Source organism: Pseudoalteromonas sp. NZS127, assembly GCF_015864805.1.
GTDB classification, from domain to species: Bacteria; Pseudomonadota; Gammaproteobacteria; order Enterobacterales; family Alteromonadaceae; genus Pseudoalteromonas; species Pseudoalteromonas nigrifaciens.
In genome coordinates, this window is sequence record NZ_JADYWN010000016.1 from 1 (window position 1) to 57,671 (window position 57,671).

The 57,671-nt window shown below is 40.0% G+C and carries 50 protein-coding genes and 1 rRNA gene (1 of these 51 running past the window's edge); 26 read left to right on the forward strand and 25 right to left on the reverse strand.

Going from position 1 to position 57,671, the window contains the following annotated elements; all coding sequences use genetic code 11:
- From I6E78_RS13850 to rhlB, 3 genes are all read right to left on the reverse strand, one after another.
- Positions 1-76: ribosomal RNA gene (locus I6E78_RS13850) — 16S ribosomal RNA — on the reverse strand; the annotation flags it as partial.
- Between the two features lie 604 nt (positions 77-680).
- Positions 681-2,174, reverse strand: coding sequence for a guanosine-5'-triphosphate,3'-diphosphate diphosphatase (gene gppA / locus I6E78_RS13855; protein WP_197182717.1), 1,494 nt, complete (start codon positions 2,172-2,174; stop codon positions 681-683).
- A gap of 45 nt (positions 2,175-2,219) precedes the next feature.
- Positions 2,220-3,497, reverse strand: coding sequence for an ATP-dependent RNA helicase RhlB (rhlB, locus tag I6E78_RS13860; protein ID WP_041454311.1), 1,278 nt, complete (start codon positions 3,495-3,497; stop codon positions 2,220-2,222).
- A gap of 91 nt (positions 3,498-3,588) precedes the next feature.
- Between rhlB and trxA the strand changes: the two genes are divergently transcribed.
- On the forward strand, positions 3,589-3,915 hold the full coding sequence (gene trxA, locus I6E78_RS13865; protein ID WP_011326840.1) for a thioredoxin TrxA: 327 nt from the start codon (positions 3,589-3,591) through the stop codon (positions 3,913-3,915).
- Between the two features lie 185 nt (positions 3,916-4,100).
- Entirely contained in the window at positions 4,101-5,360 is a 1,260-nt protein-coding gene (gene rho / locus I6E78_RS13870; RefSeq protein WP_011326839.1) for a transcription termination factor Rho, read from the forward strand.
- 99 nt (positions 5,361-5,459) lie between these two features.
- Here the strand turns inward: rho and I6E78_RS13875 are convergent, their stop codons facing one another.
- Positions 5,460-8,288, reverse strand: coding sequence for a tetratricopeptide repeat protein (locus tag I6E78_RS13875; protein WP_197182718.1), 2,829 nt, complete (start codon positions 8,286-8,288; stop codon positions 5,460-5,462).
- A 73-nt stretch (positions 8,289-8,361) separates the two neighbouring features.
- On the opposite strand from I6E78_RS13875, the gene I6E78_RS13880 reads away from it, so the two are divergent.
- Positions 8,362-8,949: a DNA-J related domain-containing protein gene (locus I6E78_RS13880; RefSeq protein ID WP_197182719.1), complete on the forward strand. Its 588-nt coding sequence runs from the start codon at positions 8,362-8,364 to the stop codon at positions 8,947-8,949.
- A 26-nt stretch (positions 8,950-8,975) separates the two neighbouring features.
- On the opposite strand, the gene dbpA is transcribed toward I6E78_RS13880, so the two are convergent.
- Positions 8,976-10,364 (reverse strand): ATP-dependent RNA helicase DbpA, encoded by a 1,389-nt coding sequence (gene dbpA, locus I6E78_RS13885; protein ID WP_011326836.1) that lies wholly within the window; start codon positions 10,362-10,364, stop codon positions 8,976-8,978.
- 185 nt (positions 10,365-10,549) lie between these two features.
- On the opposite strand from dbpA, the gene I6E78_RS13890 reads away from it, so the two are divergent.
- Positions 10,550-12,625 (forward strand): TonB-dependent siderophore receptor, encoded by a 2,076-nt coding sequence (locus I6E78_RS13890; RefSeq protein ID WP_197182720.1) that lies wholly within the window; start codon positions 10,550-10,552, stop codon positions 12,623-12,625.
- 88 nt (positions 12,626-12,713) lie between these two features.
- On the opposite strand, the gene I6E78_RS13895 is transcribed toward I6E78_RS13890, so the two are convergent.
- Positions 12,714-13,619 carry a DUF808 domain-containing protein gene (locus I6E78_RS13895; protein ID WP_058374475.1) on the reverse strand — a complete coding sequence of 302 codons (906 nt, stop codon included), beginning with the start codon at positions 13,617-13,619 and terminating at the stop codon, positions 12,714-12,716.
- Between the two features lie 140 nt (positions 13,620-13,759).
- Here I6E78_RS13895 and I6E78_RS13900 point away from each other — a divergent pair, with 140 nt between their 5' ends.
- The 4 genes from I6E78_RS13900 (at position 13,760) to I6E78_RS13915 (ending at position 17,068) form a co-directional block, all read left to right on the forward strand.
- A complete protein-coding gene (locus I6E78_RS13900) occupies positions 13,760-14,041 on the forward strand; it encodes an MliC family protein (RefSeq protein WP_197182721.1) in 282 nt (93 codons plus the stop codon).
- Positions 14,042-14,201: 160 nt separating this feature from the next.
- Positions 14,202-15,668: a 4-hydroxy-3-polyprenylbenzoate decarboxylase gene (gene ubiD, locus I6E78_RS13905; RefSeq protein WP_011326832.1), complete on the forward strand. Its 1,467-nt coding sequence runs from the start codon at positions 14,202-14,204 to the stop codon at positions 15,666-15,668.
- A gap of 100 nt (positions 15,669-15,768) precedes the next feature.
- Complete coding sequence (gene fre / locus I6E78_RS13910) at positions 15,769-16,482, forward strand: NAD(P)H-flavin reductase (protein WP_058372296.1); 714 nt, start codon at positions 15,769-15,771, stop codon at positions 16,480-16,482.
- A 175-nt stretch (positions 16,483-16,657) separates the two neighbouring features.
- Complete coding sequence (locus I6E78_RS13915; protein ID WP_011326830.1) at positions 16,658-17,068, forward strand: CBS domain-containing protein; 411 nt, start codon at positions 16,658-16,660, stop codon at positions 17,066-17,068.
- A 95-nt stretch (positions 17,069-17,163) separates the two neighbouring features.
- Here I6E78_RS13915 and add read toward each other — a convergent pair whose 3' ends face one another.
- From add to cyaY, 8 genes are all read right to left on the reverse strand, one after another.
- Positions 17,164-18,165, reverse strand: a complete 1,002-nt coding sequence (add, locus tag I6E78_RS13920; protein ID WP_058372295.1) for an adenosine deaminase — start codon at positions 18,163-18,165, stop codon at positions 17,164-17,166.
- Between the two features lie 128 nt (positions 18,166-18,293).
- Positions 18,294-20,984 (reverse strand): CHASE domain-containing protein, encoded by a 2,691-nt coding sequence (locus I6E78_RS13925; protein ID WP_197182722.1) that lies wholly within the window; start codon positions 20,982-20,984, stop codon positions 18,294-18,296.
- Positions 20,985-21,033: 49 nt separating this feature from the next.
- The gene (locus I6E78_RS13930) at positions 21,034-22,140 is read right to left on the reverse strand and encodes a heme biosynthesis HemY N-terminal domain-containing protein (RefSeq protein ID WP_058372293.1); all 1,107 of its coding nucleotides are present in this window, start codon (positions 22,138-22,140) and stop codon (positions 21,034-21,036) included.
- A complete protein-coding gene (locus I6E78_RS13935; protein ID WP_197182723.1) occupies positions 22,137-23,987 on the reverse strand; it encodes a uroporphyrinogen-III C-methyltransferase in 1,851 nt (616 codons plus the stop codon). Before I6E78_RS13935 ends, I6E78_RS13930 begins: the two co-directional genes overlap by 4 nt.
- Positions 23,987-24,925 (reverse strand): hydroxymethylbilane synthase, encoded by a 939-nt coding sequence (gene hemC / locus I6E78_RS13940; protein ID WP_197182724.1) that lies wholly within the window; start codon positions 24,923-24,925, stop codon positions 23,987-23,989. The genes I6E78_RS13935 and hemC overlap by 1 nt, the downstream gene beginning before the upstream one ends.
- Before the next feature lie 36 nt (positions 24,926-24,961).
- The gene (locus tag I6E78_RS13945; RefSeq protein WP_197182725.1) at positions 24,962-25,834 is read right to left on the reverse strand and encodes a DUF2914 domain-containing protein; all 873 of its coding nucleotides are present in this window, start codon (positions 25,832-25,834) and stop codon (positions 24,962-24,964) included.
- Between the two features lie 22 nt (positions 25,835-25,856).
- Positions 25,857-26,513 (reverse strand): alpha/beta hydrolase, encoded by a 657-nt coding sequence (locus tag I6E78_RS13950; RefSeq protein ID WP_058372289.1) that lies wholly within the window; start codon positions 26,511-26,513, stop codon positions 25,857-25,859.
- Positions 26,510-26,833, reverse strand: coding sequence for an iron donor protein CyaY (cyaY, locus tag I6E78_RS13955; protein WP_011326822.1), 324 nt, complete (start codon positions 26,831-26,833; stop codon positions 26,510-26,512). Before cyaY ends, I6E78_RS13950 begins: the two co-directional genes overlap by 4 nt.
- A gap of 147 nt (positions 26,834-26,980) precedes the next feature.
- On the opposite strand from cyaY, the gene lptM reads away from it, so the two are divergent.
- The 7 genes from lptM (at position 26,981) to I6E78_RS13990 (ending at position 32,037) form a co-directional block, all read left to right on the forward strand.
- Complete coding sequence (lptM, locus tag I6E78_RS13960) at positions 26,981-27,175, forward strand: LPS translocon maturation chaperone LptM (RefSeq protein WP_197182726.1); 195 nt, start codon at positions 26,981-26,983, stop codon at positions 27,173-27,175.
- Positions 27,176-28,429, forward strand: a complete 1,254-nt coding sequence (gene lysA, locus I6E78_RS13965) for a diaminopimelate decarboxylase (protein ID WP_011326820.1) — start codon at positions 27,176-27,178, stop codon at positions 28,427-28,429. It abuts the gene before it with no gap.
- Between the two features lie 63 nt (positions 28,430-28,492).
- A complete protein-coding gene (dapF, locus tag I6E78_RS13970; RefSeq protein ID WP_058372287.1) occupies positions 28,493-29,323 on the forward strand; it encodes a diaminopimelate epimerase in 831 nt (276 codons plus the stop codon).
- The gene (locus tag I6E78_RS13975; RefSeq protein WP_058372286.1) at positions 29,320-29,931 is read left to right on the forward strand and encodes a DUF484 family protein; all 612 of its coding nucleotides are present in this window, start codon (positions 29,320-29,322) and stop codon (positions 29,929-29,931) included. Before dapF ends, I6E78_RS13975 begins: the two co-directional genes overlap by 4 nt.
- Positions 29,928-30,875, forward strand: coding sequence for a tyrosine recombinase XerC (locus I6E78_RS13980; RefSeq protein WP_058372285.1), 948 nt, complete (start codon positions 29,928-29,930; stop codon positions 30,873-30,875). The genes I6E78_RS13975 and I6E78_RS13980 overlap by 4 nt, the downstream gene beginning before the upstream one ends.
- A gap of 13 nt (positions 30,876-30,888) precedes the next feature.
- Positions 30,889-31,593, forward strand: a complete 705-nt coding sequence (locus tag I6E78_RS13985) for an HAD-IA family hydrolase (protein WP_197182727.1) — start codon at positions 30,889-30,891, stop codon at positions 31,591-31,593.
- Between the two features lie 87 nt (positions 31,594-31,680).
- Entirely contained in the window at positions 31,681-32,037 is a 357-nt protein-coding gene (locus I6E78_RS13990) for a HopJ type III effector protein (protein ID WP_197182728.1), read from the forward strand.
- Between the two features lie 14 nt (positions 32,038-32,051).
- Here I6E78_RS13990 and I6E78_RS13995 read toward each other — a convergent pair whose 3' ends face one another.
- A complete protein-coding gene (locus I6E78_RS13995; protein WP_197182729.1) occupies positions 32,052-32,462 on the reverse strand; it encodes a GNAT family N-acetyltransferase in 411 nt (136 codons plus the stop codon).
- A 178-nt stretch (positions 32,463-32,640) separates the two neighbouring features.
- On the opposite strand from I6E78_RS13995, the gene I6E78_RS14000 reads away from it, so the two are divergent.
- A complete protein-coding gene (locus tag I6E78_RS14000) occupies positions 32,641-33,330 on the forward strand; it encodes a pseudouridine synthase (protein WP_197182730.1) in 690 nt (229 codons plus the stop codon).
- Positions 33,331-33,366: 36 nt separating this feature from the next.
- Here I6E78_RS14000 and I6E78_RS14005 read toward each other — a convergent pair whose 3' ends face one another.
- On the reverse strand, positions 33,367-33,750 hold the full coding sequence (locus I6E78_RS14005; protein WP_197182731.1) for an MAPEG family protein: 384 nt from the start codon (positions 33,748-33,750) through the stop codon (positions 33,367-33,369).
- Positions 33,751-33,972: 222 nt separating this feature from the next.
- Here I6E78_RS14005 and I6E78_RS14010 point away from each other — a divergent pair, with 222 nt between their 5' ends.
- A complete protein-coding gene (locus I6E78_RS14010; protein WP_197182732.1) occupies positions 33,973-34,851 on the forward strand; it encodes a DMT family transporter in 879 nt (292 codons plus the stop codon).
- A gap of 70 nt (positions 34,852-34,921) precedes the next feature.
- Here I6E78_RS14010 and I6E78_RS14015 read toward each other — a convergent pair whose 3' ends face one another.
- The 4 genes from I6E78_RS14015 to I6E78_RS14030 all read right to left on the reverse strand — a co-directional run bounded on the left by I6E78_RS14015 (position 34,922) and on the right by I6E78_RS14030 (position 40,372).
- Positions 34,922-35,239, reverse strand: a complete 318-nt coding sequence (locus tag I6E78_RS14015) for a DMT family transporter (RefSeq protein WP_041454308.1) — start codon at positions 35,237-35,239, stop codon at positions 34,922-34,924.
- Between the two features lie 126 nt (positions 35,240-35,365).
- Entirely contained in the window at positions 35,366-36,937 is a 1,572-nt protein-coding gene (locus I6E78_RS14020) for a bifunctional GNAT family N-acetyltransferase/carbon-nitrogen hydrolase family protein (RefSeq protein WP_058372279.1), read from the reverse strand.
- An 88-nt stretch (positions 36,938-37,025) separates the two neighbouring features.
- Positions 37,026-37,877 carry an MBL fold metallo-hydrolase gene (locus I6E78_RS14025; RefSeq protein ID WP_197182733.1) on the reverse strand — a complete coding sequence of 284 codons (852 nt, stop codon included), beginning with the start codon at positions 37,875-37,877 and terminating at the stop codon, positions 37,026-37,028.
- A gap of 143 nt (positions 37,878-38,020) precedes the next feature.
- Positions 38,021-40,372, reverse strand: a complete 2,352-nt coding sequence (locus tag I6E78_RS14030) for a penicillin acylase family protein (RefSeq protein ID WP_197182734.1) — start codon at positions 40,370-40,372, stop codon at positions 38,021-38,023.
- A gap of 156 nt (positions 40,373-40,528) precedes the next feature.
- Here I6E78_RS14030 and ycaO point away from each other — a divergent pair, with 156 nt between their 5' ends.
- The 7 genes from ycaO to folX all read left to right on the forward strand — a co-directional run bounded on the left by ycaO (position 40,529) and on the right by folX (position 49,134).
- Positions 40,529-42,289: a 30S ribosomal protein S12 methylthiotransferase accessory factor YcaO gene (gene ycaO, locus I6E78_RS14035; protein ID WP_197182735.1), complete on the forward strand. Its 1,761-nt coding sequence runs from the start codon at positions 40,529-40,531 to the stop codon at positions 42,287-42,289.
- Positions 42,290-42,406: 117 nt separating this feature from the next.
- Positions 42,407-45,769 (forward strand): ATP-binding protein, encoded by a 3,363-nt coding sequence (locus tag I6E78_RS14040; protein WP_197182736.1) that lies wholly within the window; start codon positions 42,407-42,409, stop codon positions 45,767-45,769.
- A gap of 41 nt (positions 45,770-45,810) precedes the next feature.
- On the forward strand, positions 45,811-46,440 hold the full coding sequence (locus tag I6E78_RS14045) for a YceH family protein (RefSeq protein ID WP_058372275.1): 630 nt from the start codon (positions 45,811-45,813) through the stop codon (positions 46,438-46,440).
- 73 nt (positions 46,441-46,513) lie between these two features.
- Entirely contained in the window at positions 46,514-47,350 is an 837-nt protein-coding gene (gene nadE / locus I6E78_RS14050) for an ammonia-dependent NAD(+) synthetase (protein WP_058372274.1), read from the forward strand.
- A gap of 123 nt (positions 47,351-47,473) precedes the next feature.
- Entirely contained in the window at positions 47,474-48,193 is a 720-nt protein-coding gene (gene folM / locus I6E78_RS14055) for a dihydromonapterin reductase (protein ID WP_197182737.1), read from the forward strand.
- Between the two features lie 26 nt (positions 48,194-48,219).
- Positions 48,220-48,774, forward strand: a complete 555-nt coding sequence (gene folE, locus I6E78_RS14060) for a GTP cyclohydrolase I FolE (RefSeq protein WP_058372272.1) — start codon at positions 48,220-48,222, stop codon at positions 48,772-48,774.
- Positions 48,775-48,777: 3 nt separating this feature from the next.
- Positions 48,778-49,134, forward strand: a complete 357-nt coding sequence (gene folX, locus I6E78_RS14065) for a dihydroneopterin triphosphate 2'-epimerase (RefSeq protein ID WP_011326799.1) — start codon at positions 48,778-48,780, stop codon at positions 49,132-49,134.
- 38 nt (positions 49,135-49,172) lie between these two features.
- Here the strand turns inward: folX and I6E78_RS14070 are convergent, their stop codons facing one another.
- From I6E78_RS14070 to I6E78_RS14085, 4 genes are all read right to left on the reverse strand, one after another.
- Positions 49,173-49,607 (reverse strand): YqaA family protein, encoded by a 435-nt coding sequence (locus I6E78_RS14070; protein WP_058374473.1) that lies wholly within the window; start codon positions 49,605-49,607, stop codon positions 49,173-49,175.
- An 83-nt stretch (positions 49,608-49,690) separates the two neighbouring features.
- Complete coding sequence (locus I6E78_RS14075; protein WP_011326797.1) at positions 49,691-50,056, reverse strand: DUF4870 domain-containing protein; 366 nt, start codon at positions 50,054-50,056, stop codon at positions 49,691-49,693.
- Between the two features lie 155 nt (positions 50,057-50,211).
- The gene (locus tag I6E78_RS14080) at positions 50,212-52,386 is read right to left on the reverse strand and encodes a S9 family peptidase (protein ID WP_197182738.1); all 2,175 of its coding nucleotides are present in this window, start codon (positions 52,384-52,386) and stop codon (positions 50,212-50,214) included.
- A gap of 78 nt (positions 52,387-52,464) precedes the next feature.
- The gene (locus I6E78_RS14085) at positions 52,465-55,929 is read right to left on the reverse strand and encodes a S8 family serine peptidase (protein WP_197182739.1); all 3,465 of its coding nucleotides are present in this window, start codon (positions 55,927-55,929) and stop codon (positions 52,465-52,467) included.
- Positions 55,930-56,153: 224 nt separating this feature from the next.
- On the opposite strand from I6E78_RS14085, the gene I6E78_RS14090 reads away from it, so the two are divergent.
- Both I6E78_RS14090 and I6E78_RS14095 read left to right on the forward strand, forming a co-directional pair.
- On the forward strand, positions 56,154-56,624 hold the full coding sequence (locus tag I6E78_RS14090; RefSeq protein WP_058372269.1) for a DUF2721 domain-containing protein: 471 nt from the start codon (positions 56,154-56,156) through the stop codon (positions 56,622-56,624).
- Positions 56,625-56,715: 91 nt separating this feature from the next.
- Positions 56,716-57,168 (forward strand): c-type cytochrome, encoded by a 453-nt coding sequence (locus I6E78_RS14095; RefSeq protein ID WP_058372268.1) that lies wholly within the window; start codon positions 56,716-56,718, stop codon positions 57,166-57,168.
- Positions 57,169-57,233: 65 nt separating this feature from the next.
- Here the strand turns inward: I6E78_RS14095 and I6E78_RS14100 are convergent, their stop codons facing one another.
- Positions 57,234-57,671: the 3' portion of a cytochrome b/b6 domain-containing protein gene (locus I6E78_RS14100; RefSeq protein ID WP_197182740.1), read on the reverse strand. It continues 222 nt past the right edge of the window; 438 of the gene's 660 nt are visible here — the last part of the coding sequence; its start codon lies beyond the right edge, outside the window; it ends in the stop codon at positions 57,234-57,236.

Here is a 57,671-nt window from a genome sequence, read left to right on the forward strand (position 1 = left end):
TCTGTTACCGCTCGACTTGCATGTGTTAGGCCTGCCGCCAGCGTTCAATCTGAGCCATGATCAAACTCTTCAATTAAAAAGTTTTATGTCTTTCGACAGCTCAATGAATTCTGAATTTTTTGTTTTTGTTGCCAAAAACGAATTGACTGTGCGTTATTATTTTCACTTTTAAAAAAGTGAAATCAAAACAGCTCAAGGCTGAATCTTTTAATAACATATGGTCACTCAGTTTCAATTGAGACTCTAATTTGTTTGCCTTACTTAGCGAACTAAGTTTGGCTGTTAGAACTCAATCTGTACGAGTGCCCACACAGATGATTGCTTTATATTGTTAAAGAACGTTGCGACAATAAAGTAAAAATTTATCTCGCTAGGGCTGCGCATGTTACGCTTTCCTATTTTTTTGTCAACACTTAAATGTAAACTTTATAAAAATCTAACTTTAAGTTTTACTCGACTCACTGATTGACTCTTGCCTCGCTAAGCGTTGCTGTCTGCCGTCTCAGTGGGGTCGCATTATAGGGCGCAGCCAGTTTTACGCAAGCGTTTTTTAAAGAAAACTTAAAATAAAGTGCTGTTCGCTTGATATTTAAACCAANTTAAAATAAAGTGCTGTTCGCTTGATATTTAAACCAAGTGGTTATTTTAAACACTAAAAAGGCCCTTGTGGGCCTGTTTAGTTAATTTACTATGAGCTTCCAGCCAAGTTTCGCTTGCTGCTTAGATTCTTGTTGCAGCTCGCTTGCCATTAATGGATGGTTTTTCAACCAGTCATTTTCAAACTGCAGATTTAAGACATCGTCTTTAACAGTTACCGCAAACTCAGGGAGTACATCATCTTGCCGACGCATACATAAAATGACGGCTATACGTATTAGTCTTACTAAATACTGCGCAAGTACACTATTTGCACCAAGCGAATCGAAATACCCTTTTTGCAGATCAGAGCGATGCCCTTTAGTTACCGCAACAATGACTTTATGCTCTGACTGCGAAAAACCTGGCATCTCAGTGTTTTTTAAAATATAAGCACTGTGTTTGTGATACTGCTTATACTCTATCAATAAACCAATTTCATGTAGCTGTGCAACTGCCGTTAATAAAGGCAACCCGTTAAGTGCTTTTATTGGCCAGCTTTCATTTACTTCTGAAGCTAAGTTTAATACGAGACTGGCGACGCGACTAGCTTGCTTTTGATCAACATGGTAACGATCGATAAAGCCGTCGACTGTACGCTTACGAATATCGCTATTATGCAGCTCTGGTAGCATGCTATATAAAACACCTTCACGCAGTGCTCCACCTGCTAATCCCATTTTTTCTATCTCGAGCGATTCAAATAATGCAATTAAAATGGCAAGCCCTGATACAAACACTAAACGGCGGTCTTCACTTAGCCCTGGTAGGTCTAATGCGGCAATCGTTTTATAAGCGATTGATTGCTTTTTGATAGTGTAGAGTTTTTCAAGGGTTAATAGCTCATCTAGATTTTGCGCTATCATGATTTCTTGAATTGCTTGCACTGTACCCGAAGCACCTGAGGCTACTTGCCAGCCTTTAACTTTATACTCTGATGCAATTTCATCAATGACTGTGCGTGCGGCTTTTATTGCGGTGTTAAAGTTTACATTGCTTAATTTGCAATCTTTAAAATAGCGCTCTAGGTAGGTAACACACCCGATGTTAAGGCTTTTATAGAGTAATGCATCAAAGTTCTTACCAATAATCACTTCAGTGCTAGCACCACCAATATCGATAACAAGCTGACTACCGGTACAAGATGAGGTATGAGCAACGCCTTTATATATAGTGCGCGCTTCTAATTCGCCGCTAATGACATTAACTTTATGACCGAGGATTTTTTCTGCTTGCGCTTTAAATACATCAGCATTACTAGCTAAACGTAATGTGGCGGTGGCAACTATAGTGATGTTTTGTTTGGGGATGTCTTGTAAGCGCTCAGCAAATAACGCTAGGCACTCCCATCCTCTATGCATTGCTTCTGAGCTTAATACATTGTCTATATCAAGCCCTGCAGCTAACCTTACTTTGCGTTTAACACGACCTATGGTTTGTAGGCCGCCAGCTATTGATTTAGCAATAAGCATATGAAAGCTATTTGAACCTAAATCAATAACTGCATATACATTTTTTTGCGGTTTAAGTTGCCCCACCGTTCAAAAACCTCTAATTACTATTACAGTTAAACTAACGGTCGTTTATGACCGTCCTTTTTGATAACTATTATTTGGGCGACGTCCGCTGTTGTTACTGCGATTACGTGGACCTGTAGAAAAGTTACGCTTTCTATGAATAGTAGGTTTAGTTAAATCATCCAGTAATGCTGTTTTATCGTAATGTGATAATGGAATACTGTGATCTATATACTCTTCAATTTCATGCAAGTTATAAGCATACTGTTCACATGCGAAACTAATAGCGTGACCAGACGCGCCAGCGCGAGCTGTACGGCCAATACGGTGTACGTAATCTTCGCAATCATCTGGTAAATCAAAATTAAATACATGGCTTACTTCAGGAATATGTAGACCACGTGCTGCAACATCTGTCGCCACTAAAAAGTCTAAGTCGCCTTTACTAAACTCAGCTAAAATTGATTGACGTTTTTTCTGATTTACGTCACCAGTAAGCATGCCAACCCGATGTCCATCGGCCTTTAACCAGGCATATACGGTTTCACAACTATGCTTAGTGTTAGCAAAGATAATGGCTTTTTCAGGCCACTCTTCTTCAATTAACGTCAGCAGCAGCTTAATTTTATCTTCTTGTGAAGGATGAAATAGCTCTTCTTGAATGCGTTTACCGGTTTTTACATCTGGCTCAATTTGTACGTGCTCAGGATTGGTCATATGTTCAAACGCAAGTTCTTGTACACGATACGATAGCGTTGCAGAGAATAATAAATTTAAACGCTTTGATGTATCTGGCATACGGTGGAACATATAACGAATATCTTTGATAAAGCCCAAATCAAACATACGATCTGCTTCGTCAAGCACGACTACCTCAATTTCATTAAGGGTGTAACAGCCTTGCTTATACAGATCAATTAAACGACCTGTAGTACCAATTAAAATATCAACGCCTTTTTCTAGTTGTGCACGTTGTTTTTCGTAATCTTCGCCACCATATACTAAACCTAAGTTAAGATTACAGTGCGGCGCTAAAATTTTTGCATCTTTGTGTATCTGAATCGCCAGCTCCCTTGTAGGGGCCATGATCAGGGCTCTTGGATGTTTACTAGGGGCTTTGCTAGATTGTAATAACCGATGGCACGTGGCAGTTAAAAACGCCAACGTTTTGCCTGTACCTGTTTGTGCTTGGCCTGCGATATCGCGACCCTCACAAATAAAAGGTAGGCATTTAGCTTGAATGGGTGTGCAATATTCAAACCCACTTTCGGTTAAACCGGCAACCACTTCCGGTGCAATAGCAAAGTCTGAAAACTTTTTATCGGTCAAATGTGTCTTAGTCATAGCGTTTAAGCATAACGTTTAAACTTGCAATAAGAAACAAGAGTGTTTAAATACGCACTAAATATTTCGCCTAACTAAACCGGAGAGCGCAATGAGCGAGAAAATAATCCAAATTACTGACGATAGCTTTGAAGCTGACGTATTACAATCAGACAAGCCTGTACTAGTAGACTTTTGGGCTGAGTGGTGCGGACCTTGTAAAATGATCGCCCCTATCCTTAGTGAAGTTGCTGAGGAATTTGATGGTCGCGTTACCATAGCTAAACTTAATATCGATCAAAATGCGGGTACACCGCCTAAATTTGGTATTCGTGGTATCCCTACATTACTTCTTTTTAAAGATGGCCAAGTTGCTGCAACTAAAGTTGGCGCACTTTCAAAAACTCAATTAATCGAGTTTTTAGAAAACAATCTTTAAATTTAAATAATAAAAAAGGGCTTAATGCCCTTTTTTTATTATTTTTTTGTATAAACACTGGACGCTGTGTCAATGAGCTGCTAGTTTATAAAGCCAACTAATCCTTAGTTATATTCAACAAACCTCACTCAACGATCAAACAAAGCGATTTTGAGTATGACAACTGTAATAAAGAACCCACCAATATGCATTTACGCGAACTAAAAGACAAATCTATAAAAGAGCTTGTAGACTTAGCTGAGTCCATGGGGCTCGAAAACGTAGCCCGCTTAAGAAAGCAAGACATCATTTTTGCTATTTTAAAATCACATGCCAAAGGCGGAGAGAATATCTTCGGTGGCGGTGTATTAGAAATTTTGCAAGATGGTTTTGGCTTTTTAAGATCATCAGAAGCCTCTTACTTAGCTGGCCCAGATGACATTTATGTTTCACCTAGCCAGATTCGCCGTTTTAGTATGCGTACTGGCGATTCAATCTCAGGTCTTATTCGTCCACCTAAAGATGGTGAGCGTTACTTTGCTTTACTTAAAGTAAATGAAGTTAACTTTGATAAACCTGAAAACTCTCGCACTAAAATTCTTTTTGAAAACCTAACACCACTGCATGCAAACGAACGTTTTCGTATGGAACGCGGTAACGGTAGTAAGGAAGATATTACAGCCCGAGTACTTGATTTAGCCTCTCCTATTGGTCGTGGTCAACGTGGTTTATTAGTAGCACCGCCAAAAGCGGGTAAAACCATGCTACTACAAAATATTGCGCAATCGATTACTCACAACCACCCAGATGCAACATTAATGGTATTACTAATTGATGAGCGTCCGGAAGAAGTAACCGAAATGCAGCGTCTTGTAAAAGGCGAAGTAATTGCATCAACATTTGATGAACCTGCTTCTCGCCACGTACAAGTAGCCGAAATGGTTATCGAAAAAGCAAAACGTTTAGTAGAGCATAAAAAAGATGTTGTTATCTTACTTGACTCAATCACACGTTTAGCCCGTGCTTACAACACCGTTATTCCATCGTCTGGTAAAGTACTTACCGGTGGTGTTGATGCAAACGCACTCCATAAACCGAAACGTTTTTTTGGTGCTGCACGTAATGTTGAAGAAGGCGGCAGCTTAACAATTATTGCTACTGCGCTTATTGATACCGGCTCTAAAATGGATGAAGTTATCTACGAAGAGTTTAAAGGTACTGGTAACATGGAACTACATCTTAACCGTAAAATTGCGGAACGACGTGTATTCCCAGCTATCGACTTTAACCGTTCAGGCACTCGTCGTGAAGAATTACTCACAAAACCAGATGAGCTACAAAAGCTGTGGATTTTGCGTAAAATTGTTCATGACATGTCAGAAATTGACGCGATGGAATTTTTAATTGATAAATTATCGATGAGCAAAACCAACGATGAGTTTTTTGATTCGATGAAACGCCAGTAATTCCATATAAGTTTTAAAGCTTATAAAAAAACGCCTAACAATTGAATATCAATTATTAGGCGTTTTTATTTGCCTGCAAAAAAGTAGCGCTGTACCGCTTTAATCATGCTCTTTGTAGTGCAAAAATAAGGCTTGTAGTTTATCAACTAACACTGCAATATTTTGTACTTCTTCTGGATTTTTACACGCATCATCTAACGCTTTTGCAGCGTCTGCAATGTCGCACAACTTAAACATTTGTGCTGCCCCTAAAATACGATGGCTATCTTTTTGTAACGCTACAAAATCGCCACTATTAAAGTGCTGGCTAATTAGCTCACTTTCTATTGATAAGCTTTGTTTGAAACTAGCCACTAAGTCACTCATATCTATCTTTACGTTTGTGCTGTTTTGCTCATTTTTTATTGATGCGAGATGCTCAGCTATAGTGCTATAAAACTTTTCTTTATCAATTGGTTTAGCTAAGTAATCAGTAAAACCAAGTGCTAAATACTGCTCGATTTCATGGCTCATTGCATTGGCGGTTAAAGCAAATATTGGCAGCTCATAACCGCACTGCCTGAGTAACTCAAAAGCAGTAATGCCATCCATAATAGGCATTTGAATGTCCAATAGCACAAAATCAGGATACTCTTTTAAACATTGCTCTACAGCTTGCTCACCATTTTCAACAGCAATAACGTCAAGCCCCATGGCGCGTAAATAACGGCTTATTAATCTGCGATTATCGTCATGATCCTCAGCAAGTACCACTTTAGCGCTTAGCGCTTTATGGCCACTATTTATATTGTCTTTAGCTGTAACTGTACATTCGCTTTTATCTACTGGTACGCACGGCACAAAAAATGAGAATTGACTGCCTTTTTTAAATTCGCTTTGCACACTAATATATCCCCCCATCATGGCAGCAAGTTGTTGTGACAAACTAAGCCCCAAACCAGTACCACCAAAACGACGGCTAATACTATTATCTGCTTGGCTAAAACATTCAAAAATAAGCTTAAGTTGTGCTGTATTCATACCTATTCCGGTATCTTTTACCGTGAACACCAGTCCTTGCTCGGTATTATTGGCCACAATCGTAACTTGGCCGCTGTGAGTAAATTTAATTGCATTAGCACATAGGTTTATTAAAATTTGCTTTACGCGGGTTAAATCAAGCCTGGTATACAGTTCATTACCAAGTTGGTTGTCAAATACCAAGGATAAGTTTTTAGCTTTTGCTTGTACGCTAAACATCCCATGTATGTCATTCAGCACTTGTACAATGTCAAAACAAGAAATAGACAGCTCCAATCTGTTAGCTTCTATTTTACTTAAGTCGAGCACATCATTTATTAAACTTTTTAAATGCTCGCTTTGACGCTGAATAACTTTAAGCTCATCTTGTAACTGCTCAGGCTCATACAAACCATTAATTAAGTCGTCGGTTTGGCTTAAAATAGCGGTAAGTGGGGTGCGAATTTCATGGCTTATATTTGCTAAAAACTGACTTTTAACATCGTTTGCTTCGCGCAACTCTTGCGCCACACTTTGTAATTCTAACGTACGTTGCTCTACTTGCTCTGTTAATTGTAGTTTTGCATTACTTTCTATTCTGCGACGGTAAATTGCAATAACTGTAATTAAAATAAGAATTGCCACAATGCCAAGCAAAATAGTTAATTGAAAACGTTTAGATATTTGCAGTTGTTGTAAGTGTTGTTGTTGTTTTAGCTGTTTAATTTCTTGGTTTAGTTTATCTGCTTCAAATTGAGTTTGAAAAATACTAACAGCCTTTGAAGCCTCTTCTGTATTTATACTGCGTTGGTAGTCAACATACTGCTGATGCAATTGCAGTGCTTGTTTAAAGTCGCCTAAGCTTGAATAAATCAAAGCCTCAATACCTAAGCCGTCTTTAATACGCATGCCATTTTTATATTCTTTTGCTAATGCAATTGAGCGTTCTGACGTTGTTTTTGCATTTTCAATATCGCCTTGAGCAAATTGCGCGGTAGCGAGCACATGCAATGCCGCCGCTAGCAATGATTTATTCCCTGCATCAAGTGCGAATTGCTGCGCCGCCTTTGCATGATACAAGGCCACATCAAATTTATTTAAGTGCAGATTAATACTCGCTAAATTAGCGTGCTTAGTAGAGAGTTGGAATGCATTATTTATGCTCTGATAGTAACGTAGTGCCAGCTGATTATAATGTAGTGCCAATTGATACTGTTTTGACTCAGTATAAGCTACCCCCATATTGCCATAGACTTGAGCTACGCCATCTTCATCACCAAGTTGTTGAAATACCTTTAATACCTCACGATACATTTCAAGTGCTGATTCGTAACGAGAAAGGCGAATATATATCCCAGCAATATTGTGTAAAATATCGGCTTTGTCTTGCGCACTCCCCTCTTTTTCGTAGATCAGTTTTGCTTGCTGATAATAATCCAGAGCTAGTTCCATGTTATACATATCAAAGTAAGCCAAGCCTATATTACTTAATAAATTGGCTTGTTTTAACGAGCCTTTTAAACGTATGGCTAACCCTAAAGCCCGGCTATAATCAACCACTGCTTGTTGTACAAACCCTTGATAATACAACACCACACCTTGCATTTTTATTGCTCTAAAATACAGATCGGGCAATTCATCAAAACTAATATTGCGCTCTAATAACTTATAATATTCTAAGGCGTGAGGAAGGTCGTTGGCATTAAAGGCAAGCTCAGCTAAGTCGCTATATATAGCAATGCGCTGTTGGTGCGGTAAATTTTTTTTAGTTAACAGTGTAGAGGCAAAGCTTTGTTTATCTGACCAACTTTTAGCCGACTTAAATTGTTCAAATAAGTCTGCTGGTGTAACAGAAAAACTCAATGTAGAAAAAATGCTGCATACAGCCATAAAGCCAACAAAAAAGAAGCGTTGTAACCAACCCTGCATAATTACATCCTTGAAACTTTTGTAGCCACTATGATAATTTACCCAAGATACACTAATAACTAGATTGTAAACAATGCTTAACCCACTGATAGATGAGATTTTTGAGTTGCTTTTGCAAAAAAAAGTATGGATGGTGCATACTTTAGCGGCAGAGTTACAACAACGTAAAGTGATTAGCACGCTTGATGCTGCCCCTGATCGTGATTTATTCAAACGTAACTTTTTAATTATGAACGCGCTTTATCAGCTACAGCAGCAAATTATGCCTAAGCAGCAACTCCTTATTGGTGGTTTACAAATACAACTTATTACCACAGCCAGTAACACCCTCGTAAAAAGTACCGATCCGCTACGAGACTACTACCTTGATTGGCAAAACTTTGAAACCTCTAGCGCCGAAATCGATGCTCTTTTAACCCAGTTTTGGCAGCGTTTTACCAAGCACAGTAAATCTGCACAAATAATAGATCCAGACACTCATAAACAGCTATTAGTAAAGTGGCAACTATCTCAGCAAAGCACGCTAAAAGAAGTACAAAAACGTTGGCGGCAACTGGCATTACAGTGTCATCCTGATAAAGCAGTTGGTAATGCAGAAAAATTTAAACAGTTAAAGTGTGAATATGAGCAGCTTAGGGCAAGCTGCTCAATTGGTAAGTAATTATTGAATTAGTTTTTCAATAATTATTAGCACGTAAGGCGACGAGCGCGTATTTTACGGCCTTTAATATTACCTTCGGTTAATTTACGCAGTGCCGGCTTTGAAGAATTACGCTCTACGGCAACAAACGCAACGTTGTCGAGTACGTTTATTTTACCAACTTGACGCCCTGCAATACCGTCTTTACCGGTAAGTGCACCTAAAATATCACCTGCACGTACTTTTTGCTTTTTACCAGAATCAAGCATTAAGGTTACCATTTCTGGTTTGTACGGTGGTTTTTCTAATAAGCTAAACGATGGCATTGGCTCTGGGATCACATCGCGTTCATAATGATCACCAATTTGTGCAATTTTAAACGCTTCTGCTTCACCATAAATAGAGCATGCAATACCCTTTTTACCCGCTCGACCGGTACGACCAATACGATGCACATGTGTTTGTGTGTCGTGAGCTAAGTGATAGTTAATCACCATATCCATATCGTCAATGTCTAAACCACGCGCGGCCACATCGGTTGCCACTAGTATTGATGCACTTTTATTAGAAAAATGAATTAACGTACGCTCACGATCACGCTGCTCTAAATCACCATGCAAAGATACCGCACTAAAGCCTTCATCAACTAAATCATCACACAATTGCTGTGTTTCTACCTTAGTATTACAAAACACGACACAGCTTTGCGGGGTAAATTTAAGCAGCAATAATTTAAGTGTTGGGTAGCGTTGTTTATTGTTATCCATTTTATAGAAGTATTGCTTAATAGTGCTTTTAGCTTGCTCTTCTTCTACCTTAACCATTACTGGATTGCTAAGCACACGCTTTGCAACAGCTTCTATTGCACGTGGAAACGTAGCGCTAAATAGTAATGTTTGGCGATTAGTAGGAATACGCTCAATAATTGCATCTAAGGTATCTTGAAAACCCATATCTAGCATTTGGTCGGCTTCATCTAGTACGAGCGTTTCTACATCATCTAAACGCAAAGTACCTTTACGAATATGATCGTCAACTCGCCCCGGTGTACCAACAATAATATGTGCGCCATGTTCAAGTGAGCCAATTTGTGGGCCAATTGATACACCACCACATAAAGTAAGTATTTTAATATTATGAATGCCACGCGCTAATTTGCGCATTTCTACAGCTACTTGCTCTGCCAACTCGCGTGTTGGGCACAATACTAAAGATTGAATACGAAAACGTTTTACGTTTAATTTAGCCAATACGCCTAAGCTAAACGCCGCAGTTTTACCTGACCCCGTTTTTGCTTGAGCAATAATGTCTTTTCCAGCCAGTACTGGCGGTAAACTTTGCGCCTGAACAGGTGTCATGTGGGTGTAGCCGAGTGTTGATAAGTTATCAACTAACCCAGAAGGTAAAGCCAAAGATGAAAAAGCAGTTGTGGTCACAGTAAATTCCAATGCAAAAAAAATAACATGGGGGAAAGCCCCACTCAATATGCTGCTAATAATAGCAGAATTCCTAATTGGCAACCATTAAGCATTATAAAAAAACACACCAAAAGGCATTGCAAATGATACTAGTTTTCATTAAGATTAACTCATCATTAATTCTATTAACCCGGAAACAACTAATGAAACTAAGCCCACTTTTTATCGCACTGCTAGCAAGTACTACTGCGAGTGTTTATGCAAACGCAACAGATATAGAACATATAGAAGTAAAAGGAAGTTATTTTAATGACTATAAAGTAGACAATGCTAATGGCGCAATGAGAACGTCTGCTTCATTACTTGATACCGCACAGTCGGTTACCGTTATTACCGACACTATAGTAAATGAACAACTCGCAACTACGTTAGGTGAAGTACTTACTAATGACGCCAGCTTAACGCCAGGTTCAAAGCAACGTAACCGTGAAGTATTTAATTTACGCGGGTTTGAACTGAGTTCATCTACAGGTTACTTACGTGACGGCCATCAGCACTGGTCTCACTACCAACAACCTATCGAAATATTACAACAGGTTGAAGTTATTAAAGGTCCATCAAGTATTTTATATGGCCAGTCGGGTCCTGGTGGCTTGGTTAATATGGTAACTAAAAAACCCACGTCACAAACATTATTTAAAGCCAGTGCCGATGTTGATCAACATGGTTCAACGCGCTTTATGCTGGATGCGGGCGGTGCACTTACTGAATCGGAAGATTTACGTGCTCGCGGTATTTTAGTAAAGCAAGATGTTGATTATTGGCGTGAATACCAAAATGGTGAAAACCGTGAACGCGATCGTTTTTTAGGTGCATTAATTGTTGATTACGATATTAGCGATAACGCCTTAGTACGCGTACATTACGACCGCACAGATGACGAAGCCGGTTTAGATACGGGTGCCTGGATTGATAGTAATGCCAATGTAATTGGCGACGATAAAACAATTCGCGATATGTCTTGGGCGTTTACCGATATAACGGTAGAAAACCTAGGTGTTGAGCTAGAAGTATTTTTAACCGAAAACTGGCAAGTAAAGCTTGGTTACAACGAGCAAACATTTGAGCGTCAACGCTTTGAGTCATCGCCACGTAAACCAAGTAACTTTATCGAGGGTGATAGCTACACCTCAAAACCTTACGATCGTTTTGATGATTGGCAGTTTAAAACCGCCTTTATTGACTTTATTGGTGAATTTGAAACCTTTGGTATTCAGCATCAATTTTTAATTGGCGCAAATTCGCTTGATTATTATTACGGCCAATTAAAAACTAATGCCGACTCATTTGACTTTAGCGCCGGGCAAAACGAACCATCTCGCCCAACTATAAGCTATAAAACCGATGACACTATTAGCTCATCTGCTTATGATTATTACGGTATTTACATACAAGATCTCATTTCGTTCTCACCAGAGTGGCAGCTATCTTTAGGTGGTCGTTACGATAAGCAAAGTAAAGAAAATAGTAATAATGAATCGTTTGTTCCTAAAGTGGGTGTGCTATATCACCCTAATGCCTCAGCCACTATTTACGGCAGTTACTCTGAGGGCTTTGAGCCGCAAAACGAAACGTTAGTAAATACAAACGATGTTAATAATGGTATGAAGCTCGATGCGATTACCTCTGAGCAAAAAGAAATTGGTATTAAATGGCAGCTGTTTGACGATCGCTTAATGCTCAGTGGCGCATTATTTGATATTAGCAAAACTGGCACTTTAGTGAGCGAAGATCTTGTTAACCCTATTGATAATATAACAAGCATCACCACTCAAGCTGGCGAACAGCGCCATAAAGGCTTTGAGTTAGCAGCACAAGGCGCAGCAACTGACCGCTTATTTGTAATGGCATCAACTATGTATTTAGATGCCAACTATGAGCGCGACGCAACATTGCAAGGTAAGCGTCCTACCGATGCCCCTAAATGGTCTGCATCACTATGGACTCGTTACGAATTAAACGACGTAATTGCATTAAACGCAGGTGCATTTTACGAAGGCGAACGCTTTGCCGACAATGCCAATACCGTTACTAAAGATGCCTATACCCGCGTAGATGTGGGTGCAACGTATAAAATAAACTTAAACAATACCGACGTTAACTTACGCCTCAATATTGAAAACTTATTTGATACTAACTACCTAGCAGGCGGTGGCTTAAATAATGTAACCATAGGCGAAGGAGCGAGCGTACGCTTAGCAGCACAATTTAGCTTTTAATTAATACAGCCCATACACATTTAACTGTATGGGCTTATTTAACAATACGGTTGTTAAACAGGCAATAATTGTAAGCTGTGAATTAGCGCTATTTTTTGAATATTTTTAAATAAGCTAAATGCCCAAGCACAACAACTAAGCCAGCTATCACACCCAATAAGCCATCAAATATAAGTGGTGCTAGCACTTCACCGGTAGTACCTACAATTGTTTGCCCATAATTGGTTACCGCTATTTGAATATGATGCAAAGCTTTAATGCCATGCACTAAAATGCCGCCGCCAACTAAAAACATTGCAACTGTACCCGCAAATGCCAAAAACTGCATAAGCCGTGGTGCTGCCGCTAACAACCCTTTGCCTAGTATTTCTTTAAATTTATTAGCCGATTGCTTAGATTGATTAAGTAAATATAGCCCTGCATCATCAAGCTTCACAATTCCTGCAACTAAGCCATAAACGCCAATGGTCATAATTATGGCAATAACACACAATACCAATGCCTGATTTATTAATGTTGCAGCTGCAACTGTGCCAAGCGTAATTACTATTATCTCTGCAGAAAGTATAAAGTCGGTTCTAATCGCGCCTTTAACTTTTTGCTTCTCGTATTCTACTAGGTCTAATTTGTCGCCCTCACTTTCGCTTTTATCATCATGAGGCAAAAACTTGGCAAATACTTTTTCTGCGCCTTCAAAACATAAAAATAATCCACCTAGCATTAATAATGGCGTAATTAACCAAGGTAACCACACACTTATTAATAATGCAGTAGGTACTAATATTGCTTTATTTAAAAACGATCCTTTTGCTACCGCCCACACCACAGGTAGCTCGCGCTCTGCAGCTACACCGGTAACTTGTTGAGCATTAAGCGCTAAGTCATCACCTAATACACCCGCTGTTTTTTTCGTAGCAACTTTACTCATAGTTGCAATGTCATCTAGCAGCACAGTAATGTCGTCTAATAAGGTTAAAAGATTAGTACCTGCCATATATATACCTAGCTTAAAAATAATATTATTAACATAACTTAAAGCTACATTTTCACCAACGGTTAATTTTGCTTTGTTATGCTGATTAAAATTAATACGCAAATATCGGTAATTATTTGCTGTTTGCACTGGAGATATAAATGAAAGCGCTGCTGATAATCGCATTAAGTGTATTAGGCTTATCTGCTTGTAATGAGCCCACAATTAATACTCGCTACCTGTGTAATCAAAAAGAAGCCACGCTTAGTGTTATCAATGAGCAAACAGCAGCACTAACACTTAATAGTAATACTTATCAGCTTAGCCGAGAAAAAAGTGCCTCTGGTAATAAATACATAAATAAAAGTGTGTTGTTTTGGAGTAAAGATAGTGAAGCCATGCTTATTATTGAAGGGACAAAATACCACTGCCTACAACAGTAGCTGATACAGTAAAACTAATAAAATTAAACCGTGATAAACCAAGTTTAGCGATACAAAGTAACTGTATTTTTCCAAGTGCTAATGGCTAAGTAACTGAGCATGCAATTTTACGTTACTTGGGTATAATACTTTTAACTTTATTGCTTAATAGCGGCCCACAATGAAATACAAAGATCTTCGTGATTTTATCGATTTACTTGAAAAAAGAGGTGAGCTTAAACGCATCACTCAAGAAATCGACCCGTATCTTGAAATGACCGAAATAGCCGACCGTACATTACGTGCCAAAGGCCCTGCGTTATTATTTGAAAACCCTAAAGGTTACGATATTCCGGTATTGGCTAACTTATTTGGCACACCCAAGCGTGTTGCCATGGGCATGGGCCAAGAAGATGTAAGCGAATTACGTGAAGTTGGCAAGCTCTTGGCTTTTTTAAAAGAACCAGAGCCACCAAAAGGCATTAAAGAAGCGTTAGGGCAAATACCTGTTTATAAACAAGTGCTTAATATGCCAGCTAAAGAAGTCAAAAAAGCCCCCTGCCAAGAAGTTATTTTACAAGGTGATGAGGTCGATTTAACTAAACTGCCTATTCAACATTGCTGGCCAGGCGATGCCGCACCGTTAATTACTTGGGGCCTTACCGTTACTAAAGGGCCTTATAAAAAGCGCCAAAATTTAGGCATATACCGCCAGCAACTGTTAGGCAAAAATAAAATTATTATGCGCTGGTTATCACACCGTGGCGGTGCGCTTGATTTTCAAGAATGGTGTAAAGAAAACCCAGGCCAACCGTACCCGGTATCTGTGGCATTGGGCGCCGATCCGGCAACTATATTAGGTGCAGTAACCCCCGTACCCGACACATTAAGCGAATACGCTTTTGCAGGCTTACTGCGCGGTAGTAAAACTGAAGTAGTTAAATCAATATCAAACGATTTACAAGTACCCGCAAGCGCCGAAATAGTACTTGAAGGCTACATAATGCCAGGTGAAATGGCACCTGAAGGTCCGTATGGCGATCACACCGGATATTATAACGAAGTTGACGACTTTCCGGTGATGACAGTAACCCATATGACCCACCGTAAAAACCCTATTTACCACAGTACCTTTACCGGCCGTCCGCCTGATGAGCCTGCTATTTTAGGGGTGGCATTAAACGAAGTATTTGTACCTATTTTACAAAAACAATTCCCTGAAATTGTTGATTTTTACTTACCGCCAGAAGGCTGCTCGTACCGCATGGCTATTGTTACCATGAAAAAACAATATCCCGGCCATGCAAAACGCGTAATGATGGGAGTGTGGTCTTACTTACGTCAATTTATGTATACCAAGTTTGTTATTGTGTGCGATGACGATATTAACGCCCGAGATTGGGAAGATGTTATTTGGGCAATTACTACGCGTATGGACCCCGCTCGCGATACCACCTTAATAGAAAACACACCAATTGATTATTTAGATTTTGCGTCACCAGTTTCTGGCCTTGGCTCTAAAATGGGTATGGATGCAACGAACAAATGGCCTGGCGAAACAAACCGTGAATGGGGCGAGCCGATTGAGATGGATAAAGCCACCAAAGATCGCGTTGACGACATTTGGCAGAGCCTTAACATTCTCTAATATCCTAGACCAATAGGCTATAAAACAACCCTACAGATATGCTAGAATCAACACATTCTATTGCGTATCTGCTATGAAAAGCGCTGCTAAAAGGTAAAAAATGCAAACATTAAAAGCTGAAGTTGTTGCTATCAGCCCACTTACAGAATTTGTTCATAAAGTAATTTTAAAACCACAACAACCGGTTTCGTTTGAAGCAGGCCAATACATGCACCTTGTATTGAGCGAAAATGACAAGCGTGCATTTTCGATTGCCAGTCGCCCTTCACAATGTGATCAAATAGAGTTACATATTGGCGCTTCGGGAACCGATACGTATGCAATGCAGTCGCTTGAACATTTACGCAATGCACTTAACGAAAAGCAGCTAATAGCAATAGAAGCAGGCTTAGGTATATCGCAACTTCGTTTACAGTGTGAACGCCCAATTATTTTACTTGCTGGCGGTACTGGATTTTCATATGCAAAATCAATGGCTGATCACCTAGCTGAAATTAGCTGCGATCGCCCGGTATTATTATACTGGGGCGTAAAAGAAGAATCGGCACTTTATGCACACCGCGAAATGCAAGTATGGGCCGATAGCCACAAAAACTTTCAATTTATTCCGGTAGTAGAAAACCCATCGGCTGATTGGCAAGGGCATACCGGTTATGTACACAAAGCCGTAATGCAAGATATAGTATCGCTAGCGCCTTACGATATTTACATGGCTGGACGTTTTGACATGATTGGCATAGTTCGTGATGATTTTATTGCTCATGGTGCTATTCGCGAAAACATGTACGCAGATGCGTTTGCATTTATTAAATAATTGCACTTAACGCTCTCAATTCAAATATTAAGGCATCTAAATAGGTGCCTTAATTATTTTTATAACAATAAATAATTAATAGTTAAAATCTATCAACATCATCAACATAAACAATTTCCTAAAAGTCGATCTATAAACCATACTTTGTATAGAACATTCAGCGGGAGAGACCCATATGCTAAATACAAAAGTAAAAGACTTTATGCAACACAAGTTGCCAAACATTACCCCAGATACCGAAATGACCACTGCCATTGCAGAGCTGCAAAAATTTAAATTACTTGGCGCCCCAGTATTCGATAGCAATAAGTTTTTAGTTGGCTTTATCTCTGAGCAAGAGCTGCTTAAACCACTCATGCAAAGCAGTTATTTTTGTGATGGGGTGGTGAAAGTATCGCAACTAATGCAAACAGAAGTAGTGACTGTAAATGGCGACACCAACATTATTGAACTTGCTGAGCAAATGAGACCCGGTAAACCGAAAAATTACCCTGTGGTTGACGGAGAAAAAGTAATAGGAATGATCAGCAGAGCCGATATTCTCAAAGCTCTTTACGATAACTACCTAGCTTGTCAAACACACTAAGCCACTAATTTATAAATACTTAACCTGAACTCTGGTTACTTAGATACAAAAATGCCGCTATTATTAGCGGCATTTTTTATACTAATAGTATTAAATTAGCGCGCACTTGCCATTGTTAGCAGTGCTTTTTTATCGCTGTAACTTAAGTAGGCAATTTCAAGCGCATTAGCTTGCGCTTTTTCTATATCGGCTTGTGATAAACCAGCTTGTGGCGCTGCCACTAAATATTCGTGTTCAATTTCAATACCTTCAACCGCAGGGTCATCGGTATTAATACAGGCCAAAATACCATGATCTAAAAACTGTTTTAGCGGATGCTGAGCTAAATCATTTACGGTACTGGTTTGTATATTACTGGTTAAGCACGACTCAATACCAATACGCTTATCGCGCAGATAGTTCATAAGTTCAATATCTTCAATTGCTTTAACACCATGGCCTATACGGCTCGCACCTAGCTCGTTAATTGCTTGCCAAATGCTTGGCGCACCTAGTGCCTCACCAGCATGAATTGTTGCAGCTAAGTATGCGTCGCGTACTTGCTTAAAGTGTTCTACAAATAACTCACCCGGAAAACCAATTTCATCACCGGCTAAATCGACAGCCACTAAATCATCTTTAAAAGCGAGTAAGGCATCAAGCTCTTGTTGGCAAACTTTTACGCCATAAGTGCGTGATAAAATACCAATTAAATTAGCTTTTACATTAGCACCTTTAGTTGCCGACTTAATGCCATCAATTACCGCTTCAACCACACCTTGAGGGTGTAAGCCTTGACTTTGTGCCATGTAGTAAGGACTAAAGCGCAGCTCAACATAATCGAGCCCTTGGGCTTGTGCATCTTCAATATTTTCAATCGCTATACGTCTACAAGCATCGTAGTCACCTAATACTGTTACACCCCAATCTAATTTTTGTAAAAATGCCATCAGGTTTGGCTCAGGATCAATGACTTGTACATGAGGAATAAGTGCTGCAACGTTATCAGCAGGCAAAGTTATATTAAACTGACGACCAAGTTCTAATATGGTTTGCGCTCGTACATTACCATCTAAATGGCGATGAATATCTAGCAAAGGTAGTTTTCTATTGATCATAGTAGCAACTCAGTTAGGTTAAAATTGCGCGCATAATACGCAGCTATAGTAATAATTCAAGTCTAGTTTATTTAAAATATACTTTTGAGGCCATATGTCTGCTTTTTATGCAAAAAAAGCAGATGATTTTATTTTTCTATCGCCGCTAAATAATGCCAAAGAGCTTTAAACAAAATATTCGCATCTATTGGTTTTGTTATATAGCTATTCATTCCACAGGCAAGCGCTTTTTTAACATCGTCATCATGCGCATTAGCCGATAAACCTATAATAGGTAAATCTAATAAGCCTAGCTCATTACGTATTACCTTGGTTGCTTGTAAGCCGTCCATTTTGGGCATTTGAATGTCCATCAGAACAATGTCATAACTTTTTTCAGTTAACATTTCAATTGCGGCAAAGCCATCATTAGCAATATCAGCAACACACCCTTTGGTTTTTAAAATGGCAGTGGCTACATGTTGGTTTAACGGGTTATCCTCAACCAAAAGTAATGTGAAGTTCGCAAATGATACGTTTTCTATATCCACGTCACTAAAGCTTTGCTCACTTTTCTCTACTTTAGGTAAAGGGGAGTTAAGCGGTAAACTAAAGGTAAATGTTGAACCTTGCCCTGCAGTACTTTTTAAATCTATAGCTCCACCCATAAGCTCAACTAGCTTTTTACAAATACTGAGGCCCAACCCTGTACCGCCATATTGGCGTGACGTAGAGTTATCTGCTTGAGCAAAAGGCCTAAATAATTTCTTTTGTGCCTCTTTACTAATACCAATACCTGTATCGCTTACACTTAAATAGGTCATGGTTTTTGATTGCCAAATTTTCAGTGTAATACTCCCTTGAGCAGTAAATTTAACCGCATTATTGAGTAAATTTAGTAACACCTGCTTTAAACGAATAGCATCGGTGTTAATCACCAAGTCTGTGTTTTTATCGTAATCTAGCTTTATTTCTAACGACTTAACATTTACTTCAAATTGTATTAAGTTAATTATCTCTTCGGCCAAGCGCCCTATATCTACGGGTTCTTGCATTAAATCAAGTTTACCTGCCTCCATTTTAGAAAAATCGAGCAAGTCATTTAATACTCTAAGTAACACCCCTAACGCACCATCAGCTTGCTCTATGTAAGTACGGGCTTGCTGCCAATCATTTTGTTGTAACGCTAAGTAGTGTAAGCCTTTAATACCATTAATTGGCGTGCGCACTTCGTGGCTCATATTCGCTAAAAACTGACTTTTTATTTGGCTCGCTTCATCAGCTTTTTGCTTTTCTTGGCGTAATGTGCGCGTTTGCTTAGCAACTTGCTCGCGTATTTGAATATTTGTGCCTGTAACAGAAATTAAAAATGCTACCAGTAACCACACAAACAGCATCCCCACTATTTGTGCCAACCAATATATTAGCCAGGAGGTTGTAACTAAGGGCTCGTGCAACTCAACCTGCCACATACGTTTACCAATGAGTAGCTGGTAGGACTTTAACAATTCCATTGACTCGTTGTTGGCAATATAAATAGCTCGGGTATTATTGGTATTGTTAATGTCTAAAAAGCTTGCTGTAACTAAGTTTTCATGATCAAAAAGTAACGACTGCGATAGCTTTTTTAAGCTCACTACCGCAACTGCAAAACCTTTAAAGTCATCTTCAGTCTCTATACTTCCAAATACGGGATGTAAAAATAGCACCCCTAACTCAGCCTGATTTTGCACCAACTTAACCGGTTGGCTAATGACCATTTCGTTGAGCACTTTTGACTTATTTAATGCCTCTTGCATAAAGCCGTTTGACGCTAAATCAAAGCCAATAGCATCTTCATTGCCTTTTAATGGGTATGCATACCTAATTGGGTAATATACATCTCGCTCAGCAACGGCTTGCCATTGGTTGGTTGGTGACTTTTCTTTTACAAAAAAATGATCAACATCGGCTAGTTGCGTCATTTGTTGATATTCTAACAGCGCACTTTTAGGAACATACGGTACCCATTCAAACGCCAATATTTCTTCGCTATAGCTCAACTGTTTTGCCGTAAATTGCCGAAACTCTTTAAAGCTCACATCTTCACTGCTCGAAAAAAAAGTAGCCAGTAATGCCAAGTGTGCGGTTATTTCATCTAATTTATGAGCAATTGAATCTTGTACGGCTAATGTTTTTATCTCTTGTTTTTGAATGTTTTTTTCTTTTTTAACACTGGCAGCGCCATAAAAGCTCACACTAATAAGAATGTAAATAAGTAAAGAAGGCAGGATAACTTGTAGCCGGTATCGCATCACTGAGTAATTAAATGCAGCCAGCATCAATGGCGTAAAAATGAGCACCCCAATACTGTCGCCAATCCACCACGCAATAAAACTATCTAGCGCGGCATGTTGTGCAATTATATTATTAAAAACAAGTAAGCTGGTGCCTACACTAGCGCCAATAATACAACATACAGGGCCGGCTATAATTAAGCTTTGTACACTGTGTTTTAGTGACGATAAATCGAGGGGGGCTTTAATAACTTTAATTATTATTTGCGCGCCAAGCCATGCTTGAAAAACAACAGCGATAGCAATTGCAGCGGCTTGGAAAAAAACTTGCCAGTTTAGTATATCAACAACATTATCAAGGTGAATTAAGCTAGTAAGTAATGCACCAACAATAATACCTAAAAAAGATTTGCGGCCCCATAACAAAAAGCTTGCTACAGCTATGCCCGCAGGAGGCCAAGAAGCCACAGCAAAACCATCTATAGCAAGCAATAAATTACTAAAGTAGCCTGTAATAAAGTAAGCGCAAGCTAAGCTAAAAGACAATTTAAACAAACCTTTCATCGCCTTTTGCTCCTTGCAGTATTAAATGATGTTTATTAAATGTAACTCATTACTTATAAAGTACCAATGCTTTATCTAGTTGTGCACTTTTTTCATAACTTAACTTTGCTTGCTGCATATATTGATTTTTATTTTCATTATTAAGTGCTTTATCAAACACCCTAGCCGCCAGGTCGTAATCACCTTGCGCATTAGCAAGACAAGCCAAAGCGAGCAGTAATGAGTTATTTTGCTCATCTTTTTTAAGTCGATCTTGAATACTCGTTTGTAATTTACGGGCATTTGCCGTTGTTGCTTTGCTTAATATGTTAGCTAATTGTGCATGTTGTTCATCATGCTTAACCATTTTTATTAAGTCATTTTCAATTACGCTTAATTGTCCTGCAGCAGCCATTTGCGTTAAATAAGCGCTGTAGGCGTAGCTATGTAGCTTTTTAGGTAGCTGCTTATATTTAACTGTTACTTCATCAACAGGGAATGAGGCAAAATAGGCATTAAAAACGCGATGCCACTGCTCATTTGTTAGTACTTTTTTGCGTAAAAGGCGCGGTAAAAATGCTTCTAAAGCACTAAAATGCTGTTGCTGTACTAGCACTTCGGTGTAAATTTTCAGCTCAAGCGCTGTCGCTTTTTTCGATTCTGCAATAACCCGTAATTGCGACTCTATAGCGCTACTATTACCACTAGCTAGCCATAGTTTAGCGACTTTTAGTTGCTGCTCTGGGTTTATGTCAAATAAGTACTCTAGGGCTTTGTCGGTTTGATTATTAGCTAGTGCCGCCTTAGCAAGCAGTGCTAAACGTATATCTTGATACTGATCAGGCACCTTGCCAGATAGCGCCTGCTCTATTTGTGCATAGTCGTCATTAATTACACTCCACAGCGCCTGCTCAATTGCGGCTTGCTTGCGCCCTTGGCTACGAGCAAAAAAGCCATGCTTGGTATTACGATAAATAGAGAATAAATAACGCACGAGTTTATAGGTTAAATAACTAACGACTAATACTGCAATCGTTAGCACAGCAAACGAAACAATTGTGCCTTCAATTGTGGTGTTGTTAAACGAAATTAGTACATAACCTTTTTCGTCCAATAAAAAAGGGGCTGCCGCTAACACCACAACAAGTGCAATAATTAAAATGATCAACCCTATCATTTTGCCCACTCCTTAACTTGCTGCGTGCTTTGTAAGTTTACTTTAGGGTTAAAGTTTAGCTGCTCTTTTTCTAGATTAGACAGCGACTTTAAAACCATTTTTGTAACATCATCATCTTGTTTAAAGTATTCAGCCACTAAACGTTTTGCTTCGCTTAGTGCTGCAAAGTAAACACTGGCGTGCTTGCTCAATAATGCATCTTGCGCTTGTGTTATATAAAGCTTAACTCTTTGATTTACTAAGTGTCGCTGTTGTTCACTTAATAATGGCTCTATAGCAATACCTTCGCGATGACGAATAGTAATAAACCCATCTAAAAATTGATCCCAACTATTTTTTAAGTTTTGTTGCCAATCGCTAAGATCTTCACTTAATACCTTGTCATCAATTTTTGCCACTTCTTCGGGCAGGTTCACCGCATTAAATACCAATTCATCAATATTTTTCAGCACACTACTAAGCTGTAAATAAATAGCTTCAACGGCAATTGGTTTTATGGCATCTAGAGTTTGGATATCTTGTGTAATGGCTTGGCGCACTGTAATAGTACCGGGGTGGTCACTAAGTAAAGCATCTAAACGTTTTAATACAGCGCTAGTTCCTTGATAGTCGTTTTCGGCCCACAACTTAAACTCAGCCATATGCTGCAAGCTGGTAACTTCTTGTGGATTTAAAGACGAGCCTTGCTGCTGCGCTTGTTGTAAGGCAGCTTTTAATTCTTGCTGATTTTTTGTAGTACTTTCGCGCATTGCGGCTGTTACTTTTTGCTCAGACGTTAATAGCGTCTGTTGCAAGTTAGCTTGAGCTAACTTAAGTGCTTGCAGCTCTTGTTGTAGTAATTTATTTTGCTCATTTAACTGATTAACAGCTAAGCTTTGCGTCTTGCTCGCGTTGAGCTTTTGATAAAACTCAAAGCCAACTCCAGAGGCAACAATTAGCGAAATAATAAGTGCTAAGCTCCCGACTTTACTTACTCGTTGCTTAGTATTGTCAGCCTTATCAGTTGCTTTGTGCGTATCGCTTTTAGCCGTAGCTTTGCCATTGTTGGCTGTTGCATTAGTCGTTTTTTGCGCTGCTTTATCTACCGTTGACGGTACTGACTGTTCGCTCATTTTGCTACCTTGCTGATTAATGCAGGTAAACATAGCGTTATCGCTAGCTCCTGCTGCAATATGTATATTAGCCGAACTTACCTGATGCTGCTGTAAATAAGCGCCTATACGCTCACTAGCTACATAAAATCGGCACTGTTGTAACCATTGTTTTTGAGGTGCAGCAAGGTTTTTAAAAATAGCATCAACCGCCGCATTACTTGTTATGACTATACCCTGTACATTTTGGCTTTGCCAGTGGTCTATCCAGTTGTTAGGCTCAGGGTCTATGGGAGTACGCTGATACACTACGCAGTTATTTAAAAAGGCACCACGCTGCTTTAATGTTTTAGCTATATCAGGACGCCCACCTATTCCTTTAACCAATACAATATTACTGCTATCAACATCGGCAAGCGATTTAAGCGCTAATAACCCCTCTGAGTCGTGCTGTTTAGGAACAGCCGCTCGCACGCCAAACACCTCATAAATAGTGTCGGCTGTTTGTTGGCCAACCCCATAAAATTGCGCTTTTATATTAATATCTGCCTTTAATTCACTCAGCGCTAAAACCGCATCTTGCGACACAAAAATAATTTTATCGGCATTAATTAATGGGCTGAGCTCAATACTGTCGGGGGTTAAATACTCTATTTTTAATACGGGGAATAAAGACGCTTGATAACCCGCTTGCTCAAGTTGTTGTGCAAGGGCTGCGCCTTTTCCTTGGGGACGAGTTATCAAGATATTTAACATTACGCGTCTCTATATACTTCAGCTAATATTCTGTCTGCACCTTGAGCCAATAGCATTTTAGCCAGCTCAACCCCTAGTTTTTCTGCGTCATCAACGTGGCCGCTAACTTCATCACGTAAAATTTCGCTACCATCTATTGCGCCTACTAAACCACGTAAGTGTACTTGATCGCCGCTAACTAGCGCATAAGCACCAATTGGCACCTGACAACCACCTTCTAAATGGCGGTTCATTGCGCGCTCGGCATTTACCCGAATACGTGTTTCGCTGTGCTCCAGTGGAGCAAGTAATGCTTTTATTGCTTCGTCATCAGTACGACACTCAATACCTACAGCACCTTGTCCATTGGCAGGCAATGACACTTCTGGCTCAATATAAGCACGAATGCGCTCTTTCATTTCTAAACGGATCAAGCCTGCTGCCGCTAAAATAATTGCGTCGTATTGGCCTGAATCTAGTTTGGCTAAGCGTGTATTTACGTTACCGCGAAGGTCATGAATTTTTAGATCTGGACGTGATGCGCGTATTTGACACTGACGACGTAAGCTTGAAGTACCCACAATTGCACCTTGTGGTAGCTCGTCAATATTGGCAAAGTTATTTGATACAAAAGCGTCACGTGGATCTTCGCGCTCACAAATAGTGTGTAGTGTTAACCCTTCTGGAAACTCTACAGGCATATCTTTCATCGAGTGCACGGCCATATCAGCCAGCCCTTCTAGCATGGCTTGTTCAAGCTCTTTAACAAATAAACCTTTACCACCAATTTTAGCTAAAGGGGTATCTAAAATAATATCGCCTTGGGTCGACATAGGCACTAATTCTACTAAAATACCTGGGTGATAATGCTCTAGTTGCGCCTTTACAAATTCAGCTTGCCAAAGTGCCAATGCACTTTTACGAGTAGCAATACGCACTATATTTGTTGTTTGGGTCATAAAAAATACTCACTTAATAATTGCAATTTAGCTGGCTCAATCAGCTAATATTCTAAATTCTTTTTGAGCAATTAATTGGCCTTGCTCATCAATTACATCAACCCGCCATTGGCCTATTTGCGAGTCCATTATATTCTTAGTCGAATATGTACGATAACGAGAGGATGTTATATCTAACTCAATTTCAGCCACAATATCATCCTCAAAAAACCATACATGCTTTACCTGTTGGCCTTGTAAGTTTTTTAGTTCACTAAAAAACGATAACGTATCGTCAAATTGACTTAAACGAATATCTGCAGCAAATACATTTACCGGCTCTCGCTTGCTTACTTTACGTGTAAGCACGGCTCGGCTTATTTTATCAGTATCTATTTGCGCGCCAAGTGCCACACTCGCTAGCTGCGCCAAAGGGGCAAAGCCCTGCGTGCTAGAAGGTGCTGTATCACTAATAGCGGCAAGATCTGTATCAACTAATAAATCGGGAGTGGGTACTTGCTCAATATTAACCGGCTCTGGTGAGTTGTTTTTAATCTCAGCTTGCGAGGCTACGGGTAACTCTGCCGCTACTACTTTATCAGGCTCTGCTACTTTTTGCTCTGCAACTAAATTAATAGGCGCAACTGCTGCAGGACTATTTAGCCCTGCTTGCGTTGTTTGTAATGCAGTAACAGCACGCTGGTTTGTATCGTTACTTTGCGCCAACACCCTATCTTCTGGCTCATTTGGGTGATCGTCCTGCTCGGCACTAACGGCGCTGGTTAAGCCATATATAACGGCAGCAGAGGTCATGAGTAGCAGCATAGAAATACTCACAATACGACGCCAATTCCACTCGTAGGTTAGTGTAGCTACACTTTCTTGTGGTTCGCGTTTAACATTTGCTTTAATAACTATTTTTTGACTCATTTTAACCTCAGCGGCTCCATTATTAGCTTAAGCGAGCAATTAACCAATGGCGAATAGCTTGCAGTTCTTCTGCGCAAACCTGGTGAGCCATAGGATACTCTTGCCAGCTTACATCCATGCTAAGTGCTGTTAATACTTCGAACGCACTTTTACCGGCACTAGGCGGCACTACGTTATCTTGACTGCCATGCGCCATAAAAACATTTAAATCTGTGTGTAGCGCTTCATCTGCTAGTTTTTCTGGTACACACATATAGGTTGAAAGCGCCATTACACCCGCCAGTTTTTGCTCAAAACGTGGGGCTAAATGCAAAGCTACAACGCCACCTTGGGAAAAACCCGCTAAAATAATTTTATCAGCAGCAATACCATTGGCTATTTCTTGGTTAATAAGTTGCTCTACTTTAGCGGCAGAATCTCTTACACCTTGCTCATCGGCACGTTTATCTAATTCTATTGATTTAATATCATACCAAGAACGCATTTCCATGCCACCATTTATGGTGACCGGTTGCACAGGCGCGTGCGGGAAAATAAATCGCAGCCCTAGTTCACTTGGTAATTGTAACTGTGGTGCTACGGGTGCAAAACCTTCCCCCGAATCACCTAAGCCGTGCAACCAAATAACGGTTGCTTTATGCTCACCTTGAGCCGGATATTCTACAAACTCTAAACTCATAACGATGATTGCCATTTAACGTCTTGGCCAGCTTGGCGAGTTGATGCCTCGTTAATAAACTGCCAAAACTCTGCGCCAGAGCGATTATCTATCCACTTATCACCACGTAATTCAAAGTGATGTCCGTTAAATTTAGTCGCAACCCATACTTGGTGTAAAGGTGCTTGCTTGTTAATCACAATTTTACTGTTGTCAGGAAAAATTAGTTCTAAAATACCTTGTGCCGACTCATAATCTAAATCTGCTTCACAATCATCAACTTGTTCTTCAATTGTGAACATAAGTGCTTCGGCTAATTGGTGATATTCATGATCAGTCATGGTTAATTTCCTTTGCAGGCGAGCCGCCTAATAGTGGGTGCGTTTTTGTACAGCTAGTGTAACAGGAATAAAATCATCCGCGAATAGCTGCATTTTTTAGATATTCTGTTACTCTGCGATTATAAAGCCAGCAACACTATTAATCTAATGAAAGCGATACATACTTCACAATTTAAGCAACTATTAATAAGCACTGTACTGCTAAGCGCATTAGCTGGCTGTGGTCAAAGCGGTCCGCTCTATTTGCCAGAGCAAAAAGTAGAACAAAATAAACCTCAAGACGTAGCTAATCCAGCAACTCAAACTGAGCAAACCAATACACCTAAAAAGCAGGAGCAATAAATGGATTTTTTTAATTATAAAAACAATCAATTATTTGCTGAAGACGTAAGCATTGCAAGTATTGCTCAGCAATATGGTACGCCATGCTACGTTTATTCGCGAGCCACCTTTGAGCGCCATTATTTAGCTTTTGCTAACGCCACCAAAAATCATAAAAGCCTGGTGTGCTACGCCGTAAAAGCAAACTCTAATATTGCGGTACTCAATATATTAGCGCGTTTAGGGTCGGGCTTCGACATTGTATCTAAGGGCGAACTGGCGCGAGTAATTAAAGCCGGGGGCGATGCCTCTAAAGTAGTGTTTTCGGGTGTTGCTAAAACAGCAGACGAAATAGCCTATGCATTAAAGCTCGGCATTAAATGCTTTAATGTTGAGTCGGTCTCGGAGCTAGAACGTATTTCTGAAGTGGCCTGTGAGCTAAATTTAGCAGCGCCTATTTCTATTCGTGTTAACCCCGATATAGATGCAAAAACGCATCCGTATATTTCTACCGGCTTAAAAGAAAACAAGTTTGGTATAGATATTCAAACAGCTGTGAGCGTGTATCAACATGCCGCTTCGCTGCCTGGGTTAAACATTATTGGCGTTGATTGCCACATTGGCTCGCAACTCACCGAAACCAGACCCTTCCTCGAAGCACTTGATAAGTTACTCACGCTAATAGATGAATTAAAAGCGTGTAACATCGAGCTTACCCATTTAGATATTGGTGGCGGTTTAGGGGTAACTTATAATGACGAGCAACCTCCGCACCCTAGCGAATATGCCGCGCAAGTTACTGAGCGTTTGGTTAATTATCGCCACCTTGAGCTTATATTTGAACCCGGCCGTGCCATTGCTGCTAACGCTGGAGTTTTAGTTACTCAAGTGGAATTTATTAAACAAAACCAAGATAAGTACTTTGCTATTGTTGATGCTGGCATGAACGACATGCTGCGCCCAGCGCTTTATCAGGCATGGCAAAAAATTATTCCGGTATCGGTACGCGACGACGAAACCCCTACTCATAACTTTGATATTGTTGGCCCTGTTTGCGAAACCGGTGACTTTTTAGGTAAAGACCGCGAGTTAGCACTTAAACAAGGCGACTTACTGGTACAAAGAAGTGCCGGTGCTTATGGCTTTACTATGAGTTCAAATTATAACTCTCGTCCGCGCGTTGCAGAAATAATGGTAGATGGCAGTCAACACCATCTTATTCGCGAACGCGAAACCATAGAGAGCCTGTATCAAGGTGAGAAAATTTTACCTTAAACGTTTTTGTAAGTCCCTGCTCTGTGGCATGATTAGCGCAGAGCAAAACCGAATTAGAGCGCTATGTTAGTTAATTTTTCCAAAATGCACGGCTTAGGCAACGACTTTGTTGTGATTGATAACATTACACAAAACGTTTTTTTGTCGCGAGATCAAATAATAAAACTGGCCGACCGCCATTTTGGCATTGGCTTTGACCAACTGCTAATGGTTGAAGCACCATACTCCCCAGATCTCGACTTTCATTACCGTATTTTTAATGCCGATGGCACCGAAGTAGAGCAATGCGGCAATGGCGCACGTTGCTTTGCCCGCTTTGTACGTATGAAAGGCCTTACCAATAAACACAAAATTACTGTATCTACTAAATCGGGTAATTTAACCCTATACATAGAAAAAGACGGCCAAGTAACTGTAAATATGGGCCACCCTAATTTTGAGCCAAGTAAAATCCCACTCAAAGCAACCAAGCGCGAACTGACCTATATTATTCGTACCGAAGAGCATACTGTTTTTAGTGGCGCGGTTTCTATGGGTAACCCACATTGTGTATTAGAAGTTGACGATATTACTACCGCACAAGTTGATATTTTGGGTCCGTTACTTGAAAACCATGAGCGTTTTCCGCAGCGAGCTAATATTGGTTTTATGCAAGTAATTTCCAAAGAACATATTAAATTACGAGTATGGGAGCGCGGTGTAAGCGAAACACTTGCATGTGGTACAGGTGCTTGTGCAGCCATGGTTATTGGGTTTATTCAAAATAAGTTAACCACCACAGTACAAGTAGACTTACCCGGTGGCAGTTTACAAATTCGCTGGAACGGTGAAGGTCACCCAGTGCGTATGACCGGCCCAGCAGAGCATGTGTTTGATGGACAAGTAGCACTATGAGTGAGCTAAGTGCGCAGCAAGTTGTTGATTATTTAAAACACCACCCTGATTTTTTAATTCAGCACCCTGAGCTACTTGCTCAGCTTGAGCTACACCAACAAGCTCAAGGTGCAACATCTTTGGTGCATATTCAGCAGCGCCAATTGCGCGAGCACAATACGTTGTTAAAAAATCAAATTACCAGCATGAGCAAACACGCTGCACAAAATGAGCAAGTGTATCGCTTATTTAGCTTATGCCATCAACAGCTTTACACTAATAACGACTTCGATGCGCTTGCCAGTAACTTACAAAATATTATTTGTAGTAATCCAGATATTAGCGAGTGTCGGTTAGTAAAGTACGACACTCAATATGCTCAACTTGTTGAGCATCGCCTGAGTAATTCTGGGCACTATTTAGGGCGTATTAATCAACAAGAGCAGGATTTGTTATTTAGCGATACGGCGCAATCAACGGCTATTTATTTAATTGGCGATATTAAAAAGCCCATCGCTATTTTGGCCTTTGCCAGCAATAACGCGAACCACTTTGAACCCGCGCAAGACACCCTTTTTGTACTCGACTTTGTACTCGCTCTGCAGTCAAGGTTACTGGAACTTGCATGAGTGACAACCCTGCGCCTAATATCAGCGATTTAAGCGATAACTGGCGCACGCCTATTACTTTATTTAGCGACTATTTAAAATTTGAAAGGCAGTACTCAGCGCACACTGTTAACCAATATGTCAGCCAGCTTGGCTTTGCAGCGCTTTACTTTAGTAAACTCTGCGACGACTGGTTTAGCGTACAGGGTGAGCATATTCGCCGTTACAGCATGGCACTGCGCTCAAAACAATTAAGTGGCCGCACTATTAGTTTAAAGCTCAGTTGTATTCGCAGTTTATATAAATTCTTAAAAGCCAAAAACATTGCTAAACAAGCGCATTACCATAACCCAGCGGTAGGCATAAAAGGGCCTAAGTTTGCTAAGCCTTTACCTAAAAATCTCGATGTAGATCAAATGGCACGCTTGCTCGAAATACCCGACGACGAACCTCTGGCCATTAGAGATAAAGCCATGATGGAGCTTATGTACTCATCAGGCTTACGTATTAGCGAGTTAGTTGGTGCTAACCTACAAGATATAAGCGCCGCAAATGGTGAAATATTAGTACGCGGTAAAGGCAATAAAGAACGCTTAATTCCAGTAGGCAGTAAAGCGTTAAGCGCGCTAAAAAAATGGCTAATAATACGCCCTCAATTTGCAAACCCTGACGAAGTGGCGGTATTTTTAAGTAGCAAAAAAAATCGCATTTCGGTACGCCAAGTACGTTTAAGAATGCAAGAATGGGGCATCAAGCAAGGCATTAGCTCGCAAGTGCATCCGCACAAATTACGCCACTCGTTTGCATCGCATATTTTAGAGTCATCTGGCGATTTACGCGCAGTACAAGAACTGCTCGGGCACAGTAGTTTATCGGCCACTCAAGTGTATACTCATTTAGATTTTCAGCATTTAGCCAAGGTGTACGACAACACACACCCAAGGGCAAAAAAGCGAACCGATTAGGAAAAACCATAATATGATCCGTTTTAATCGTGCCATTGCACCTGTGTCGGTATTAAGCTTCGACCTAGACGATACCCTTTACGACAATCGCCCTATTATTAAAGCCGCCGTACAAGCGCAAACTGATTATTTAAATACCCTACCGGGTTATCAACATAAAGGCTTGCAGCAATGGCTGCATTGTCGTGATTGTGCACTGCAGCAGCAGCCAAAATTAATTGAAGATATAACGCAGTGGCGTTTACAAACACTGGGCTTACTTCTTGCCAAGCAAGGCTTTAATGCCGACGACGCAAAACACTTTGCAAGTGCTGCGTACAAGGTATTTGCTCAAGTTCGCAGTAATATAACCGTGACCGATGACGTACTTAACTTACTCGACAAGCTCGCTACTCGTTTTACCCTTATAGCCATAACAAACGGCAATGCCGATGTGAGCCAGTTTAATTTAAATAATAAATTTAACTTGGTACTGCAAGCGGGTTTACACGGTAAAGCTAAACCGCACAACAACTTGTTTGATCAAGCGGCTACACATTTACAGGTGCCACACAAAGCTATTTTACACATTGGTGACAGCCTAGATAGCGACGTGCAAGGCGCTAATAATGCCGGCTGCCAATCTGTATGGTTAAATAACCAAGCTGCCAACTATACTTACAAAGGCCTTGCCGATATTGAAATAACTAACATTAATGCCTTATCACACTTAATCTAAGCGTAAGTATATTAACCATTAAATTTAATATAAATCAGTAAACAGATAGGTTAGAGTTAAGTATAAAAATAATCCTAAGGACAGAAAGTGACTCTAAGTGACTACCTAGAAAAATTGGCAAATGAGCCAAAATGCATCGAATTTACCGACACTATGGCAATTATCGATACACATTACCGCTTCACTCCTTGCGCATTTAATAATCATGGTTTACTCAGTGCTGCGAGCGAGAACAATGGTTCTTGCAAAATTTTCGCTTTTGCAAAACTAAACCAACTGAGTAAACAAAATACGCTCGATTGCTTTGGTCAGTTTTATCATCAAGATGTGCTTAACAACCCCAAAGGTAGCGATCATATGAATATTCGCACCTTTATGCTTGCTCCTGAAGTTACCCCATTTTTAGGCGTAACCTTTACAGGCGAGCCACTTAACGCTATTTAATCACCCTGCAAGGGTTAAATAAGCGGCTTTTCCATAAAGTAGCGAGTACCCGTGCGCGGATAATTATTAAGTTGATACTTAACTTGGTAACCGTGCTTTTCATAAAAAGGCTTGGCCTGAAAATCAAGCGTATCGAGCTGCGCCTTCGTTGCTCCAAGCTCAACTGCCGCCTCTTCAAGTGCGACTAGTAACTTAGTCGCCAAGCCATTGCCACGTACTAACTCGCTGCACCAAAGCCAATTTATCTGCAACCAATTGCCAAATACACAGCCACTAATCCCAGCGACCAATTCTTTTTGTGCGTCTAAAAACTGATAACCAAGAGGCATACGCTCAGCATCAAAATGCGCGCTATTAAACGCCACTATTTTTTGACGAAGCGCCTGATTTAAGCAATCGTCATTATTTGCATATAATTGATACATTAACGCCTCTAATATTTATAAAATTAAAAATTATTAAACCAACAACTACTTATAAAATGCATACTCTGTAGCGCCTAACACTAAGTTTATAGCTATTTACCCACCTTCAGTAATGTTTACTTGGCAGCTTTGCTATAATCTGCTGCACACATTTTTTAACGACTAACAGCAACCATTTATGAGCACCAAAATTCGACTTGCTAAATACATTGCCCATGCTGGTGTTTGCTCGCGTAAGCAAGCCTCACGTTTAATTGACGAAGGTGCAGTGATAGTAAATAACCGCCCAGCTAATCATATTGACCATGTTGATGAACAAGACCACATAACAGTTAACGGGCAAATTATTAAAGGCGCTGCTGAGTTAATTTATTTTGCATATCATAAGCCTATAGGTATTGACTGCAAGCTTGATCAAAATGACCCTGCTAGCCTTTATCACCACCTGCCTACTATTACGCGGGTTTACCCTATTGGCCGCCTTGATAAGGACTCCCGTGGCTTACTTATATTAACCAACGATGGGAAGTTATGTAACCAACTAATTCACCCCGACTTCCACCAGCCAAAACGTTACTTAGTTAGCGTAAATAAAAGCATTGATGCCGAGTTTTGTACAAAAATGGCCGCAGGTGTACCGGTAGATAAGCAAATAACCTTGCCCTGTAGCGTTGAAAAAATAGCAGACAAACAATTTAGTATTATTTTAAAGCAAGGGCTTAATAGGCAAATTAGAAAAATGGCACACTATTGTGGTTACAAGGTAATTGACTTGTATCGCGAGCAAATTAGCGAGCTAACCCTGCAAACGCTAAACCTTGCCCAAGGACAATATATTGCAATTAATAAAAGCGATATTATAAAGTAAGCGCCTTTTAAAGCGCTTTGAGGGTTTAAAATAAATTTAAAAGCTCACTGCAATCATTGCAATAGCTGTACTTATACCAACAAACCACATAATTGAGCGCATAATATCTAGGTTAAGGTAGTAAAAAGCACAAAATAAAACACGCGCTACAATGTGGCTCATCGCCAAGATTTCGGTTACCGCATTAACATTATTAGTGCCTAACACCACCGCAAGTGCAACGGCAAATACTGCTAACGACTCAAAACAGTTTTGGTGTGCAGCTAAAGCACGCGCTCCTAAACCGGTTAATTGAGTTTGTTGTTGGCGCGGGTGCTTGTTGTCGTAGCCGCCCAATTTATTAAGTTCGATTACTGCGGGGATTCTTGCTAAATAAGGCATTACAACGGCCAATAAAGCACAAGCGATTAAAATAGTCATAGTACGGTTCTTTGTTATTGTTAATTATTTAAAATAACACACCCACTATAAAAAAGCCGCCAGATAAGTGCCTGACGGCTAAGCAGTAACATCAAACTAACTATAAACTAATTTTACGGCAGTTAAACTGCGGCATATTGTCGCAGCTGAGCCTAAAGCACTATCGCTTTACTTTGTATACCTTGTTAACTTATCGCCCTCTATTATTTTTGTATTGTTATTATGACTTGGGTATTTTTTACTTTTTTAGCCGCTTTTATGCAAGCTTGGCGCAATGCACTGCAAAGTAAGTTAAGTAGTAATGTGAGCGTAGCTGGCGTTACGTTATCGCGTTTTATTGTTGCAGGCCCTATTGCTGCCGTTTATTTGTATGGCTTATATCAATACCAAGATACCGCTATGCCTAGTTTTAATAATGCCTTTTGGGGCTTTATTATTGGCGCAAGTATTATGCAAATACTTGCTACTGGCTTAATGGTTAAATTATTCAAAATGAATAATTACGCCGTAGGCGCTGGGCTTGCAAAAAGTGAGGCTTTGGTTGCCGCTATTTTAGGAGTATTATTTTTTGGCTCAGCGTTAACCTTATTAGGTTGGCTGGGAGTGTTTTTAGGGGCTATTGCCGTACTGCTAATGAGCGGTATAACCAGCATTAAACGCTTTGATGCCAAAACAGCTTTATTAGGACTTGCGTGTGGTACTTGCTTTGCACTTACTTCATTATGGGTACGTGAGGGCAGTTTAAATTCAGGACTGTTATTTCCTCACTCTGCTGCTTGGGTACTGCTTTTTGTTATTAGCTTACAAACTCTAATATTGCTGGGTTATTTATTATTAAAAGAGCCACACACCCTCAGTAAACTTTGGCAATATAAGGGTACAACTATCGCAATTAGTATTTTTAGCTGTGTAGGCTCTATTGGCTGGTTTAGCGCCATGAGCTTGCAGCATGTTGCCTATGTAAAAACGCTTGGCCAAATAGAGGTGTTTTTTACCATACTCATTGCCGTACTGTGGCTAAAACAACCGCTTAAAAAACAAGACAGCGCCGGGTTATTACTCATTGCAGTTGCCGCTATTTTAGTCATGTTGCCCAATTAATTACAGGCAAAAAAAAGCGCAGGCTTTTAATCCTGCGCTACTTTTGTTTAAACCGCGTTGAATTTACTTTTTAATGGCTTATTTTAAGTGTGATCACACCGCAAATAATCATTAATACACCGGCAATACGGCCAAAAGTGGCGGCATCACCATAAAACAAAATGCCCACAATAAAGGTGCCAGCAGCGCCAATGCCTGTCCATACCGCGTAAGATGTACCCATAGGAATATCACGTTGGGCTAGCCACAACATAAAGCCACTAACCACCATAAATGCAACCGCAATGCCAATACCTAACCAGCGGCTGTCACTTTGTTGCGAAATTTTTAAGCCTATTGGCCAGCCAATTTCAAGCAAGCCCGCAATTATTAAATACATCCAAGCCACTTAAAGTACCCACTATATTAAAAATTTGCGGTATTTTAGCGAGCTAATTTATTCATTAACAGCATAAAACAAAATTAATGCTAATTAACCAACTCACACTTTAATAAGCGACCTACTTTGTAGTGATTAAAAGCTACTTTTTTGCTTATCCGCACTGACCTTTTTATCATCGCTGACTTTTTTTAGCATTATGTCGTATAAATCTTCACGTCGATCTTTTAAGTTACGTACTGTCCCTTCGCTGTGAAGAATTTTTAATTTATCCATATCAAGATCACTAAATAACAACATTTCGGTATTGGTGGTGGCTTCGTTAAGTGTTGCATCATGTGGGAATGAAAAATCAGACGGTGTAAGTACTGCCGATTGTGCAAACTGTACATCTAGGCTTTCTACTTCTGGCAAGTTACCAACAGAGCCCGCTATAACCACATAACATTCGTTTTCAATAGCGCGTGCTTGAGCACAATGACGTACCCGTAAGTAACTATTTTTAGTATCAGTCCAAAAAGGTACAAATAAAATTTCTAAGCCTTCTTTGGCCATAATTCTAGATAGCTCTGGAAACTCAACATCGTAACAAATTTGAATACCAACACGCCCTGCATCGGTTTCAAATACCGCTATTTTGTCGCCGCCTTGAATAACCCAGTCATTTTGCTCATGCGGGGTAATATGAATTTTACGTTGCTCATCTATTTTACCGCTGCGGTGACATAAATAACTGACGTTATAAATTTTATCCCCGTCGGCTACTGGCATTGAGCCGGTAATAATATTGGCATTGTATTCAATTGCCATTCGCGACATAGCATTTTTAAAGGTTTCTGTGTACTCGGCTAAATTGCGGATCGCTTCGGTTTGATTAACTTGCTCGGTTAACCCCATTAGCGGAGCATTAAAAAATTCAGGGAATAAAATAAAGTCACTTTGATAATCAGAAACTGTATCAACAAAATACTCGACCTGCTTGAGCATTTCTTCTACCGACTCCACCTTACGCATTTGCCACTGCACCGCGCCTACACGCACAATCGACTTTACTGTGCCAATCACGGTATCGGTAGGTTCGTACAGTATGTTATTCCACTCCAGTAATGTGGCATAACCTACTGATTCTTGATCTTCGGGTAAATACTTTTTAAGTAAGCGTTTAACTTGAAAATCGTTGGCTAGCTGAAAACTTAAAATAGGATCGTACAGCTCTTTTTGATCTACTTTAGCTATATATTCCATTGGGGTCATTTCATTACTGTGATTGTAATAACGCGGAATACGACCACCTGCTAAAATAGCGCGCAAGTTGTATTGGCGGCACAATTCTTTGCGGGCATCGTACAGCCTACGCCCAAGGCGCATACCTCTGTGCGTTTCGCTAATCGCAACATCTAAGCCATACAGTGCATCGCCGGCGGTATCACTAAATACGCGGTCATGGCCATCGGCTATGTCTTCATAGGTATGGGGGTTAGAAAAGCGGGCATAATCTACTTGCACACTTAATGCTAAGCCTACCAGCACACCATCATCCACAATGCCTATTTGCCCTTCTGGAAATTGGTCTATTAATCTAAAAATTGTATGGCTAGGCCATGCACCACCTAAATCTGGGTATGCTTGATCCATCAAGGTTTTAATTTGTGGGTATTGCTCTTTAGTTAAATTACAAATTTCGAGATGGGTTTTTTCTACCGTCATACACAACTCCTTGAGGAATGGGGAATAAAAAAGCCGAACATGTGCCCAGCTTAATAAAATAGTTGATGTGCTATTACTTAATTCATTTTTATTGTTTTAAACTACGATAAAAAAGTGTAGTTACACGCTCTTTAGGTAACCAGCTAGCGTATTCAAGGCCAAGCTCTGCCAATGGGTCGGCGTTAAGTACTTGCTCTAAGCTTGTGTTGTTTTGCATTGCTTTAAGCATAACATCTTTGGCTTTTTGCACCAGCATACGATACACCACCAGCCCTGAACGATCGCTTAGCGGACCATGTCCTGGGATCACTTTAGTATTATCGTCAATTTGTTTCACTACGTCATCTACCGCCGCTAAAATACCATCAACACTGCCACCACTATCTACGTCTACAAACGGTAAGCTGCCAAAGTTAAAGAAAATATCGCCCATGTGTACAATGTTAGCCTTGTTAAAAAATATGACTGCGTCACCGTCAGTATGCGCATGCTGATAATGAACTACATGAGCATGTTCGTTGTTAAAGTGCAGCTTTAAATCGTGGCTAAAACTAATCCGTGGTAAAAAATCTGATCCTTCACCATGCTCTGCTACTAAGCGCTTATGCACATTATCGTGAGCAATAACGTGGGCACCTGCTTTAGCAAAGTTTTCGTTACCTCCGGTGTGGTCGCCATGATGATGGGTGTTAATTACAAACTCAGTACTGCCGGGCTGTAAATCGCTAATCGTTTTTTTAATATCGCTTGAAAGCTTGGCAAATTGATCATCAATAATATAAATACCATCGTCGCCGACACTTACAGCAATATTGCCTCCTTGACCAAGTAGCATATAAATATGCTCGCTCAGTTTTTGCGCTTTAACTACACTTTCATCGGCATAAGCCGCACTACTTAACAATAAGCCAGTGATTAACACGGGAAGTAATTTTTTCATTTTAGTGCTCACTTATATTTATAATTAATTATCGTCTATTTATGGGGAATAACCACACTACATAGACCCTGCCTGCCTAAAAACACACAACTGTATATTCACCCTAAAAAGATAAACAGCCTCTAGCTTAGTTCACTAAACAGCTACTTGCCTTTTGGCGATATTATTATTTGATGTACTAGCGCTTGTGGTAATAATGGCGTGTTTTCTGCATTAATATACTGACTAAAACCAGCACGATAAAAGTTTGATAACGGGTGCCCCGACTGCCCGCCAGGCACGGTTAAAATAGCGTTTTCTAAATGTCCGGGCTGCACAATAAAGCGTTGTGAAGCACCAAAACTACGCCCCTGCACTGCTGGCATGTAACTGTCACCAAACCCTGGCGTTTTTGGCATATTTAAAAAGCGGGCAAGTATTGGTATTTGTTTAGCAAACGGATGCTCTATAACCAACTCGTTTACTTTGCCCCACTGCCAGCCTTGAATGTTATTACCGTATTGCGTACTGAGTTTAGCAATAGTTTGACTAAATGCACCCTGCAGCTGCTGCTCCCAAGTTGAAAACTGTGGATTGAGCCAACTGCTTGGTTGCGCGTTAATAAGCTGCCAAATTGCCGGTTCTAAATCACGCCTTACGTAGCTCAACGTGCCATTTTTCTCACTTAAGCTTTGCTGCAACGTACTAAAGGTAATATTAATCACTTCATCGCGATAATGCTTTACCAAGGTATAACCTACTGAGCTTGCACACGCGCACTGCTGCCAGTTTTCAACCGCGCTAATATACGCGGCGTTATTACCTTCATCGGCTTTGAGTTGCTTGAGCAATAAAGCGTGCCAAGGAATTAAAAATCGTGCTTGGTTATCAAGCTGTAATTGATAAAAATCGTCCTCAACAAATTTTTGCTTTTCAAATAAGCGGTCGCGCACTTGTGTTGCACGCGCGCCAAGTGAATAGCCGCCGTTACCAAAGCGAGCATTATCTTGGGCACTTACCACCCGAGAGTTTGCAGTCCATACTCGTCCACTTGTTGGGTTTTTAACCACGGGTCGCTGCGCCTCATTTTGCATCCAAAGCGGCGAGTAATCAGTACTTTTCACACTAAGCTCGCTGGGTGTTTTACGCCCTGGAATACCCCCCATTAGCTTCCATGCGGCACTGCCTTGGCTATCAACTACAATTAAGTTTTGTACCGGAATACCTACATCGCTGGCTATAGCTAGGGCATCATCAACTTCGGTAGCGTGTTCGAGCTGTAATAATTGCATATTAACCGCATAACTTTGATGCGCCGCCCAACTCAGTGCATAAGCTTGCCCGTTAATATATTTTACCGGACCATATTCGCTCAGGGTAAGAGTGTAAGTTTCGGCTTCATTATTAGGTAATACTATTTGCTCATCTACTTGCCACGTTTTATCGTTACTTGTAAGCGCAACCCAATCTGCTGTATCAATATAACCATTGGTAAACCCCCATGCGATATGATTATTAGTGCCCACTACAATAGCTGGCGCACCCGGTAACGACACGCCTGTTACTTGGGTTTTTACATTATTATGTACATAATTTAGTTGCGCTTTGTACCAAATAACAGGCACTGCCATTGCTAAGTGCATGTCATCGGAGAGCATAGCGGCTCCGGTTGTAGTTAATGCGCCGGTAACTGCCCAGTTATTACTGCCGCGCTCTTGGCTTGCTGCAAAAGAATTAAATACATACATTGCTGGTGTTGATGATGTTTGCACAGTGGATGATTGCTGCGTTTGTTGCTTGGGTATTGGTAGCTTAGGTATTGGTAGCTTAGGTATGCCTGCGCTGTAAGGTGCTAATTGGCTGCCATCAAGCGCAGCTTGGTATTGACTAGGTTGCGTTAAAAATTTGAGCATATGTTTGCCGTATTGCTGCTCAATTTGAATTAATGCTTGGTCGCGCTCAAAGGTGGCACTTTGTAAATCAAGATACATACTAAAAATTATTAATAGACTATCTTCGCTTTGCCATGCTCTTTGCTGTGCACCAGTGAGTAAATATTCAAAGCTTGAGTAACCTATTTGCGCTAATCCTTCGTTAACCCCTTGGGCATAGCTTTTAAGTAATTGCTTATCCGACTCAGGAAGGTTTTTTAAAATAGTTTGGCTGCGTTTACGCAATTGATGAAAACGCATTTTTTTATCTAGTGCTAGCGCTGCCTTACCAAAAATTTCGCTCAACTCACCGGCGGCATTACGCCTCAGTAAGTCCATTTGAAAAAACCGGTCTTGCCCATGCGCATACCCCAAACCATAAGCGGCATCGTTGCGGCTTTGTGCTTTGATAACAGCTTGACCAAGTACATCACGCGAAATAATGACCGGCTCATTAATCGCTTCGCTATGACCTTTGCCGTCAAGCGCTGGTAAACTCAAACTAAGTACACCATAAACAACCGCAGTACCGGCCAGCCCTAAAACTACTACTAACAGTAGCAAGCGCTTGATTACTTTAAACATCCAGCTATCCTTTGAAAATTCTAATAAAGTATTATTAACATATATTTACTATCCTTCTATTAAAAAGTCATATTCTGCGGCACAAAGGATGAAATAAACATCAAAATCCACGATAATAGCTAATCCACATATTGTGCAGCCCTAGTTGAGATGAGTATGACTGATAAAACATTTATAAAAGGTAAAGACCGCGATTTAGAATCGTCGATCTCTACTATGCAAAATAAGCTAAAAGCCCTTAATATTAATATTGAGGAAGCGTTATGGCTTAACCCTGTAGCTAACTGTTATTCGGTACATATTCGTGACCAAGACTGTGGCGTAATGTTTACCAATGGTAAAGGCGCAAACGACAAAGCATCGTTAGCTTCGGCATTAGGCGAATACTTTGAACGCTTAAGCTGTAACTACTTTTTTGCTGACTTTTATTTAGGTGAAGAGTTTGCCCATGCAGAGTTTACCCATTACCCAACCGAAAAATGGTTTACAGTAACAAACGATGAAGTGCCTGAAGGCATTATGGATGAAAGCTTATGGGACTACTTTGACCCTGAGCGCGAACTTAATGCATCGCACCTTTTCGATTTTAACTCTGGTAATGTTAAGCGTGGTATTTGTACTGTGCCATACACTCGCCAAAGCGATAACAAAGATGTGTATATTCCGGTTAACGTTATTGGTAATATTTTTGTATCTAACGGTATGAGTGCCGGCAACACTAAATTTGAAGCACGCGTACAAGGCTTATCCGAAGTATTTGAACGCGCTATAAAAAGCCGCATTATTACTGAGGGCTTGTGTCTGCCTATCGTGCCTGAAGAAGTAGTTAAGCTGTATCCTAAAATTCATGAAGCGTGTGAAGAGTTACGCAGCCATGGTTTTCATTTACGTATTGCCGATGCCTCTCTAGGCGGTAAATACCCAGTAATGAGCGTTACCCTTATTCACCCAGCCGATGGCTCTGTATTTGCTTCTTTTGGTGCTCACCCATCGTTTGAAGTGGCACTTGAGCGTACCGTAACAGAACTATTACAAGGTCGTCGCTTAGATCAACTTGATGTGTTCCAACCTGCTACTTTTGATAATGATGAAGTTGCCTCTCCAGAAAACACTGAGCTGCACTTTATTGATTCTAGCGGCTTAATTTCTCATGATTTTTTCCGCGCAAAGGCCGACTTTGACTTTGTGCATTGGGACTTTAGCGGCACAACTGAGCAAGAATATAACTTTTGTACCGACTTAATTCATAGCATGGGGCATGATATTTACATAATGGATTACACCCACTTAAACGTATATGCATGTCGTATTTTAGTCCCTGGTATGTCAGACATTTACCCAGTTGATGAACTAATTTGGCGTAACAACAATGAAGGCGCTAAGTTTCGCGAAACATTTTTATCACTTGATCAGTACGACGTTGAGCAATGGATGGATATTTATGACTCACTAGAAGAAGCGGGTCATAGCGATATCATTCGCGCCGCCGAGTTTATTGGTTTAGTAACCGACCCTAATACATCTTGGGATACACTGCGTATTGGTGAACTAAAAGCGCATCTTTGCCTAGCCGCAGGTAACGAAGAAGCCATTGATTGGGTTGACTGGATATTACATACCGGGCAAGTAAACGAAGATGCAATGCGTCACTTTCGCTGTTTAAAAGCTATTTTAGAAATAAAATACGATGACGAACGCGAATATGCAGACTATCAAGATGCATTAGGCTTAATGTTTGGTACTGCCAATGTAACGCTAGCAATTGAAATAGCCGAAGGTCGTAAATTATTTAACGGTTTAACCTTCCCAGGCTTATCGCTTACTGGCTTTACAAAGCATGCCGCATTACTCGATGGTTATCGCAAACTCCATGTAGCTAAACAGCAGCATTGGGCACGCGAGGTTAGCGACTCGTAATTTAGTTAAACTATTAATTATAAAAATAAAATGGCGCATAACCTGATGCGCCATTTTTATTTGTACAATAAATTAGCTATAGTGGATACTGTCTAATATAAAAGCAAAATGTAGCTAATGTCGCCAATGAATAATAGTAAAAATAATAAAGTTCATAATTTTAAGCTGACCTTCTGGCTATCACTTACTCTTATTGTATTAGTAAGTGTTGTACTTGATCGGATTAACTATAACCGAGCAAAAGATGCACACCGATTACAAATACTCTCTGAAGTAAGCACTTATCGAGCACAACTTGAAGCTATTTTAGTGTCTAATATTCAGCTAATTCGTGGTTTAGGTGTTGCTGTTGCCGCAGAACCAAATTTACAGCAAGCACGCTTTGCGCAAATTGCTGCCCCCTTATTTGACACTTCCAATGAGCTACGAAATATTGGTGGCGCACCCGACATGATAATTAACATGATCTATCCGCTTGCCGGTAATGAACAAGCCTTAGGCCTTAATTTTTTAGATAATGAAGCGCAACGTATCGATGCAATTAGAGCCAGAGACACAAATAAAATTGTAATGGCTGGCCCATTAACGTTAATACAAGGTGGTTCTGCACTCATTGCTCGCGTGCCTGTTTATAATGCGGATAAATCCTTCTGGGGGCTGCTTTCTGTCGTATTAGATCTTGAAAAAGTATATGCAAACGCAGGAATTAATGAACTCGAAAAACAATACAATGTGGCGATACAAGGGCGCAATGGACTGGGGAAAGAAGGCGATTTTTTTTACGGTGAGCCCACCATAATAGAGCAAGATCCTCTTGAGTTTTCTTTAAGTTTTCAAGGCGGTAATTGGCAACTTTATGTTGCACCTAAAAAGGGTTGGAGCCCTGTAAGCTCCTCTATTTGGCCTTTGCGTGTAGCTATAATAATTATATGCGGCCTATTAATTTGGGCGTTTTTATTCTTTTTAAAAATGTTTAACCGCCAACAACAAAATGAAAAAATGCTGGAGGTTATGAGTGATCTGGCACTCGTAGGCGCTTGGTCGTTTAATTTAGAAAATAAACAAGCATATTGGTCTGATATGACCAAAAAAATATTTAAATACGCACCTGACGAACAACCTCAATGGCCAAAGGATCTTGGTTACTTTAAGCCCGGAAAAAGCCGAGAAACGGCGGCTAAATTAATTGAACGAGCAATTAAATTTGGTGAGAGCTACGAAGCTGAATTTGAAGTTATTGACGCTAAAGGTAATATTATTTGGGTATTAGTGCACGGTGAAGCTGAGCATAAAAATAATCGCTGTATAAGAATATTTGGCTCATTACAAAATATTGATACCCGTAAAAAAATAGAATTAGAAAATAATAAAATATCGCTATTTAACGAAGCCTTGGCGTCTTTAACCGTTAACGATCAAATTTTAAACGGGCAATTAAGCCAATCTAAAGGTGTGATTACTCAAGCAATTTGTCAGGCACTCAACATCGATCAAGCCAGTATTTGGCTATTTAGCGACAATAAAACCGAGCTCAAGCCCATTGCTTTTCATAATGTAAACACCACCATAAATAACAACAATGAGTCATGGTTGCAAAAAGATATTCCTGACTTTTTTGAGGCCATAGAGCGAAAAGCCATATTTAGTGCAGCAGATGCACAGCAGTGCCCTATTTTAATGCCAATTAAAGAGCACTACCTAAAGCCACTAAAAATAAATGCCATGTTGTGTGCAGTTATTCCTGCCGGAAGTGGGATCATAGGCATGGTTTGCGCCGAGCAATGTAACAAAACCCGCGCTTGGGCGCACAACGAAGAAAGCTTTTTAATTGCTGTAGCGGCACTTATTGGCAGCCTTTACTCTAGCCAAAAACGTATAGAAACAGAGCAACAACTAGTAACAGCCAAAGAAACGGCAGAGCAAGCTGTAGCTGCTAAAAGTGAGTTTTTAGCGAGCATGAGTCATGAAATTCGCACTCCTATGAATGGGGTGTTAGGCATGCTTAATATTGTTAAAAACACAAAGTTAGATCAACAACAAATGCACCATATAGAGCTTGCTCAGTCGTCGGCGCAATCATTACTAAATATTATTAACGATATTTTAGATTTTTCTAAAATAGAGGCTGGTAAATTAGATATTGAGAAAATTCAATTTAATTTACCACGTTTGTTAGGTGAGGTTGTTGAATCATTTGCGCTTAAAGCGGAGCAAAATAATACCATATTAATTTTAGATGCAACTCTCATCACTGTCAGCGAAATAGTTAGCGATCCTAATAGGTTACGACAAATATTAAGTAACTTAATTAGTAACGCAGTTAAGTTTACATTTGACGGAAAAATAGTAGTCACCGCAAAAATTGATGAAACAACCGATGGTACATCTTTAGTTTGTTCAATTATTGATACCGGTATTGGCATAAAACCAGAAAAACACGCCACATTATTTGACTCATTTACTCAAGCAGATACCTCTACAACACGCCAGTATGGCGGCACAGGCTTAGGCCTCGCTATTGTAAAGCAGTTATGTGAGCTGATGGGAGGTGAAGTAAGCGTAACCAGTATGCTACACGAAGGCAGCACTTTTTCGTTTTCAATAAAAGTACAACCTAAATTAAGTAAGCAGCAAGACCTACCTAGCCATTTAATTAAAAACAAACATATTTTAATTATTGATAGCTGCTTATTAAACTCAACCATAGCCAAAAAGCAGCTGATTATATGGCAAGCAAATGCCAATACCTTAACCGATTACACTGCTGTAAGTGCGTATTTTAAAGACCAGGCAAATAAAACTCTCGATGCTATTTTAATCGACTATTATTTTTTTGAACAAGCGCCGCAATCGCAAGTTACTGAGGTTAAAAATTACTTAGCTAAGCACAGTTGTAAGCTGATAATAATGGCACCTATGAGCTATTCCAAAGATAACTCTACGCTAAATTTAAAAGTAGACTCAATGATTTTTAAGCCATTAACACCCTCAGACTTATTTGACTCTCTCGCTAATGATAAATACATAGAACAACAGCAACAACAGGCACAACTGCAAAATAAACTCACTGAAACACCATTAGTTAATGCAAGTGAGCCACAAATTTTATTAGTAGAAGACAATAAAATTAACCAAGTTGTTGCTGGGGCTTTATTAAAACAAGCCGGTATTTCATTTGATATTGCTGAAAACGGATGTGAGGCGATAAAGCAATTAAATGATCAACCCGCTAATACTTATCAGCTAATTTTAATGGACTGCCAAATGCCTGAAATGGACGGCTACCAAGCAACTAAAGCGATTAGAAATGGTGACGCGGGTAAGCATTATCAAAACATAGCCATTATTGCTTTAACTGCCAATGCAATGCAGGGAGATAAAGAAAAGTGCTTAGCAGCAGGTATGAATGATTACTTAAGTAAGCCACTCGATTTTAGTGCACTGCACCCCAAACTTCAGCAATGGCTTGGCACTCAATAAAAGTGTAAGCTAATCATATAGTTTATTAGTTGAGATGAGTTATGCAATTATCAGCAAATCAACAGCGTATTATTGGCTGTTTACTAGAAAAGCAAAGTACAACTCCCGAACACTACCCTTTGTCGTTAAATGCGCTAACTAATGCGTGTAATCAAAAATCAAATCGTGCACCGGTTTTAAACTTAACCGACAGCGAAGTGCAAATTGCACTCGATGAATTAATAAATGCCCGACTGGTTACCATTGATGAAGGGCTTTCTGGGCGAGTAAATAAATACGACCACCGTTTTTGTAACACCGAGTTTAGTAGCTTAAAATTTAGTGCGCAGCAACGCGCAATTATTTGCTTGTTACTGTTACGTGGTGCGCAAACTCCCGGAGAATTAAAAACGCGATGCGCACGATTAGCAAATTTTAATAGTGTAGATGACGTTGAGCTTGCACTTAATAAACTAATTGAAAATGACATAATAACCAAACTTGCGCGCGAATCTGGTAAACGTGACTGTCGTTATATGCATTTGCTTGGCGAGCAGGCAATAAGTGAAATAACACGCCCTGCAGAGCAAGCGACTGATGAATTAAAAAATGAAGAACTCAATGAGTTACTCGCCGAAGTAGACGAGTTAAAAGCCGAGTTACAAAAAATTAAAGCTCACTTAGGGCTTTAATTTGTTAGCCCTAAATCACATAATACAAGCGCTCTGCTGAGCGAAATAATTATTTAACCCTAAGGAGTTGGCCATGCGCGCCGAGATTATGGCTGCAATGAAAGTGCAGCCAGTTATTGATGTAAATGCTGAAATTAGCCGTCGTGTTAACTTTATTAAAGCCCGCTTAATAGCAGCCCATGCAACGTCTTTGGTATTAGGTATTAGTGGCGGAGTCGACTCTTCAGTGTGCGGTCGTTTATGCCAACTTGCTGTTAATGAACTTAACCAAGAGCAAAGCACTACTGATTATAAATTTGTTGCTGTACGCTTACCTTACGGTGTGCAAGCCGACGAAAATGAAGCGCAACTAGCGGTTGATTTTATTCAACCTAGCAGCCGCATGACCGTCAATATTAAGCCCGCAACTGATGCGCTACACGAACAAACAATGGCGGCTATTGTTGGTAACGGTGAATCACTTCCTGAGCAAGAAAAAATTGATTTTATTAAGGGTAATGTTAAAGCCCGTCAACGCATGATTGCACAATACGAAATTGCTGCATTTTGCCAAGGTTTAGTGGTCGGAACCGATCACAGTGCCGAGAATATTACCGGCTTTTATACCAAGTTTGGTGATGGCGCTTGTGACTTAGCACCGCTTTTTGGCTTATCAAAACGCCAAGTGCGTGCTTTAGGGAGTACATTAGGTGCTTCGTCTATATTAGTTAATAAAGCACCTACCGCAGATTTAGAAAGTGATCGCCCAGGACTTACCGACGAAGAAGCGTTAGGTTTAAGTTATGAGCAAATTGATGACTTTTTAGAAGGCAAACCGGTTACGCAACAAGTTGAGCAAACACTTAGCGCTATTTATCAGCGTACGCAACATAAGCGTCAACCAGTGCCAACTATATACGATGAGCTTTAATACAGTAATTATCGTACGATACCTGAGTAGTTTGACTGATCGACCGCTTAAAGTATTACGTAAGATTTTAATTAAATTGGTATTAACGCTGATCCCCTGCCAAAAGAGAGTTTTGTAGTATATATGACACCACCGATTTTAATTACAGGTGCTGGGCAACGCATTGGCCTTGCTTTAGCTAAACATTTTATTGCACAAGGGCAGCCGATAATTATTACCTATCGTACTCGTCACGCTGCGGTTGATTTACTGGAGCAGCAAGGTGCTGTATGCATTTATGCAGACTTTAGTACTGATGATGGTATTAGCACTTTTATTAAAGTACTTAAAGAGCATACCAACTCACTACGCGCTATTTTGCATAATGCTTCAAGTTGGGACTGCGAAGCTAATAATGCCAACTTTGCGCAACTGTTTGACAATATGATGCGAATTCATGCAAAGACACCTTATTTAATTAATTTACTGTGTGCGGATTTATTACTAAATTATCAAACAGAGATGAATACTCCCGCAGATATTATTCATCTTACCGATTACGTAGTAGAAACAGGTAGCCCAAAACATGTCGCTTATGCCGCAAGTAAAGCAGCGCTTGATAACTTAACCAAATCATTCAGCGCCAAGTACGCACCTAAGATTAAAGTAAATTCGGTTGCACCATCGTTAATTATTTTTAATGAGCATGATGATGAACAATATCGTGCTAAAACGCTGAAAAAGTCATTAATGGGTATCGAGCCAGGATGCCAAGAAATAATCAATAGTATTGATTTACTATTACATAGCCACTACATCACAGGCCGCGCTATACCTGTAGATGGTGGTCGGCATTTAAAGTAAACCAAACTAAATTAACTGAGAAATTTATGCATAACGAACTAAAACAAAGCTATGAAAATATTATTACCGCTGTAGGGGAAGATCCTAACAGAGAAGGCTTACTCGACACGCCAAAACGTGCTGCTAAAGCAATGGAATACCTAACTCAAGGGTATCGTCAAACATTAGAAGAGATTACTAATAACGCCGTATTTACCTCAGATGCAGACGACATGGTATTAGTACAAGACATAGAGCTTTACTCTATGTGTGAGCATCATTTATTACCTTTTACTGGCCGTTGTCATATTGCTTATATTCCCAATGGTAAAGTATTAGGCTTGTCTAAATTTGCCCGTATTGTTGACATGTTTGCCCGTCGTTTTCAAATTCAAGAACAACTAACTCATCAAATTGCTAAAGCCGTTGAAGAAGTAACGGGTGCAACCGGGGTTGGCGTAATTGTTGAAGCTAAACATATGTGTATGATGATGCGCGGCGTAGAAAAGCAAAACTCAAGTATGCGTACCTCTGTAATGCTAGGTAACTTTAGAGCCGATCCAAAAACACGTAATGAGTTTTTGCAGCTAATAAAAGGCTAACTTATGGCTAATGCAATTATTAACGTAACCAATTTACGACTGCGTACTTTTATTGGCTTTAATCAAGAAGAGCGCGAGAAAAAGCAGGATGTAGTGATTAACTTAGAAATTCATTACCCTGCACACGACGCCTGTAAAACCGATGAAGTAGATCAAGCACTAAACTACAAAGTAATTACCAAAGAAGTAATCACTTTAGTGGAACAAGGCGACTTTTTATTACTCGAAAAACTGGTTGCTGAAATTCTTGCTGTTTGTCATTCACACCCAAGTGTTCATTATGCTAAGGCTCGCGTAGATAAACCGCATGCACTACGCTTTGCCGATTCTGTGTCTTTGACGTTAGATTGGGCTAAATAATACGTGTGGAGCAATTAATTTAGAATAAGTAGGAAAGCTTAAATAAGTTTTTCGACACCTAAGGTAAGGGTGATAACGGCTAAGTAGCGTGCCCCCTTACCTAGTGTTACCAACAATAAAAACGTACTAAAACGCACTTTAAATACCCCCCCTATTACGGTAAGCGGATCGCCAACTATAGGCAACCAGGCAAATAATAAACTATATACACCGTATTTATTAAACTGCTTTTGTGCTTTTTCAAGCCCCTGCTCTGACACTGGAAACCAGCTTTTATCTTTAAAGCGTAGTACTTGAGTACCCAACCAGTAATTAACGCAACTCCCTAGTACATTGCCCAAAGTGGCAGCTAGCCATAACAACAATAAATTTACTTTACCTTGGGTCATCATAGCTACCATTACCACCTCTGACGAGCTGGGCAATAAAGTAGCCGATATAAAAGCGCTAAAAAACAGCGTGAGATAAAGCATAGTATCCTTAACAATAGGGAGTAAATAAAAAATAAACCCAGCAAAAGCTGGGTTTAAAATACGCAATTAACAAACCGACATTACTATTTTATCAAATTTAAACTCAACGGGTAGTCAAACTCTTTACCATCATTGGCTTTAACCGCAGCAATAATCACCATTACAAACGAAAATATAGCGACTATTGGCAGTAAAATTACACCAATAACAACAAACATTAAAAGAAAACACACAAAGTAAGCAATCATCATAGTGATTTGAAAGTTGAGTGCTTTTTTGCCATGAACATCAACAATCGGCATGTCATCTTTTTTTATTAACCACACAATTAACGGCCCAATTACAGAGCCTAATGGCACAATAAATCCAGATAAGGCACTTAAATGACAAAGCATTGCCCATGTGCGGTCATCTTTTTTGACGGGTTCCAGCTGTTGCTCATCATGCATAACGCGATCCTTATATTTACTATTTTTGCGTAAGTGTAAGTGTATATCTCATAACTATAACTCAGTTTATAAACTTATTTAGCTAACTTAGTAATAAATTAAGGCATCACTTTTAAATGATGCCTTTAGCTTATTACCCAATGGTTGTACTTTAATTACTCTTTAATGCCCATTAAATCGAGCATAAATGCATAGTTTAGCGCGGTATCTTCTAAGCGCTTAAAGCGCCCTGATGCACCGCCATGCCCTGCTTCCATATCAATTTTAAACAGTAACTTATTGTCATCTGTTTTATAATCACGCAGCTTAGCAACCCACTTTGCTGGCTCAAAATACTGTACTTGCGAGTCGTGCAGACCCGTGGTTACTAGCATATGAGGATACGCTTGCTTAGACACTTGATCGTACGGCGAGTAAGATAGCATGTACTCATAGTATTCTTTTTCATTTGGGTTTCCCCACTCACCATATTCGTTAGTTGTTAGTGGAATACTTTCATCAAGCATGGTTGTAACCACATCCACAAAAGGTACTGCGGCAACTATACCTTTGTAAAGTTCAGGAGCTTGGTTTGCTACAGCGCCCATTAATAAGCCACCAGCGCTACCGCCTTGGGCAAATATTTTGTCTTTAGCGCCATAACCTTGTGCTACCAATGATTTAGTCACATCTATAAAGTCATTAAACGTATTCTTTTTAGTAAGTAATTTACCATCATCATACCAGGGACGACCTAACATTTGCGAGCCACGAATATGTGCAATTGCAAACACAAAACCACGATCAAGCAAACTTAAACGCGCGCTTGAAAAAGTTGGATCCATAGTGGCGCCATACGAGCCATAACCATATTGTAGCAATGGGTTCGTCGCATCTTTTTTAAATTTATCTTTACGGTAAACTAAGCTTACGGGTACTTTTACACCATCGCGGGCGTTAATAAATATTCGTTCAGATGCGTAATTATCAACATTAAAATTGCCTAGCACGGCTTGTTGTTTTAAAAGCGTTTTATCCGTCGTTTTTAGGTTTATATCGTAAGATGAACCCGGCGTGGTCATACTCGTGTAGTAAACACGTAACTTATCGCTGTTTATATCGTTATTACCATAAGCACTAATAGTGTAGGCACTGTCGTTAAAAGATAATAACTGCTCTTGATTGGTGCTTAAATTGAGCACTATTTGTCGCGATTGTCCCTTTTCGCGCTGTTGGTAAACCAAATAGTCATTAAATAACTCTATCCCTTCTAGCTTTATATCATCACGTGCTGGGATCAGCGTTTGCCAGTTTGCTTGATCATGTGCTTTATTAATAGCGACTTTCATTAGCTGAAAATTAACCGCATTTAAATTAGTGACAATATAATAACTCTCACCTAATTTAGAAATACTATACTCAAGATTCGCTTGGCGTTTAATTAAGCGTTGAGGCATTGCTTTAACGTTATTTGCGCTAAGCACCGACATACCCGATGCAGTGCTACTACTGTGCCAAATATAAATTTCAGTACCGTCTTTGCTTTTACTTAATCCTGTGTAATAGCTTGAGTCTGTTTCTTCGTAAACTAGTTCGTCATTGGCCTGCGGCGTACCTAAAGTATGGCGATAAACCTGGTAGCCTAGCAAAGTCTGTAAGTCTTTTTTAATGTAATACAATGTTTTGTTATCGTTTGCCCAAACAAGATTGCCACTTGTGCCTTCAAGCGTATCTTGGAGCAGTCTCCCGGTGCTTAAATCTTTAATTTTAACGGTATAAATACGTCTACTGAGAGTATCTTCACCGTAAGCCATTAAGTTACCGTTTGGACTCACATCTAAACCACTTACAGCATAATAGTCATGAGCCTTAGCAAGTTCATTTACATCTAAAATAACCTGTTGGTTAGTTCCTGAAAAATCACTGCTACGCACATAAGTAGTGTACTCGTTATTGCCACGAGTTTGCGACGAGTAATAATAATTACCTTTTTTTACCGGTACTGAATCGTCATCTTTTTGAATACGCCCTTTAAGCTCGGCAAAAAGTTTAGCTTGCTGCGCTTGAGTATGAGCGAGCATGGTATTTGTATAACTATTTTCAGCCTCAAGGTAACTAATAACATCGGCTGCTTTGCGCTCATCGTCACGCAGCCAATAGTAATTATCAATACGGGTATCGCCATGAATGGTCATGGCGTGCGGTACTTTTTTAGCTATAGGTGCAACAACTTGAGGTAACTGCTCTGCTGTAGTATTTATAACGTTTGTTTGGACTGCTTCGGGCGCCTGATTGCAGCCACTTAAAATAGCTAAAGATGATATAGCTAGAACACAAGGGATATGTCTCATAAGATAAAGCCTTTACTTTAGTGAAGCTAAATAAAAAGGGAGCCGAAGCTCCCTCTAAGTAACAATTAAGTTATAAGCTTACTTTTGCTTACGACGACGCATAAATGCAAGCGGCGCAGTAAGTAATAACCAAGCTAATGAACCCGAAGATTTTTTCTCTGGCTCTGGTGTTACAACAACCGGTGGTGGTACTACTTTAGTAATACTAACCGTAACCATTGCAGGCTCTGATACATTACCACGCGTATCAATTGCCACTACTTGTATCTGGGCTGAAGAATCACCTGTCAGTAAAGCTGTGTTAGTAACAACAACTTGACCATCGGCATCAACACCCAAACCTTGGTGAGTATTTGACTGAACGAAGTACTCTGAAATAGCTAAATCAAATTCAGACTCTGTAACTGTTAAAGCACCTACTACGGTACCGTTTTCTGCATCTTCAGAAACAGTAAACTCACCACCAACAAGCGCTGGCGCTGAAACATCTGGAACCTCTAAATCAGCAGCTGCCATCACTTTAACAACATCTAAGCCTGAAGCCTGTGTTAGCGCAAATGGACCACTTGCTGTAACAACTGCTTTTTCACCTGGTTTAAGTGTTGTAACTGCTTCACCTGTTTCAAGCGAGGTAAACGCTACTTGAGGTTGCATACCAAATACAGTTGAACCTGTAACACTATCAGTTTCTGTAAATACACCACTTTGATATGCAGCATAACCCACAGATGCTTTAAAGTTCATCTGTTCGCCTAGTAATGTCCCATCTATATTAAGTAGTTCAGAACAACCAGAGAAGGTAATGGTGTCCTCTCCCGCAGAGTGATAAAGCGGAGTGCCCCACGCCCATGAATCATTACCCGCGCCATCTGTCTCACCAATTAGCGTACGGCTACGCCCAGGGAACGCTGTATCGCGGCCACGGTCGTTTAAGTTTGTCATAAACTGATCTGCTACACCGTCATTATCGGTATCAATTTCTAATCTGTAACCCGCTTGGAAGGTATGCGTTAGTGGGTCACGTAGTTGAATCGATGAGGTAACAAATATGCCTGAGTCACAAAACTCTGCATTAAACGCCGAGAAAGTAGTTGCTAGAATATTAAATTCAGCTTCTGCAAATGTTTTCTCAACACCCACTGCAACAATGCTTTCTGCTTGTGGCATAATTTCAGTTTGACCACTATTTGTAACAACAAGAGCCATTTCACTATCGACGATTTGCGATGAAACGCTTAGCTCAGTAGCTGCTTTAGGCATTGCATGATAAACAAGGTGTAAATCATGGTCAGTATCTGTGCTGGCATCATCAAATACCAAAGCACCATCAAACTCTACTGAGGTTAATGCTGCACTTCTTGCTGCAACTTCCTCTGCGCTAAATGGGTTATTTAGATTCCACTCTGGTAACTTAGCTGGATCAACGGTTAATACTACGTCGAAATTAATAGCTTGGCCTGCAGGAACAGTAATTGATGCAGGGAAATCCCAGCTAATAGCCGCAGTGTCTATATCGCTCTGGTAACGCGCCTCTGTACGTAAGTTATAAGTTTTAGCGTCAGCTGAGAAGTTCTTAACTGTTACCGTTTTAGTTAACGATGCAGTTTCTGTCATGCTTTCTAAGCCAAAAGAAAGTGCTGCTTGCTTGGTATTAAACTTAGCGTTATTTACCCATGCAGCAACCGGTAAATTAACCGCTTTAGCTACATCAACTAAACCAGCGCCAATCATACTAATAGGTGCTAATTCTGAAGCAGGGTTTATTGCTAACGGCTCGTTTGTTACATTTAAATTAGCCGCATTCATTATTGTTGCTTTAATCTCAAAGGCATTACGATCTGGATGCGCTTCACGAATCATCGCAACAGCACCAGCAGTAATTGGACCTGAGAAAGATGTACCTGAAACTGGATTAGTACCAGTTTGAGTACCTGCTGCTGCAACATCAATACTAGTACCTGGTGCAGTAATTTCTGGTTTTAATAAACCATCCATTGAAGGACCACGAGATGAGAACGTAGCTACAGCGCCAGATGTAGTTTTAATGTCAATGCTAATATCAAATGTTGCCGGCTCACCTGCAGTTAATTGAGCTTTTAAAGCCGCACCTGCAGCAAAATTAATGCCTACATTTTTAATTGTTACATCAGCATCAAAACCACCCATAGGAGCTGGTGTGCCATCATCAGTATTGTTTGCAATCATCACAAACTCTGCACCATTTGTTTGTGCGTTTAATACTTTGTCGGTAAATGCACAAGCACCACGGTCTATTAATACAGCTTTACCGGTAAAATCAACATCGGCAGCAAAGGCAACACAACCATTTCGGTTTGCGTCTGGATAAACTAACTCAATGTCTGCGCCTGTTATTGTATAAGCTTCTTGAGGACCAAAGCTTGATGGCTGAATATTACCTTCAACGCCAGCAATAGTACCTGTAGCAACACCTATTTCTGTTGTAGGGTGAGTCATTGCACCAACAGATAAGGCATTAGGTGTGGTACTTGGGCCACCGATACGGAATGGATTATCGCCATCGTTACCCGCAGAAATAACCATATTAACGCCTAATTCAACAGCACGCTGAATTAAGTATTGTGTACCGCCGCCAGTATATGTGTCGCCAAACTCGCCACCAAGCGACATATTCATTACATCTACACGGTCAGAAATATCACCATCGCCATTAGGATCCATTGCAGCTTCTAATGCTGCAGCCTGCGCGGCACTTGGACAACCGCCACCACATACAGAGTAAACATAAAGCTCAACGTCTGGCGCAATACCATTTACTGAGTTTGAAGATGAAGTACCATGGTTTGTTGGAGCCCCTGTTGCTGGAGAATTAGCAGGGTCGTTCTCTATCGGATCAGCGTCTTCATTAATAAAGTCGTAGCCACCTTTAACAACACCTTGAGGCCAAGCCACTGTAGTAGGATCTGCTTGCGCTGCTAAATATGCTTCAACTGTACCTGCTCCACCAAATGCTTGGTGAGTGTAATCAATACCCGTATCTAATACCGCAACACGTTGACCTTTACCACTTGCAATACCGTCTACAATAAGTGGTTTTGCATTAATATAGTCAGAGCTTGCTGCAACATGCAGTTCGCTATCGAACATAGGTAATACTTTTGCTACTCGTGAATCTTTAGCAATTTTAGCAAGTGCTTCAGCTGAAGCTTGAACGATTAACGTAGGTGCTAATATTTTGGTTTTACCAATTATTTTTGCATCAAAATCTAAGCTATTTAACTCAAGAGTCATAGTGTCTTGAAGTTGCTCTATATTAGCTGTAATTTCACGATTATTTGATTGCTGGTAAGTACCTGCAACATAGGCATCTACTGATGTGGTAGCGCGTAATACAATCATATGTGCCGATGGTTCTTTTTTATCTGCAACTTGTTCTTTTACTGCTTCAGCTTTTTGATAAGTAATATTAGCCGTAGGTAAGTTGCTTGCACTTGCAAGTGTTGCAATAAATGCGCTTGAGACAGCAGTGGCAATAGCTGTTTTCTTTATTATATTTTTAGACATTATTTCCCCTAGGATAGGTTATGTATTATTGTATTTACTATATTCAACCATTAGCTTAAATATAAAACTTAAACCCATACACGAGCAACACCTTAGTTACATTTAAGTTACACGCAGTGTATGAAAACAAGTAAAAAACAAACAACACCTTGATCTTAATGAGAAAATAATAAAACCTCATTTGTGAACAATTGTAAATGACCAACACTTATTTTGAGATATAAATGGATAACGAAGTAATTAATATTTTAACCATGGCCAAAGTGATTCAAACCGCGGTTGCTCCCGTCTTTTTAATTACCGGTATTGCTGCCACATTAGGTGTTTTATCAAACCGTTTAGCGCGCATAACAGATAGAGCCAGGCAGTTAGAGCGTAGGCTAAAAGTGAGTACCGATGAAGACTTCAATCTATCGTTAACCACCGAATTACGGGCACTGTTAAAACGTTCTCGCTGCGTCCATATTGCATTTAGTTTAAGTGTATTAAGTGCATTACTTGTGTGTACTGTAGTTATGTTGTTATTTTTATCGCATATTCAGGCTGTTAATTTAAGTGTCACTATAGGCAGCTGCTTTGTTGGCGCTATGATGCTGCTAATATTTGCTTTTATATCATTACTTTGCGAAGTGTTTTTAGCCACACGCAGTATGCGCCGCGGTATGATTTTTGCCGACATTGATATTAATGATTGAGTTTGAGTTTAACTGTCGCTTTTACTTGAATTAAAGTAACAGCTAAGATACAAAGGCTGACATTGAAAGTTATTTTACAGGGACAAATTTAATGAAACTTAAACAAGTATTTATCGGGGCATTATTATCAACATGCGCACTTAGCGTATCAGCAAATTCTGCATTTAAAGAGCCAAGCGATGCTATTGAATATCGCCAAGCTGCATTTTCTATGCTCTCAGTACAAATTAGTGACATGGGCGCTATGCTTAAGGGCAAAATACCTTTTGATGCAGAACAATTTAAAGCACGTGCAAATAACGCAGCTGCACTGGCAAAAATGCCATGGGAAGCGTTTTACGAAGGCACTGATAAGGGTGATACTGCTGCACTTGCCGCTGTTTGGGCTGAAAACGACACTTTTATGAAAAAAGCAACTGCATTTCAGCAATACGCAGATGAACTTGCTGTAGCTGCACAGTCTGGCGACAAAGCGGTTATTGGTAAAGCGTTTGGCGCATGGGCCAAAGGCTGTAAAGATTGCCACACACAATTTAAAGACTAAGTTATTTAAATAATAAAGGCGCCTACTTAATTCATAACCGGATTTAAATAGGCGCTTTTTTACTTTTAACCCAAGTTAAGTAAATAACTAAGTGGCTCGCTGCCCCAGGTGGTCATAAGCACTACAAGCAATATTAAAAATACTATCCATGCTAACCAAGGTGCTTTAGTAAGTATTGCTGGTTTTTCATTTGGCTGCTGCTTCGTTCCGATGATCATCGCCTTAACTAAAGGCTTGCCTTTAATCTTATAAAATACAATTGCTAAAACATGCAAACCAATAGCATAAAGTAAAATATCAAAGTTTAAACTATGTAACCAATTAGCAAAATCAACTGTACTGCTCGACACGTACTGCGCTAATGGCCCATCCGTTAAAATACCATCACTACTCATTAAACCACTAACGAGCTGCGTAATAATAAGTATAAAAAACAACAGCACCATATAGCTACCTGGCGCAGAATGCCCAAGCGGGTTTTTATTAGTTTTAAGTGATGCTAT

Coding starts and splice junctions, on each gene's coding strand:
- I6E78_RS13975 (WP_058372286.1), top strand. CDS start 29,320: ATGAGTGAGCTAAGTGCGCAGCAAGTTGTTGATTATTTAAAACACCAC.
- I6E78_RS13985 (WP_197182727.1), top strand. CDS start 30,889: ATGATCCGTTTTAATCGTGCCATTGCACCTGTGTCGGTATTAAGCTTC.
- I6E78_RS13950 (WP_058372289.1), bottom strand. CDS start 26,513: ATGAGTTTAGAGTTTGTAGAATATCCGGCTCAAGGTGAGCATAAAGCA.
- fre (WP_058372296.1), top strand. CDS start 15,769: ATGCAAACATTAAAAGCTGAAGTTGTTGCTATCAGCCCACTTACAGAA.
- lysA (WP_011326820.1), top strand. CDS start 27,176: ATGGATTTTTTTAATTATAAAAACAATCAATTATTTGCTGAAGACGTA.
- I6E78_RS14025 (WP_197182733.1), bottom strand. CDS start 37,877: ATGAAAAAATTACTTCCCGTGTTAATCACTGGCTTATTGTTAAGTAGT.
- add (WP_058372295.1), bottom strand. CDS start 18,165: ATGATCAATAGAAAACTACCTTTGCTAGATATTCATCGCCATTTAGAT.
- dapF (WP_058372287.1), top strand. CDS start 28,493: ATGTTAGTTAATTTTTCCAAAATGCACGGCTTAGGCAACGACTTTGTT.
- I6E78_RS14080 (WP_197182738.1), bottom strand. CDS start 52,386: ATGAGACATATCCCTTGTGTTCTAGCTATATCATCTTTAGCTATTTTA.
- I6E78_RS13935 (WP_197182723.1), bottom strand. CDS start 23,987: ATGTTAAATATCTTGATAACTCGTCCCCAAGGAAAAGGCGCAGCCCTT.
- ycaO (WP_197182735.1), top strand. CDS start 40,529: ATGACTGATAAAACATTTATAAAAGGTAAAGACCGCGATTTAGAATCG.
- I6E78_RS14085 (WP_197182739.1), bottom strand. CDS start 55,929: ATGTCTAAAAATATAATAAAGAAAACAGCTATTGCCACTGCTGTCTCA.
- lptM (WP_197182726.1), top strand. CDS start 26,981: ATGAAAGCGATACATACTTCACAATTTAAGCAACTATTAATAAGCACT.
- folX (WP_011326799.1), top strand. CDS start 48,778: ATGGCTAATGCAATTATTAACGTAACCAATTTACGACTGCGTACTTTT.
- cyaY (WP_011326822.1), bottom strand. CDS start 26,833: ATGACTGATCATGAATATCACCAATTAGCCGAAGCACTTATGTTCACA.
- I6E78_RS13900 (WP_197182721.1), top strand. CDS start 13,760: ATGAAAGCGCTGCTGATAATCGCATTAAGTGTATTAGGCTTATCTGCT.
- I6E78_RS13945 (WP_197182725.1), bottom strand. CDS start 25,834: ATGAGTCAAAAAATAGTTATTAAAGCAAATGTTAAACGCGAACCACAA.
- I6E78_RS14070 (WP_058374473.1), bottom strand. CDS start 49,607: ATGCTTTATCTCACGCTGTTTTTTAGCGCTTTTATATCGGCTACTTTA.
- I6E78_RS13930 (WP_058372293.1), bottom strand. CDS start 22,140: ATGATAGGGTTGATCATTTTAATTATTGCACTTGTTGTGGTGTTAGCG.
- I6E78_RS13980 (WP_058372285.1), top strand. CDS start 29,928: ATGAGTGACAACCCTGCGCCTAATATCAGCGATTTAAGCGATAACTGG.
- I6E78_RS13995 (WP_197182729.1), bottom strand. CDS start 32,462: ATGTATCAATTATATGCAAATAATGACGATTGCTTAAATCAGGCGCTT.
- I6E78_RS13915 (WP_011326830.1), top strand. CDS start 16,658: ATGCTAAATACAAAAGTAAAAGACTTTATGCAACACAAGTTGCCAAAC.
- folM (WP_197182737.1), top strand. CDS start 47,474: ATGACACCACCGATTTTAATTACAGGTGCTGGGCAACGCATTGGCCTT.
- rhlB (WP_041454311.1), bottom strand. CDS start 3,497: ATGACTAAGACACATTTGACCGATAAAAAGTTTTCAGACTTTGCTATT.
- I6E78_RS13880 (WP_197182719.1), top strand. CDS start 8,362: ATGCTTAACCCACTGATAGATGAGATTTTTGAGTTGCTTTTGCAAAAA.
- rho (WP_011326839.1), top strand. CDS start 4,101: ATGCATTTACGCGAACTAAAAGACAAATCTATAAAAGAGCTTGTAGAC.
- folE (WP_058372272.1), top strand. CDS start 48,220: ATGCATAACGAACTAAAACAAAGCTATGAAAATATTATTACCGCTGTA.
- I6E78_RS14005 (WP_197182731.1), bottom strand. CDS start 33,750: ATGACTATTTTAATCGCTTGTGCTTTATTGGCCGTTGTAATGCCTTAT.
- I6E78_RS13890 (WP_197182720.1), top strand. CDS start 10,550: ATGAAACTAAGCCCACTTTTTATCGCACTGCTAGCAAGTACTACTGCG.
- I6E78_RS14000 (WP_197182730.1), top strand. CDS start 32,641: ATGAGCACCAAAATTCGACTTGCTAAATACATTGCCCATGCTGGTGTT.
- I6E78_RS14075 (WP_011326797.1), bottom strand. CDS start 50,056: ATGCATGATGAGCAACAGCTGGAACCCGTCAAAAAAGATGACCGCACA.
- trxA (WP_011326840.1), top strand. CDS start 3,589: ATGAGCGAGAAAATAATCCAAATTACTGACGATAGCTTTGAAGCTGAC.
- I6E78_RS14095 (WP_058372268.1), top strand. CDS start 56,716: ATGAAACTTAAACAAGTATTTATCGGGGCATTATTATCAACATGCGCA.
- I6E78_RS14020 (WP_058372279.1), bottom strand. CDS start 36,937: ATGACGGTAGAAAAAACCCATCTCGAAATTTGTAATTTAACTAAAGAG.
- I6E78_RS14030 (WP_197182734.1), bottom strand. CDS start 40,372: ATGTTTAAAGTAATCAAGCGCTTGCTACTGTTAGTAGTAGTTTTAGGG.
- ubiD (WP_011326832.1), top strand. CDS start 14,202: ATGAAATACAAAGATCTTCGTGATTTTATCGATTTACTTGAAAAAAGA.
- I6E78_RS14090 (WP_058372269.1), top strand. CDS start 56,154: ATGGATAACGAAGTAATTAATATTTTAACCATGGCCAAAGTGATTCAA.
- I6E78_RS14045 (WP_058372275.1), top strand. CDS start 45,811: ATGCAATTATCAGCAAATCAACAGCGTATTATTGGCTGTTTACTAGAA.
- I6E78_RS13925 (WP_197182722.1), bottom strand. CDS start 20,984: ATGAAAGGTTTGTTTAAATTGTCTTTTAGCTTAGCTTGCGCTTACTTT.
- nadE (WP_058372274.1), top strand. CDS start 46,514: ATGCGCGCCGAGATTATGGCTGCAATGAAAGTGCAGCCAGTTATTGAT.
- hemC (WP_197182724.1), bottom strand. CDS start 24,925: ATGACCCAAACAACAAATATAGTGCGTATTGCTACTCGTAAAAGTGCA.
- I6E78_RS14040 (WP_197182736.1), top strand. CDS start 42,407: ATGTCGCCAATGAATAATAGTAAAAATAATAAAGTTCATAATTTTAAG.
- I6E78_RS13895 (WP_058374475.1), bottom strand. CDS start 13,619: ATGGCAGGTACTAATCTTTTAACCTTATTAGACGACATTACTGTGCTG.
- I6E78_RS13875 (WP_197182718.1), bottom strand. CDS start 8,288: ATGCAGGGTTGGTTACAACGCTTCTTTTTTGTTGGCTTTATGGCTGTA.
- I6E78_RS14010 (WP_197182732.1), top strand. CDS start 33,973: ATGACTTGGGTATTTTTTACTTTTTTAGCCGCTTTTATGCAAGCTTGG.